At 35.5% G+C, this 57,671-nt stretch carries 57 protein-coding genes, 2 pseudogenes and 1 riboswitch (2 of these 60 only partly in view); of the genes and pseudogenes, 28 read left to right on the forward strand and 31 right to left on the reverse strand.

Translation table 11 applies throughout. From position 1 onward, the window contains the following. A protein-coding gene (locus tag J3U63_RS02615; protein ID WP_267370366.1) for an ABC transporter ATP-binding protein crosses the window boundary here: on the reverse strand, window positions 1–146 show its beginning. It extends 1,780 nt beyond the left edge of the window; the window shows 146 of its 1,926 coding nt (coding positions 1–146); it begins with the start codon at window positions 144–146; its stop codon lies beyond the left edge, outside the window. A 195-nt stretch (window positions 147–341) separates the two neighbouring features. Here J3U63_RS02615 and J3U63_RS02620 point away from each other — a divergent pair, with 195 nt between their 5' ends. After that, on the forward strand, window positions 342–2,513 hold the full coding sequence (locus tag J3U63_RS02620) for a phage holin family protein (protein WP_267370367.1): 2,172 nt from the start codon (window positions 342–344) through the stop codon (window positions 2,511–2,513). A 69-nt stretch (window positions 2,514–2,582) separates the two neighbouring features. Here the strand turns inward: J3U63_RS02620 and glyA are convergent, their stop codons facing one another. The 3 genes from glyA to J3U63_RS02635 all read right to left on the reverse strand — a co-directional run bounded on the left by glyA (window position 2,583) and on the right by J3U63_RS02635 (window position 6,769). Continuing rightward, the gene (glyA, locus tag J3U63_RS02625) at window positions 2,583–3,839 is read right to left on the reverse strand and encodes a serine hydroxymethyltransferase (RefSeq protein WP_267333259.1); all 1,257 of its coding nucleotides are present in this window, start codon (window positions 3,837–3,839) and stop codon (window positions 2,583–2,585) included. A 442-nt stretch (window positions 3,840–4,281) separates the two neighbouring features. Further along, window positions 4,282–4,845, reverse strand: a complete 564-nt coding sequence (locus J3U63_RS02630; protein ID WP_267366386.1) for a hypothetical protein — start codon at window positions 4,843–4,845, stop codon at window positions 4,282–4,284. A 292-nt stretch (window positions 4,846–5,137) separates the two neighbouring features. Beyond that, entirely contained in the window at window positions 5,138–6,769 is a 1,632-nt protein-coding gene (locus tag J3U63_RS02635) for a hypothetical protein (protein ID WP_267370368.1), read from the reverse strand. 744 nt (window positions 6,770–7,513) lie between these two features. Between J3U63_RS02635 and J3U63_RS02640 the strand changes: the two genes are divergently transcribed. The 13 genes from J3U63_RS02640 to thiD all read left to right on the forward strand — a co-directional run bounded on the left by J3U63_RS02640 (window position 7,514) and on the right by thiD (window position 19,599). Next, window positions 7,514–8,956 (forward strand): LTA synthase family protein, encoded by a 1,443-nt coding sequence (locus J3U63_RS02640; RefSeq protein WP_267366382.1) that lies wholly within the window; start codon window positions 7,514–7,516, stop codon window positions 8,954–8,956. Window positions 8,957–8,964: 8 nt separating this feature from the next. Beyond that, window positions 8,965–9,588, forward strand: coding sequence for a LysE family transporter (locus J3U63_RS02645; protein ID WP_267343593.1), 624 nt, complete (start codon window positions 8,965–8,967; stop codon window positions 9,586–9,588). 187 nt (window positions 9,589–9,775) lie between these two features. Then, window positions 9,776–10,738 carry an arabinose-5-phosphate isomerase GutQ gene (gene gutQ, locus J3U63_RS02650; protein ID WP_267333653.1) on the forward strand — a complete coding sequence of 321 codons (963 nt, stop codon included), beginning with the start codon at window positions 9,776–9,778 and terminating at the stop codon, window positions 10,736–10,738. Window positions 10,739–10,924: 186 nt separating this feature from the next. Then, complete coding sequence (aroK, locus tag J3U63_RS02655) at window positions 10,925–11,446, forward strand: shikimate kinase AroK (RefSeq protein ID WP_065634798.1); 522 nt, start codon at window positions 10,925–10,927, stop codon at window positions 11,444–11,446. Window positions 11,447–11,514: 68 nt separating this feature from the next. Continuing rightward, entirely contained in the window at window positions 11,515–12,363 is an 849-nt protein-coding gene (locus J3U63_RS02660) for an SPOR domain-containing protein (RefSeq protein ID WP_267333654.1), read from the forward strand. 48 nt (window positions 12,364–12,411) lie between these two features. Then, on the forward strand, window positions 12,412–13,233 hold the full coding sequence (locus J3U63_RS02665; protein ID WP_267333655.1) for a Dam family site-specific DNA-(adenine-N6)-methyltransferase: 822 nt from the start codon (window positions 12,412–12,414) through the stop codon (window positions 13,231–13,233). 37 nt (window positions 13,234–13,270) lie between these two features. After that, the gene (rpe, locus tag J3U63_RS02670; RefSeq protein WP_267333656.1) at window positions 13,271–13,948 is read left to right on the forward strand and encodes a ribulose-phosphate 3-epimerase; all 678 of its coding nucleotides are present in this window, start codon (window positions 13,271–13,273) and stop codon (window positions 13,946–13,948) included. Then, a complete protein-coding gene (locus J3U63_RS02675) occupies window positions 13,941–14,636 on the forward strand; it encodes a phosphoglycolate phosphatase (RefSeq protein WP_267343596.1) in 696 nt (231 codons plus the stop codon). Before rpe ends, J3U63_RS02675 begins: the two co-directional genes overlap by 8 nt. A gap of 39 nt (window positions 14,637–14,675) precedes the next feature. Then, complete coding sequence (trpS, locus tag J3U63_RS02680; RefSeq protein ID WP_267343597.1) at window positions 14,676–15,671, forward strand: tryptophan--tRNA ligase; 996 nt, start codon at window positions 14,676–14,678, stop codon at window positions 15,669–15,671. Window positions 15,672–15,747: 76 nt separating this feature from the next. Further along, window positions 15,748–17,151: a Trk system potassium transporter TrkA gene (trkA, locus tag J3U63_RS02685; RefSeq protein ID WP_255307739.1), complete on the forward strand. Its 1,404-nt coding sequence runs from the start codon at window positions 15,748–15,750 to the stop codon at window positions 17,149–17,151. Window positions 17,152–17,190: 39 nt separating this feature from the next. Next, window positions 17,191–17,293: riboswitch (TPP riboswitch) on the forward strand. A gap of 60 nt (window positions 17,294–17,353) precedes the next feature. After that, complete coding sequence (thiM, locus tag J3U63_RS02690) at window positions 17,354–18,142, forward strand: hydroxyethylthiazole kinase (protein WP_267333659.1); 789 nt, start codon at window positions 17,354–17,356, stop codon at window positions 18,140–18,142. A gap of 9 nt (window positions 18,143–18,151) precedes the next feature. Then, window positions 18,152–18,793: a thiamine phosphate synthase gene (gene thiE, locus J3U63_RS02695; protein ID WP_267333660.1), complete on the forward strand. Its 642-nt coding sequence runs from the start codon at window positions 18,152–18,154 to the stop codon at window positions 18,791–18,793. A gap of 11 nt (window positions 18,794–18,804) precedes the next feature. Then, window positions 18,805–19,599 (forward strand): bifunctional hydroxymethylpyrimidine kinase/phosphomethylpyrimidine kinase, encoded by a 795-nt coding sequence (thiD, locus tag J3U63_RS02700; protein WP_267370370.1) that lies wholly within the window; start codon window positions 18,805–18,807, stop codon window positions 19,597–19,599. Window positions 19,600–19,718: 119 nt separating this feature from the next. On the opposite strand, the gene J3U63_RS02705 is transcribed toward thiD, so the two are convergent. From J3U63_RS02705 to J3U63_RS02735, 7 genes are all read right to left on the reverse strand, one after another. Then, window positions 19,719–20,225, reverse strand: a complete 507-nt coding sequence (locus J3U63_RS02705; RefSeq protein ID WP_267343598.1) for an STY0301 family protein — start codon at window positions 20,223–20,225, stop codon at window positions 19,719–19,721. Window positions 20,226–20,348: 123 nt separating this feature from the next. Continuing rightward, window positions 20,349–20,852: an STY0301 family protein gene (locus J3U63_RS02710; RefSeq protein ID WP_267333663.1), complete on the reverse strand. Its 504-nt coding sequence runs from the start codon at window positions 20,850–20,852 to the stop codon at window positions 20,349–20,351. A gap of 318 nt (window positions 20,853–21,170) precedes the next feature. Further along, on the reverse strand, window positions 21,171–21,374 hold the full coding sequence (locus J3U63_RS02715) for a heavy-metal-associated domain-containing protein (RefSeq protein ID WP_267333664.1): 204 nt from the start codon (window positions 21,372–21,374) through the stop codon (window positions 21,171–21,173). A 258-nt stretch (window positions 21,375–21,632) separates the two neighbouring features. Next, window positions 21,633–21,959, reverse strand: coding sequence for a hypothetical protein (locus J3U63_RS02720; RefSeq protein ID WP_267348292.1), 327 nt, complete (start codon window positions 21,957–21,959; stop codon window positions 21,633–21,635). Between the two features lie 303 nt (window positions 21,960–22,262). Continuing rightward, on the reverse strand, window positions 22,263–23,624 hold the full coding sequence (gene mnmE, locus J3U63_RS02725) for a tRNA uridine-5-carboxymethylaminomethyl(34) synthesis GTPase MnmE (RefSeq protein WP_267343603.1): 1,362 nt from the start codon (window positions 23,622–23,624) through the stop codon (window positions 22,263–22,265). Between the two features lie 174 nt (window positions 23,625–23,798). Next, the gene (locus tag J3U63_RS02730) at window positions 23,799–24,395 is read right to left on the reverse strand and encodes a YdcF family protein (RefSeq protein ID WP_267370371.1); all 597 of its coding nucleotides are present in this window, start codon (window positions 24,393–24,395) and stop codon (window positions 23,799–23,801) included. Next, entirely contained in the window at window positions 24,389–25,009 is a 621-nt protein-coding gene (locus J3U63_RS02735) for a DNA-3-methyladenine glycosylase I (protein ID WP_267370372.1), read from the reverse strand. Before J3U63_RS02735 ends, J3U63_RS02730 begins: the two co-directional genes overlap by 7 nt. 201 nt (window positions 25,010–25,210) lie before the next feature. On the opposite strand from J3U63_RS02735, the gene J3U63_RS02740 reads away from it, so the two are divergent. Further along, the gene (locus J3U63_RS02740) at window positions 25,211–26,560 is read left to right on the forward strand and encodes an MFS transporter (RefSeq protein WP_267370374.1); all 1,350 of its coding nucleotides are present in this window, start codon (window positions 25,211–25,213) and stop codon (window positions 26,558–26,560) included. Window positions 26,561–26,633: 73 nt separating this feature from the next. Here J3U63_RS02740 and gorA read toward each other — a convergent pair whose 3' ends face one another. The 13 genes and pseudogenes from gorA to ribE all read right to left on the reverse strand — a co-directional run bounded on the left by gorA (window position 26,634) and on the right by ribE (window position 37,659). Continuing rightward, on the reverse strand, window positions 26,634–27,986 hold the full coding sequence (gene gorA, locus J3U63_RS02745) for a glutathione-disulfide reductase (RefSeq protein ID WP_267370375.1): 1,353 nt from the start codon (window positions 27,984–27,986) through the stop codon (window positions 26,634–26,636). Window positions 27,987–28,238: 252 nt separating this feature from the next. Beyond that, complete coding sequence (locus J3U63_RS02750; RefSeq protein ID WP_267333671.1) at window positions 28,239–28,724, reverse strand: hypothetical protein; 486 nt, start codon at window positions 28,722–28,724, stop codon at window positions 28,239–28,241. Next, window positions 28,714–29,205, reverse strand: coding sequence for a hypothetical protein (locus J3U63_RS02755; protein WP_267370377.1), 492 nt, complete (start codon window positions 29,203–29,205; stop codon window positions 28,714–28,716). The genes J3U63_RS02750 and J3U63_RS02755 overlap by 11 nt, the downstream gene beginning before the upstream one ends. 115 nt (window positions 29,206–29,320) lie before the next feature. After that, on the reverse strand, window positions 29,321–30,745 hold the full coding sequence (gene hldE, locus J3U63_RS02760; protein WP_267343605.1) for a bifunctional D-glycero-beta-D-manno-heptose-7-phosphate kinase/D-glycero-beta-D-manno-heptose 1-phosphate adenylyltransferase HldE: 1,425 nt from the start codon (window positions 30,743–30,745) through the stop codon (window positions 29,321–29,323). A 46-nt stretch (window positions 30,746–30,791) separates the two neighbouring features. Further along, window positions 30,792–31,562: a twin-arginine translocase subunit TatC gene (gene tatC / locus J3U63_RS02765; protein WP_267333674.1), complete on the reverse strand. Its 771-nt coding sequence runs from the start codon at window positions 31,560–31,562 to the stop codon at window positions 30,792–30,794. Between the two features lie 44 nt (window positions 31,563–31,606). Then, window positions 31,607–31,900: pseudogene (tatB, locus tag J3U63_RS02770) on the reverse strand (Sec-independent protein translocase protein TatB); the annotation flags it as partial. Window positions 31,901–31,903: 3 nt separating this feature from the next. Further along, window positions 31,904–32,119, reverse strand: a complete 216-nt coding sequence (tatA, locus tag J3U63_RS02775) for a twin-arginine translocase TatA/TatE family subunit (RefSeq protein ID WP_416379585.1) — start codon at window positions 32,117–32,119, stop codon at window positions 31,904–31,906. Window positions 32,120–32,221: 102 nt separating this feature from the next. After that, a pseudogene (gene ubiB / locus J3U63_RS02780) lies at window positions 32,222–33,730 on the reverse strand (ubiquinone biosynthesis regulatory protein kinase UbiB); the annotation flags it as partial. Window positions 33,731–33,750: 20 nt separating this feature from the next. After that, window positions 33,751–34,527 carry a bifunctional demethylmenaquinone methyltransferase/2-methoxy-6-polyprenyl-1,4-benzoquinol methylase UbiE gene (gene ubiE, locus J3U63_RS02785; protein WP_065634779.1) on the reverse strand — a complete coding sequence of 259 codons (777 nt, stop codon included), beginning with the start codon at window positions 34,525–34,527 and terminating at the stop codon, window positions 33,751–33,753. A 62-nt stretch (window positions 34,528–34,589) separates the two neighbouring features. Beyond that, window positions 34,590–35,525, reverse strand: coding sequence for a multifunctional transcriptional regulator/nicotinamide-nucleotide adenylyltransferase/ribosylnicotinamide kinase NadR (nadR, locus tag J3U63_RS02790; RefSeq protein ID WP_267370378.1), 936 nt, complete (start codon window positions 35,523–35,525; stop codon window positions 34,590–34,592). Window positions 35,526–35,673: 148 nt separating this feature from the next. After that, window positions 35,674–36,744, reverse strand: coding sequence for a TrmH family RNA methyltransferase (locus J3U63_RS02795; protein WP_267333678.1), 1,071 nt, complete (start codon window positions 36,742–36,744; stop codon window positions 35,674–35,676). 20 nt (window positions 36,745–36,764) lie between these two features. After that, window positions 36,765–37,184: a transcription antitermination factor NusB gene (gene nusB / locus J3U63_RS02800; protein WP_267333679.1), complete on the reverse strand. Its 420-nt coding sequence runs from the start codon at window positions 37,182–37,184 to the stop codon at window positions 36,765–36,767. A 4-nt stretch (window positions 37,185–37,188) separates the two neighbouring features. Continuing rightward, on the reverse strand, window positions 37,189–37,659 hold the full coding sequence (ribE, locus tag J3U63_RS02805) for a 6,7-dimethyl-8-ribityllumazine synthase (protein ID WP_065634775.1): 471 nt from the start codon (window positions 37,657–37,659) through the stop codon (window positions 37,189–37,191). 369 nt (window positions 37,660–38,028) lie between these two features. Between ribE and lpcA the strand changes: the two genes are divergently transcribed. Both lpcA and J3U63_RS02815 read left to right on the forward strand, forming a co-directional pair. After that, window positions 38,029–38,604 (forward strand): D-sedoheptulose 7-phosphate isomerase, encoded by a 576-nt coding sequence (gene lpcA / locus J3U63_RS02810; protein ID WP_267333680.1) that lies wholly within the window; start codon window positions 38,029–38,031, stop codon window positions 38,602–38,604. A 1-nt stretch (window position 38,605) separates the two neighbouring features. Continuing rightward, window positions 38,606–39,385 carry a class II glutamine amidotransferase gene (locus J3U63_RS02815; protein ID WP_065634773.1) on the forward strand — a complete coding sequence of 260 codons (780 nt, stop codon included), beginning with the start codon at window positions 38,606–38,608 and terminating at the stop codon, window positions 39,383–39,385. On the opposite strand, the gene mdtH is transcribed toward J3U63_RS02815, so the two are convergent. The 6 genes from mdtH to pncB all read right to left on the reverse strand — a co-directional run bounded on the left by mdtH (window position 39,363) and on the right by pncB (window position 46,848). Then, on the reverse strand, window positions 39,363–40,574 hold the full coding sequence (gene mdtH / locus J3U63_RS02820; protein WP_267370380.1) for a multidrug efflux MFS transporter MdtH: 1,212 nt from the start codon (window positions 40,572–40,574) through the stop codon (window positions 39,363–39,365). The two genes, J3U63_RS02815 and mdtH, sit on opposite strands and share 23 nt — an antisense overlap. Further along, window positions 40,575–41,033 carry a methylglyoxal synthase gene (locus J3U63_RS02825; RefSeq protein ID WP_065634807.1) on the reverse strand — a complete coding sequence of 153 codons (459 nt, stop codon included), beginning with the start codon at window positions 41,031–41,033 and terminating at the stop codon, window positions 40,575–40,577. Between the two features lie 133 nt (window positions 41,034–41,166). After that, on the reverse strand, window positions 41,167–42,312 hold the full coding sequence (locus tag J3U63_RS02830) for a porin (protein ID WP_267343609.1): 1,146 nt from the start codon (window positions 42,310–42,312) through the stop codon (window positions 41,167–41,169). Window positions 42,313–42,621: 309 nt separating this feature from the next. Further along, complete coding sequence (locus J3U63_RS02835; RefSeq protein ID WP_267343610.1) at window positions 42,622–43,791, reverse strand: porin; 1,170 nt, start codon at window positions 43,789–43,791, stop codon at window positions 42,622–42,624. A 292-nt stretch (window positions 43,792–44,083) separates the two neighbouring features. Further along, entirely contained in the window at window positions 44,084–45,484 is a 1,401-nt protein-coding gene (gene asnS / locus J3U63_RS02840; RefSeq protein WP_416379728.1) for an asparagine--tRNA ligase, read from the reverse strand. Between the two features lie 170 nt (window positions 45,485–45,654). Beyond that, a complete protein-coding gene (pncB, locus tag J3U63_RS02845) occupies window positions 45,655–46,848 on the reverse strand; it encodes a nicotinate phosphoribosyltransferase (protein WP_267348311.1) in 1,194 nt (397 codons plus the stop codon). Window positions 46,849–47,006: 158 nt separating this feature from the next. On the opposite strand from pncB, the gene pepN reads away from it, so the two are divergent. Together pepN and J3U63_RS02855 are read left to right on the forward strand one after the other, a co-directional pair. Next, complete coding sequence (gene pepN, locus J3U63_RS02850; protein ID WP_267370381.1) at window positions 47,007–49,640, forward strand: aminopeptidase N; 2,634 nt, start codon at window positions 47,007–47,009, stop codon at window positions 49,638–49,640. A 123-nt stretch (window positions 49,641–49,763) separates the two neighbouring features. Next, window positions 49,764–50,093 carry a rhodanese-like domain-containing protein gene (locus J3U63_RS02855; RefSeq protein ID WP_416381285.1) on the forward strand — a complete coding sequence of 110 codons (330 nt, stop codon included), beginning with the start codon at window positions 49,764–49,766 and terminating at the stop codon, window positions 50,091–50,093. Between the two features lie 42 nt (window positions 50,094–50,135). Here J3U63_RS02855 and J3U63_RS02860 read toward each other — a convergent pair whose 3' ends face one another. Next, window positions 50,136–50,978: a MetQ/NlpA family ABC transporter substrate-binding protein gene (locus tag J3U63_RS02860; protein WP_267333688.1), complete on the reverse strand. Its 843-nt coding sequence runs from the start codon at window positions 50,976–50,978 to the stop codon at window positions 50,136–50,138. 179 nt (window positions 50,979–51,157) lie between these two features. On the opposite strand from J3U63_RS02860, the gene J3U63_RS02865 reads away from it, so the two are divergent. The 9 genes from J3U63_RS02865 to J3U63_RS02905 form a co-directional block, all read left to right on the forward strand. Next, window positions 51,158–52,309 carry an amidohydrolase gene (locus J3U63_RS02865; protein WP_267370385.1) on the forward strand — a complete coding sequence of 384 codons (1,152 nt, stop codon included), beginning with the start codon at window positions 51,158–51,160 and terminating at the stop codon, window positions 52,307–52,309. After that, complete coding sequence (locus tag J3U63_RS02870; protein ID WP_267333690.1) at window positions 52,309–53,352, forward strand: methionine ABC transporter ATP-binding protein; 1,044 nt, start codon at window positions 52,309–52,311, stop codon at window positions 53,350–53,352. The genes J3U63_RS02865 and J3U63_RS02870 overlap by 1 nt, the downstream gene beginning before the upstream one ends. Then, window positions 53,353–54,051 carry a methionine ABC transporter permease gene (locus J3U63_RS02875; protein ID WP_267348319.1) on the forward strand — a complete coding sequence of 233 codons (699 nt, stop codon included), beginning with the start codon at window positions 53,353–53,355 and terminating at the stop codon, window positions 54,049–54,051. Between the two features lie 284 nt (window positions 54,052–54,335). Continuing rightward, the gene (gene mlaF / locus J3U63_RS02880) at window positions 54,336–55,151 is read left to right on the forward strand and encodes a phospholipid ABC transporter ATP-binding protein MlaF (RefSeq protein WP_267333692.1); all 816 of its coding nucleotides are present in this window, start codon (window positions 54,336–54,338) and stop codon (window positions 55,149–55,151) included. Next, entirely contained in the window at window positions 55,151–55,930 is a 780-nt protein-coding gene (gene mlaE / locus J3U63_RS02885) for a lipid asymmetry maintenance ABC transporter permease subunit MlaE (protein ID WP_267366351.1), read from the forward strand. Before mlaF ends, mlaE begins: the two co-directional genes overlap by 1 nt. Window positions 55,931–55,941: 11 nt before the next feature. Further along, window positions 55,942–56,532 (forward strand): outer membrane lipid asymmetry maintenance protein MlaD, encoded by a 591-nt coding sequence (gene mlaD, locus J3U63_RS02890; protein WP_267343613.1) that lies wholly within the window; start codon window positions 55,942–55,944, stop codon window positions 56,530–56,532. A 2-nt stretch (window positions 56,533–56,534) separates the two neighbouring features. Then, window positions 56,535–57,179 carry a phospholipid-binding protein MlaC gene (gene mlaC / locus J3U63_RS02895; RefSeq protein WP_267370387.1) on the forward strand — a complete coding sequence of 215 codons (645 nt, stop codon included), beginning with the start codon at window positions 56,535–56,537 and terminating at the stop codon, window positions 57,177–57,179. Window positions 57,180–57,182: 3 nt separating this feature from the next. After that, window positions 57,183–57,458 (forward strand): STAS domain-containing protein, encoded by a 276-nt coding sequence (locus J3U63_RS02900; RefSeq protein WP_267370388.1) that lies wholly within the window; start codon window positions 57,183–57,185, stop codon window positions 57,456–57,458. Between the two features lie 85 nt (window positions 57,459–57,543). After that, window positions 57,544–57,671, forward strand: the 5' portion of a protein-coding gene (locus tag J3U63_RS02905; RefSeq protein WP_065634759.1) for a BolA family protein. It continues 130 nt past the right edge of the window; only the first 128 of its 258 coding nucleotides appear in the window; it begins with the start codon at window positions 57,544–57,546; its stop codon lies off the right edge, out of view.

The following is a 57,671-nucleotide window of genomic DNA, read 5'->3' on the forward strand; positions in this document are numbered from 1 at the left end:
AGGACTTTAAGTAACGTCGATTTACCTGCCCCATTACGTCCAACAAGACAAACTCGTTCATTTGCTTCAATCGACAGATCAATATGATCAAGCAGGGGCGCATCACTAAATGAAAGATAAGCATTTGTAAGGTTAATTAATGACATATTTTTGGTTTTATTTGGATATTAAATAATAAAGCGTTATTCTATCACAAAGTTGTAATAGGCAACTAAATTCAATTTTCAAAGTTGTAGTTAAAGGCTTCACTATGGTGAGCATTCAATGCTCTTCTTTTAAAAAATAAATACTGCGATATTTTTATTATTTATCACTATCAATGATATTTCATTATGGAGGTTATGATGAGCCATATGTGGACATTTCAACGTGTGGGTGGATTAGATCAAGTCGTTTTTAAAAGTGCTGACGATATTATTGATTTACCACAATTAGATCCCAAATTATGGGTGGCATTAAGTTGCCCTACAACAGGGTTAGATTTTGACGAAAGAACGCTTGCTTTATTAGATGATGATAAAGATGGGCGGATTCGTATTCCAGACATTCTAAATGCAATTAATTGGATAAAAGACAAACTAGTATCTTTTGATAATATTTTAACAAGCCGCCCAACCTTACCTTTATCAGAGATCAACACATCGACCGAACAAGGTAAAAAATTATTAATAACCGCTCGTAGTATCTTAGCCAATCTAGGCAAAAATCAAGCAGAGTCTTTGACTCAAGATGATGTACAACAATCGTTTAAAATAAATGCAAGTAAACTCTATAATGGCGATTTAATTTTTCCTGCATCGGCTCAATTACCAACTCAAATGCAATCTTTTATTGAATTTGCCATTAAAACTGTTGGTGCAGAAAAAGATATGAGTGGGCAAGATGGTATAACGCTCGACATCGCTAAGGCTTTTGCAAGCAATATCAAGATATGGCAACAATGGCAAACAGATATTAATAATACTCAAACACCTTTTGGTGCAAATCGTGCAGAAATATGGAAATTAATCCAATTACTTAAACCTAAAATTGATGATTATTTTTTACGTGTTGAACTGGCGCAATATGCGCCCCAAGCACAATCATCACTCAATGTTGATGAGAAGTATATTGTGCCAAATCAAAATGGACTGTTATCAAATGAAGCACTCGCTCAATTACCTTTATCTAAAATTGATAACAGCCTTACGCTTGACTTAGTCAATGGTCTTAATCCGCTTTGGAAAGATAAAATTAGCCGATTTAAAACATTAGTTGCAACTTCATTGACTAATCCAAATCAACTTAGTCAATCAGAGTGGAAAGCGATACAACATAGTTTAGAAGGTTACGCTACATTGATTAATTCTAAACCGGAAATGGTGAAATTAAATGTCACAACCAACCCAACGGAAAGTATAGAGGATATACCAAATCAACTTTTCAATGGTACGACGATAGATGATTTATTGCTTGAATTTGAAAAAATGATTGAACAAGACAGTAAAACACCAATTTCAGCATCAGATGTATTAGTGTTAGAAAAACTGGTGCTTTTTCAAAAACACCTTTATCGTTTATTAGTTAACTTTGCTTCATTTGCTGATTTCTTTTCACTTGAAAAAAGAGCCGCATTTCAATTAGGAAAACTTTATATTGACGGTCGTTGTGCCACATTGTGTGTTGCAGTAGAAAATATAGCTAAACACTCAACGATGGCCAATTACTCCGAGTTATGTCTACTTTATTGTGAATGTACCAGACTAGGCGAAAAACAGACTATTGCAGCAGCAATCACAGCGGGCCAAGGTGATCTATTAATAGAGGGGCGTAATGGTGTATTTATCGACAACGATGGCAATGACTGGGATGCCAATGTAGTTAAAATGATTACTAAACCGATTAGTATTCAACAAGCAATATGGGCACCTTATCAACGTATAGGGCGTTTAATTACGGAACAAATTAACAAATGGGCAACAAGCAAAGATGCTGATATCGAAAAATCCAGTGAAAAAGTCATCCAACAGCCAGAAACAAAATTTGATATTGGTAAAAGTGTCGGAATTTTTGCTGCGATAGGCTTAGCTGTTGGTGCCATAGGTACTGCACTAGCCACACTATTTCAAGCTATTTTTTCACTTACTTGGTGGCAATTTCCACTGGTTTTTATCGGTCTGTTTTTAATTATTTCAGGTCCTTCTGTTGTTTTAGCTTGGTTAAAATTAAGGCGTAGAACACTTGGTCCTTTACTTGAAGCTTCCGGCTGGGCAATTAACGGGCAAGTAAAAATCAATCTATTATTAGGAAGATTACTTACCAGCAAAGCAGAACTACCGGAAAACGCTAAACGAAATTTACGCGATCCATTAAAAAGAAGAAATAAAAAATTAACTATAGCGTTTTGGTTAGCCATTGTACTTGGCATAGCTATAAGTGGAGGATGGCTTTGGTATAAAGGGTATTTCAATCAATATTTTGAACCGGAAAAGTCTTCAGTTCAAAAAAATACCACAACAACTTCAGAAAAATAAAAACATGAATAAAATATATTTATGATGATTAATTTCGCCGACTTAGCGGCCGGCGAATATCATTCAAAATTAATGTTGATAAACCGGTAGTCGCTTACAAATAGTTAACACTTTTTCTTTTACTGCTTGAATTGTTTGCTCATCATCAATATTATCGAGCACATCACACATCCAATTCGCGAGTTCCCGTGATTCGGCTTCTTTAAAACCACGTCGGGTAATTGCCGGCGTACCAATACGCACACCAGAGGTAACAAATGGACTTTGTGGATCTTTAGGAACACTATTTTTATTCACTGTAATATTTGCACTACCTAAAGCAGCATCCGCTTCTTTACCTGTGATATTTTTATCAACCAAATCAATTAAAAATAGGTGGTTTTTAGTTTCGCCAGAAACTACTTTGTAACCACGTTTTAAAATAACTTCAACCATCGCCTGTGCATTTTTTACGACTTGTTGTTGGTAAATTTTATATTCTGGCTCCATCGCTTCTTTCAGTGCAACTGCTTTTGCTGCAATAACATGCATTAAAGGACCACCTTGCGCGCCAGGAAAGACCGATGAGTTTAATTTTTTATAAAGATCTTCACTACCATTTTTAGCTAAAATTAATCCACCACGTGGACCGCCAAGCGTTTTGTGTGTCGTTGTTGTTACAACGTGCGCATAAGGCACTGGATTTGGGTAAACACCTGCGGCAACTAAACCTGCAACATGGGCCATATCAACAAAAAAGTATGCCCCTACGCTATCAGCTATTTCACGCATACGTTTCCAATCAACAATACCTGAATAAGCTGAAAAACCACCAATAATCATTTTAGGTTGCGACTCTTTAGCGATTTTAGCTAATTGCTCATAATCGATATGACCGGTAGCATCAACACCGTAGGCAACAATATTATAAAGTTTACCTGAAAAACTAACAGGTGCGCCGTGCGTCAAGTGACCGCCTTCAGATAAATTCATGCCTAAAACAGTATCGCCGGGCTGTAAAAGTGCGGTATAAACAGCAAAGTTAGCTTGTGACCCAGAATGGGGCTGTACATTGGCATAATCGGCACCAAATAATGCTTTAGCACGATCTATGGCTAATTGCTCAACAATATCAACATATTCACAACCGCCATAATATCGTTTACCGGGATAACCTTCCGCATATTTATTGGTCAGTTGAGAGCCTTGAGCCTGCATCACACGTGGGCTGGTGTAATTTTCTGATGCGATAAGTTCGAGATGATCTTCTTGTCGTTGTTCTTCACCTTTAATCGCATCCCACAAATCCTTATCATAATCGGCAATTGTCATTTCTTTACTAAACATGTTGGCTCCTTGTTGTCAATCACATTGACCTTGCGGCTAATTGTTGTATTAATATGTTCAAAAAAAATCGTGTTCGATTATCGTTACTTAATTAACCAGCAATTTCAATCTTTTTTTAATCATTATAAGTAATATTTATATGAAAAATGCTGAAAAAGAGATTTGCTATTTTGCTCTACAGTTTTAATTATTCACTTACTAAAGGAATTGATAGGTCAGTTTCGCTTAGGTATTAACTCGTTGATAAAATAATAAGTAAAAATGTGAATAAATAGTGATTGGTTGAGTGAAATCGTTAATTAACTAGCGGATTGTTTTCATGCTTAGCCGATTTGATATCGGCTATTTCATTATTGTGTGAATAACTTTCTCTCAAAAAAAGTGTGTTGAGATTTTAGATTATTTGAAAAAATAAAAATGCATGTTTTTTATACTAAAAATTTTATCTCAGACGGCTTCGCCCCTGTGATAAAATTTTTTCCTTCAAACCTCGGATAAAACCCGATTCTATTGATGATGGATATTTATCCTGCCGCCAATTCATTAAAAAATAATACTCTTGCTCGCTGAGTGTTAGCTGCCTGCTGGCTGCTAACTCTCTGCTCAAAGCTGATACTTCTAAGTTTTTTTCAGCCTCTACTAGCTCTGTTTTATTATTTCGCTCGATTTCTTCTTTCTTTAGTAGATAATTTTTTTGCTTTAGATACCAACTGTTATAATCTGCTAAATCCTCTATTTCATGTGTTAACTTTATTTCATAACCATAATCATGATGAATTAATCTACGACCAAAATGTTTTTCTAAGGTTGAAACCGGTAATCCACCTCGTAGAATAAGATCGCCACCACTTTTTTTATGACGAACACCGCATACTTTCACCAAAAGATTTAACTCTATTCTAGCCAAATAAAGCGACATGCCATACAACTGCGCAAATATTCCTTGTTTGAAAAAATAAATACTAGTGCGACTATTACTTTTCTCTAATTTATCAATTATATCCATACTACATTTCACCTTTATCTAATCAATAGTGATTATGAATTTTAATCAAATCAGTAATGCTCATTTTGTATTCTGCTAGTAAAAAATTCATCCATCCATAAAATTACTTGATATATTTATTCACTAAATAATACGCACATGTGTATGCCATAACATAAGCCTTATTTCAATGAAAACACTATTGTTCATTAAACAGACATTATAAAAAAACGGTGTTATCATCCTAAATTTTATTGCTTTTTTAAACCCAAATTTTTAAAAATCTAAAACACATGCTCGACATAAATGATTGCTAAGGAGCTACACATACTGAATAGACAGAAAGATGTCCACCAAAAGAGAAGATAACTCCATCGTCGAAGTAAACACGATAATAAATATCACTTTGTCCACGATCTCTTGTCCAGTATAGAGGTGTTTCACTATTATTAAAATCTGCATTTGGATAATTTCCCATTTTGCCCCACTCAGCTAAAAAACTTGCCCCAATGTAACGCTGATAAACTGAGTAATCCGATGTTGGTACAGCTGGTTGACAAGTTGGATCATCTAGAAATGGACAATTGGCGTTAGTAAGATCTTTTACTGTTGGAAGCTGATAACCTATGCTATCACACCAAGTTTCTGCGTTATCGTACCTAACTTTATTTTGTCCCCTATTAACAAACCACTGCTTTAACACAAACCCATATTTTATTACTTCTTTACCTTGATTATCTTTACCCACTAATTCAAATGTTGCAGGTAAGTTCGGTTTTGGAATAATACCAGGGGTAAGTGCTTGCTTTTGAGCCTCACTTGCAACAGGTCCAGTCAGTGTCACTCGCACACTGGTACCACTACTATTTGGAATCATTGTGGCTGTGATCCCCCCATGTGTTACTACAGGCCAATTTAATGCTCCTGTCCCGCTTATATCAAGATCAAAATATAAATTGTCAGCACCCGTAGTCGGAAAGTTAATGCCATATGACTCGGGCGTGATAGATTGAACAAGAAAACCATGGTCTGGATTCCAAATATTAGGTGGACCGGCAATCTCTCCACCTAGACCCTCATCATTGAAATGACGACCATATGCAAGGCTTGGTTTAACATAACATACTTTAGGCGTACTTGGGTAAAGATAATAACTATGGCTGCCCCCCGTAAAGCTTCCTATTGAAGGGATCCCATAATTTGTTGCTAACGAACCTGCATCTGCACTGAGTGTTAATTTATAAGGCGATTTACACGAGTCTAACTCACTATTCGGATTTGACTTGACATAATTGGTGACATCTTCTCCTGCCGCATTTTCCCACTTTATTTGCATATTACCCGTTATCGTAAATAATTTATCACCATCCGGATCGTGCCAATAATTATTTGTCACGACCACATTGGCTAAGGTCGTTGATGGATAATTTGCAAACGGCATATTTGTCACAATATCACTAAATGTCGATGACACCTTATCTATCATAATAGGATCTGTCGCACTTGAATTGTCTTCCAATGCCGAAATCACCTTATTTTTTGGTAAGGTGATTGATAACAACGGTAGTATTGTCGATGAAGCACTCTTACCATTGTCAAAACTTAAATACGGACTACTACCATTAATCGACTTTGCTGTTTGTGAACTCAATCCATAAACGGGCATACTAAACAGCACCGGACATAACAAAAACACTAACAATAAACGTCGTTTTATAAATAATTTTAATAAGTCTAATTTGGATAAAACGGCTAATTTTAACCGACCAACAAATTGATTAATGAAAAAATAAAATAATAAAGAGGATTTTATGGCTGGAATAATAACGCTAACGAACGCGCTAAAAAAGTGAATTATTCTATATGTGGCTGGCTGGCTGGCTGGCTGGCTGGCTGGCTGGCTGGCTGGCTGGCTGGCTGGCTGGCTGGCTGGCCCCGTAAACAACTGTATTTTAACATATTTTTAATCCTTTTTAAATAATCCATTGTTCTTTTATACTAAATTTTGAACAAATATTGTATGCCAGTCATAATATTGACTGACCGAGTATAAAAAAAACAATCAAACTCATCAATGATAAAATAGTTAATAATTGTAAAGTCTACTTTAATGATGGCTGATAGTAATTTGTAGGTTTGTTGTTTATTTAAAAAGTGAATACATACCGTATCGTTATCGATCTTATTGCTTAAATTAAACTGTATAGATCGGAAAGATGCTTTACCAGTAGCAATCACTTCATAAGCTTTATTTTATTTTCAGAAAATAACAGAATGATAACTGTGTTTATATAATCTTTTTTTATTTATTCAAAAACAAGTTAAGTTATTTTAGTTTTCGATACATCTAACCTCTAATAGACAATGTTATCTTCATCCACATATTTCTCAAATTTATAGGTCACGCATAATAGTCAGAATCTTTGATAACAGAAGTAAGTAAAAAAACCAATAGCAACAAAACAGTGAAATTCTTCATATTATCGTTGTTTTTTTTATTAACCTATTAATTTAATATCAAAAAAATAAAAAAGAGATTATTAATTTTTTTTAATAACTTTAACCGCTAATGCTGAGTGGCCAACAATAATGGAATATAATGTTCGTTATACCACCCTTGGTTACTTTTTTATTTTTTCAAGAATACGTATATACTGTGGCAAAGTTAATTGCTGAGTAACACGTTTTTATGCCTTTATCTACCCTTGTTATTTTACCTTTTTTGCTACTAACTATTCTTTTCGCTTCATTATTTAAACAAAAAAAATGGCAACTATTGATCATAGTATTAATGACCGTTTTTATTGTGATGGAACTGACCTCGATCTATTTTAGTGGTGGATTTATCGATTATCAGTTTTACGTTAATTTAAATGTTAATGATATTATTGAAGGGCTGTTTATCTTTAAATTACAAGCCGTACTTGTGATTGCGGTATTTTTTATATTGATATATTTGCTGACAAAGTTAGCTAATTTGTGCCAACATAAATGTCGATTATCGATCCGAATATTAATTGGCGTAATAGCAATTATCTCATTAAGTTATCAAAACGGTCCATTTAGCCGAATATACGAGATCTATCAAGTGACCTGTGCACCTAAACGATCATTTGAGCAGGCACTACACGCATTAAACATGGACAATTATCCAACTAAGCAACAAATCACTAGTGAAAAAGGTAAAAATATTATTGTTCTATCTTTAGAATCGTTTGAACAAGGTTTTTTTGATTTTACTGATATTACGCCACATTTACGCCAACTACGGCAAGACTATACCTTCTTTGCGAATATGCCAATGAGCCCTGGTAGCAGTTGGACAACAGCTTCAATGTATACTTATATGACTGGCATGCCATTTTTAATTGGTGAATATTCGACATCACCGCTGGCCAGCGCAAATAAAACACAATTAGTCAGCTTGGGTGACGTACTCAAACAAGCAGGCTATGAAACGCGCTATGTTATGGCTGGCCCTGAATTTGCGGGTATTGGACACATAGCCGAGCTGTTAGGCATGCAAGTCGTTTCTGAGAAAAACTATGCTGGCCAATATCCTAATGCGCCTTTTGGTTTATATGATAAAGATATATTAGATATAGCCCACAAACAGGTAACGAGTTTGCATAGCTCAGGTAAACCCTTCGCGCTATTTATTTCAACCATTTCAACGCATGCGCCAAATGGTTTTTATGACGAACGAATGCGATCGGTGATTGCACCGAAAGACGATAATATGTCATTTGTTGCTGCTTCGTTAGACTATAATGTTGGTCAGTTTATTAAGCAGTTAAAAGATCAAGGACTACTTGAAAACACCGTGTTTTATATCTTTCCCGATCATTTAATGATGGGCTCTGCAACCCCAACGATAAAACATCTTTCAGAAAAAGAACGTAAGCTTTATTTGCTCACAAACGCACAAACAGTTGATTTACAAAAAACACCTGATCAAACCATTTATCAGATTGATTTACCAAGGCTCATTTTAAATGGCGCTCAAATTAACAGCAATGTTAAATTTTTAACCGATTATTTAACTCAACCAAATTTAGATAAAAAACAGTATATTGAACAAAATAAATCGGGCATTGCTAGTTTAAATCAAGCTGCTCAACTGTTGAATTAGGCATAATTATGACTCTTGATACCGTACTTTTAGTGTCAACTATCAGTTGTCTTGGCATGATTTCGCCTGGCCCTGACTTTTTTTTGATTTTGAAAAACAGCTTAACTTATAGCCGAAAAATAGCCCTGTTGACGTGTTTGGGAGTCATCACTGCAATATTAATCCATATGAGTTATTGTGTAGCCGGTGTGGCAGTACTGATTGCTGCTACGCCATTACTGTATAATGTATTACGCTATGCGGGCGCCGCTTACTTATTATGGCTTGGCATTAAAGCATTACTTGCAAAAAAGACCAATACTACTTATGTCAGTCAACAATTAATTGACAAACAAATGTCCGCTAAATCCGCGTTTATACAAGGGTTGTTGTGTAACTTGCTTAATCCTAAAGCAACGTTATTTTTTCTAGCTATTTTTACCCAAGTATTAAATGCTAACTCGTCAACCACCGACAAATTGCTAGTTGCATTCATCATTTGGATAGAAGCCGTATTATGGTGGCCCTTTGTGGTTTTCATCTTTCAAACACAAGCAGTTCAACGACACTATTTTAAAATGCAATTAATTATCGATAAATTATTGGGGGTAATTTTAATCACATTGGGCATAAAAGTGGCTTTTGGGTTATAAATTATTATGTATTGATGTTTAAAGGCTTGAAATACCACAAATGCTTTAATGTCATACCTTTCTTTTTTGAATATTCAATCGTTAATTGATAAAATATCAGTAATCTGACTTTTTATAATCATCTTACGTTGTTATTACCGATTATAACTTCATTTTATTCATATTAAATGCGTTAGGCTTGTTGAAAATGGACAAATTATTACAATATGGTCGTGAGCTACTTGAATTAGAACTTTACGAAGCTCAAAAACTACCGAACCGACTCGGACAAGATTTTATTAAAGCTTGTCAGCTGATTTTAACAACAAAAGGCAAAGTTGTTGTGTCAGGTATTGGGAAATCTGGGCATATTGGTAAAAAAATTGCGGCTTCACTTGCCAGCACTGGTAGCCCAGCTTTTTTCATGCATCCTTCCGAAGCACTACATGGTGATCTAGGTATGGTGACCGAAAATGATGTTGTTATCTTAATTTCTTATTCTGGTCGGGCAAAAGAATTTAATTTTATTATCCCTATCCTTACAGCAATGAATGTGCCTATTATTGCAATTACAGGTGGGTTAGATTCACCATTAGCTAAATCTGCTCAGGCTGTGCTTGATATTTCAATTGAAAAAGAGGCCTGCCCTATGGGACTTGCACCGACTTCGAGTTCGACCAATACCTTATTAATGGGCGATGCGCTTGCTATAGCGGTTATGCGTGCTCGAGGTTTTAAAGAAGAAGATTTTGCACGCTCTCATCCTGCGGGGAGTTTAGGCGCTAAATTACTTAATCATGTTAAAGATGTTATGCGACAGGGCGATTCAATTCCAAAAGTACCACAAACAGCAACCGTATTGGATGCTATGTTAGAATTAAGCCGAACTGGCGTGGGTTTAGTTGCAATCTGCAAAAATAATAATAAAATTGTTGGCGTATTTACTGATGGGGATTTACGCCGTTTATTACTCAAAAATGGAACATTGCAAGACAGCATTACAGACGTGATGACCAGCCCAGGATATCAAATCCCCGAAAATTGGAAAGCAGTAGAGGCTTTAAAATCATTTAATGACCACAATATTACAGCTGCACCCGTTGTAAATACCGAAGGTGAATTAGTCGGTGCGTTAAATATTCATGATTTACACCAAGCAGGAATAAGCTAGAAAACTATTACAAATACTTATTGCAAAAAGGTACTATCTATTGAGATAATTACCGACCTAAATTTTTGTCGTTAGACGGAGATCCAAGAAAAGTTACACAGTTAATGAAGTAAATGATTCAATCAGTCATAAACATTAACATTGTGTTGTATATTTTAACCAAAATTAATAGATGATGAAACTACAATGGCAGAAAAGCGAAATATCTTTCTAATTGGCCCAATGGGGGCTGGAAAAAGCACTATAGGCCGACAAATTGCACAACAGTTGGGCATGGAATTTTTCGACTCAGATCAAGAGATTGAAAAACGTACTGGTGCTGATATTGCATGGATTTTTGATTTAGAGGGTGAAGACGGATTCAGAGCCAGAGAAGAAAAAGTTATTAATGAATTAACTGAAAAACAAGGTGTAGTATTAGCTACCGGCGGTGGTTCAGTATTATCAAAAGAGACCCGTAATCGATTATCAGCACGTGGCATTGTTGTTTATTTAGAAACAACTATTGAAAAACAAATGGCAAGGACGCAAAAAGACAAACGTCGTCCATTATTACAAGGTGGTAATACTCCAAGAGAACTTTATGAAGAATTAGCAGGTGAACGTGAACCTCTTTATGAAGAAATTGCGGATATTACTATTAAAACAGATGAACAAAGTGCCAAAGGTGTTGCGGGTTATATCATTGAAAAAATAGAGCAAATTTAAGCCATTTATTTAAATAATAATGGTTAGTCATAAAGCATTAAACCTTTTGGATAGGTTAAGGAGCAAGTATGCGTGTAGATAGAGATGACCGTTATATAACAGAACAACCTAGTAAGGACGCTAAGCCCTCGTTGACATTGCCAAGTTTTTTACAAGATTTTCCAAGAAAAAAATTAATTATTCTTGGTTTGGCAATCGTTATTATTCTGTTATTACTTAGTTTAATTATCTTTCGATCTTCTTCACGTAAAAATGAGCCGACGCTTGTAACGCCTCCTGAAGTGAATAGTGTAAGTTCAGCTGATGCCAATACTACGCCTGTCACTGACGGACTAAACAGTCCAGCGACAAATGCAATGCCAACAGAAAGTGCTGGCGTTGCAACCCAGACACCAACTGAAAATGCGTTAAATCAAACAAATACGCAACAACAACTGGATATTCCTAGCGATACAGGTAGCGACTTAGCGAACACATATACGCCAACTGCTCCTTCAGTTAATCGTGATATAACAACGTCAACAAATAGAACGACAACAATTAATGACATTAACGGTAGAACCCATGTTTCACACCAAACAGATAGTCATAATCGAAAATCAACTAATAGAAAAGACGAAAAAACCAATACCGCTAAAAATGCCAAGATAGGAAACGATCGTTATACAATTCAGCTTAGTGCTTCTAAATCGGCTGAAGGTCTAAGAAAACTTGTAAAACAAAATAATATTACTGATTATCATATTTATGAAACTAAACATAAAAATGGTACGTGGTTCATTTTAATCAAAGGCAATTATTCATCAAGAGATGAAGCTCATAAAGCGATGAAATCTTTACCAGCAGCACTCCAAAAAGATAAACCATGGGTTAAATCTGGAGCCGCTATTAACAAAGAAAAAATTGCAAACAACTAAAGGATATCGTTCATTTATCCGACGACAAAGAAAAACTAGGAGTAACCGTTGAAAAAGCAACGAGCCTTTTTAAAATGGGCAGGAGGAAAATATGAGCTTGTGGACACAATTAGGCGATATCTCCCTGAAGGCGATCAATTAATTGAACCTTTTGTTGGTGCTGGATCAGTATTTTTAAATACACATTATAAAAGCTATATTTTAGCTGACATCAATCATGATCTGATTGCATTATTTAACTTGTTAAAATCCAGCCCAGATCAATTTATTAATGATCTTAAATTATTATTTACTCATCAGAATAACCAGTCTGATGCCTTTTATCAACTGCGTGATGTATTTAATCATAGTAAAGATCAATATATACGTTCACTATTATTTGTTTATTTAAATCGACATGGTTATAACGGCTTATGCCGTTATAATAATAGTGGTTTTTTTAATGTACCATTTGGTCGTTACAAAACTATCTATTTTCCAGAAAGAGAACTCTATTTTTTTGCTAAAAAAGCTCAAAATGCCCAATTTATTTGTGCTCCTTATTATGAAGTAATGAAAAAAGCTAAACAAAATTCCGTAATTTATTGTGACCCTCCTTACCTTTCAGCGGGTGATTCGGCGGGTTTTACAGCCTATTATTCGAATAATTTTGGCTTTGAAGAACATAAAAAGTTATCGCAACTTGCTGAAAATATCGCCTATCAAAATGATATTCCGGTTCTTGTATCTAATCATGATACTTCTTATACAAGAAGCTTATATAAAAAAGCACGTCATCTTTATCGGGCCGAAATGCGTCGTTCGATTAGCTGTGCTGGTGAAGGGCGAAAAAAAATTGACGAGATTTTAGCACTATATCAAAAATCTTAAACGACAGGGATGAGCTTTTAGCACAAGAGGTTTTATCATGAAAGAATTTATTATAGCCCCATCAATATTATCTGCTGACTTTGCCCGCCTTGGTGAGGATACTCAAAAAGTACTTGATGCAGGAGCAGATGTTGTTCATTTTGATGTAATGGACAATCACTTTGTTCCCAATCTTACCATGGGCAGTATGTTTTGTAAGGCTCTGCGCGATTTTGGTATAACAGCACCGATAGATGTCCATTTAATGGTTACCCCTGTTGAGGAGCTGATTATTTCATTTGCTAAAGCAGGTGCAACGAATATTTCTATTCATCCAGAAGCGACTATCCACTTAGATCGTTCTTTACAATTAATCAAAGATCATGGCTGCACAGCGGGTATTGTGCTTAATCCTGCTACACCTTTAAATTACTTAGATTATGTGATGGATAAAGTCGATATTATTTTAGTAATGGGCGTAAATCCTGGTTTTGGTGGGCAATCATTTATTCCATCAACATTGAAAAAACTACAACAAGTAAGAGAGCGTATTAATCAATCTAAACAAAATATTCGTTTAGAAATTGATGGTGGTGTAAAAGTTGATAACATTGCCGAAATTGCTAAAGCTGGTGCAGATATGTTTGTTGCAGGTTCAGCAATATTTAGTCAACCAGATTATAAAACAGTGATTGATGCAATGCGTAAAGCGCTATCAGGAGTAACTCATGCCTAAACTCGACGATATTCAAGCCATCGCCTTTGATCTGGATGGAACACTAGTGGATAGTGTTCCTGGACTTGCGCTTGCAGCCAAGCATATGCTTGCCGATTTAAAATTAAATACGATAACCAATGAACAGGTTAAAAACTTTGTAGGTAATGGCATTGATGTGATGTTAGAACGCATATTTAAAGCTATCAATGTCCAACCTTCCAATGAAATGTTTTCACAAGCCAAGGCACTCTTTAATCGACATTATGATAAGGTTATGGATGTAGAAACTAAGTTATTTCCACACGTCAAACAAACCTTAAAAGCATTACATGACAACCACTATCCACTTGCTTTAGTCACCAATAAACCTGCACAATTTTTGCCTGATTTACTGACTTCTTTAGGGATAAAAGAATACTTTTCGTTAGTCTTAGGGGGTGGTGATGTGATCAAATTAAAACCTCATCCAGCTGGACTTTATCAAGTGATGGCGACCTTTGGTCTATTTAGTGATCAATTATTATTTGTAGGTGATTCTCAAAATGACATTATGGCAGCTAAAAATGCACATTGCCCTACTGTAGCATTAAGCTATGGTTATAATTATGGAATATCGATTGCAACAAGTGATCCCGATTTCTTATTTGATGATTTTAAAGATATATTAACGTTATTACCTCATCCCAAAGCTGATGCAAAAAAATAATTAGCAAAAAACAAAGCATAAATAAATTAGGAATAAATTATGAGTAAACCGATTGTATTTAGTGGTGCACAACCTTCAGGAGAACTAACACTTGGCAACTATTTAGGTGCTTTAAAAAATTGGGTTGCGCTACAAAACGAATATGACTGCATTTACTGTATTGTCAATCAACATGCGATAACCGTAAGACAAGATCCACAAAAATTACGCAAAGCAACGCTAGATACAATGGCATTATATTTGGCATGCGGAATCGATCCACAAAAGAGCACTATATTTGTACAATCTCATGTTCCTGCCCATGCAGAATTAGGCTGGGCGTTAAACTGCTATACCTATTTTGGTGAACTTAGCCGCATGACGCAATTTAAGGATAAATCATCACGTCATTCAGAAAACATTAATGCTGGTCTATTTGATTATCCTGTGCTTATGGCTGCTGATATTTTGCTATATCAAGCCAATTTAGTACCGGTTGGCGATGATCAGAAACAACACCTTGAGTTAACACGTGATATTGCTATGCGATTTAATGCACTTTATGGTGATGTTTTTACTGTACCAGAGCCATTTATTGCTAAAGTTGGTGCAAGAGTGATGTCATTACAAGAACCAACCAAAAAAATGTCTAAATCTGATGAAAACCGCAATAACGTGATCGGCCTACTTGAAAATCCAAAAGATGTGGAGAAAAAGATCAAACGTGCGATGACCGATTCTGACGAGCCACCAGTAGTTCGCTATGACTTAAAAAATAAAGTCGGCGTTTCTAATTTATTAGATATTTTAACTGGCGTTACAGGTAAACCGGTAGCAGAGCTTGAAAAAGAGTTTGAAGGAAAGATGTATGGTCATTTGAAAACGGAAGTAGCAACGCAAGTGATCGATATGTTAACAACATTACAAGCCCGTTATCATGAGTATCGCAACGATGAAAATTATCTATTTTCTATTATGCGTGAAGGCGCTGAAAAAGCGCGCGCTAAAGCCGAGCCGACCTTGAAAAAAGTATACGATGTAATCGGTTTTGTTTAATAGCGAGTCGAATAAATAGCACGAATTAAGGGTAAACTTAAACAATATTAATTGACATAAGTACGCTTGTCATAAGATGGCAAGCGTAGTAAAGTCATTTAACGATGATAGGTCTGTTATGAAGATTATTATTCTAGGTGCAGGACAAACCGGCAGTGCATTAGCTGAGTATCTGGTTACCGAAAAACAAAACGATGTTACTGTCGTTGATGAAGATCATGACAAACTGCAATCACTACAAGAACGCTTTGATTTACAAGTTATTTTAGGAAAATCTTCATACCCTCAGGTATTAGAAAGCGCCGGTGCCGAATCCGCTGATATGCTTGTTGCTGTAACCAATTCTGATGAAGTTAACATGATGGCCTGTCAAATTGGTCATGTCATGTTTAAAATACCGCAAAAAGTTGCCCGTATTCGAGCACCTGAATATAACGACGAAAAATATCCCTTCTTTAACAAAGATTGTATTAATATTGACCACATCATCGCACCCGAAAATTTAATCACTAATCATGTCAGCCGGTTAGTACAATATCCAGGCGCTTTACAATTTGCCTCTTTTTATGATAATCGTGTCTGTCTGGTTGCAGTCACTGCTTATTATGGCGGTGCATTAGTGGGCAGTGAATTATCTGAACTAAAAGAGCATTTACCGCATGTAGAAGCTCGAGTGGTTGCGATATATCGAAAAAATCGTTTTATTCGCCCAATCGGTTCAACCTTAATTGAAGCGGGTGATATGGTCTATTTTATTACCCCTCCGGTGAACATAAAAGCCGTAACAAGTGAATTACAACGCTTAGAAAAGCCCTATAAACGTATCATTATTAGTGGCGGAGGCGGTGTTGCTGTCGCTCTAGCCAAACGCTTAGAAAACGATTATCAAGTAAAGTTAATTGAACGTAATGCTCAACGAGCTGAGTTTATTGCTGAACAGTTGGTCAATACAACCGTATTACATGGCGAATCTTCAGACCAAGAACTCCTCTCACAAGAACAGGTAGAATTAACCGATCTCTTTATCGCTGTCACCAGTGATGATGAATCTAACATTATGTCATCAATGCTGGCTAAACGAATGGGCGCTAAAAAAGTGATTGTTTTGATTCAACGGCAAGCTTACCTAGAATTGATCAATGATAGTGTGATTGATATTGCTATTTCACCACAGCATGCCACAATCTCTGAGCTTTTAAGCCATGTAAGACAAACGGGTATCGTCAAAGTCGTTTCACTCAGACAAGGGGAATCCGAAATTATTGAAGTTGTGGCGAAAGGCAATAGTGATACATCAAAACTTGTTGGTAAAAATATCAATGGATTAAAATTACCTTCAGCTGCAACAATTGGTGCAGTAGTACGAGGTGAAGATGTGATTATTGTTAATACTGATTTAACTATTGAAGATAATGACCACTTAATCATCTTTTTACCTGATAGAAAAGCCATAACCGATATTGAAAGATTATTACAATAATCTTGTTTAAAACTGATACTCAGTTCATAATACACAAATTGTTTTGACTCGGGGTGTTTTTTGTTTGATACAAAAAACTGAGATTTTACCCGTTGAACCTGATCTGGATTATACCAGCGTAGGGAAGTCTAAGCCGTTAACCTTCTGATTGGCAAATTCTTCCTAACCTGTTATAAGTTGTATTAATCGTTAAGGAAAGAATATGTCAGAGATAAAAACCTTTCAGGCTGAGCACGCCACACCATTTATTCACCTTGTTAAGCAGCAACGCCCATTAGTGCATTGCATCACCAATGAGGTCGTGCAAAATTTTACCGCCAATATCTTACTGGCAATTGGTGCATCGCCAGCGATGATTATTGCCAAACAAGAAGTGAAATCATTTGTCGATATTGCCAATAGCTTATTAATTAATATTGGAACACTGCATAGCAATATTGCTGAAAGTATGCTGTTAGCTGCCGAACAAGCCCAACAAAGCCGAACACGCTGGGTGCTTGATCCGGTTGCCGTTGGACCTGCCTTAGCTTATCGCACTGATATCGCTCAACAATTATTAAAATACCAACCTACAGCGATTCGGGGTAATGCCTCTGAAATTTTAGCGCTAAATGGCGAACATTCTTCTTCTAAAGGTACCGATAGCCAAGATTCGACAACGGTTGCATTAACGGCAGCTCAACAATTGGCTCGTCGTTATCAAACCATTGTCGCCATGACAGGCGATATTGACTATATCACTGACGGCGAGAACACCTATCGCATTGCGGGTGGAGATATTGCATTAACGTCTGTTACCGGTACAGGTTGTTCATTATCCGCGATGGTTGCTGCGTTTATTGCTTGTGGTGCTGATAGTTTAGCTGCCACAGCCAGTGCTTGTTATATGATGAAAAAAGCTGGTGAGCGAGCCAATAAACAGCAAGGACTAGGCAGTTTTGCTGTGTCGCTTATCGATCAGCTTTCACTTTTTGTTGATGGTTCAAAATAGGGCAAGCAGATGAAAAAACAACTCGATTTAACCCTCTATTTAGTGCTCGATCCGCAATTGTGTGGCGGTATTCAAGGTATGCTTAATACCACCAAAATTGCCATTGAAAATGGTGTAACTACCGTACAATTAAGATCAGAACAAGAACTATCAGGTAAAGATTGGTATCATGCAGCTATGCAGCTCAAGCACCTTTTAAAAGACACGCCAGTACCGCTACTTATTAATGATCATGTCGATATCGCATTAGCGATAGACGCTGACGGCGTACATATTGGACAGCGTGATCTACCTGTTGCCGTTACTCGTCAATTAATCGGTGCAAATAAATGGCTCGGCTTTTCTGTTAGTAATCAACAACAACTTGATGCCGTTGAATGGCAATTGGTTGATTATTTGGGTATTGGGCCAATCTTCCCAACTTCAACCAAAAAAGATGCGGCTTCCGCCATAGGTACTGCACAATTAGCTGAACTTGTGAAACTCAAACAGTGTCCTGCGGTTGCCATTGGCGGAATTGGTTTATCCAATGTCACTGAGGTCATAAAAACTGGTATTGAAGGTGTCGCAGTAGTATCCGCTATTTGTGGTCAAGCAGATATTGCTAATGCCAGTCAATCGCTACTGACCAAAATTCAACAAGCAAGATAGGAAATCAAAGAATGACAACAGTTGCATTAACCATTGCCGGCTCCGATCCTAGCGGTGGCGCGGGTATACAAGCAGATTTGAAAACCTTTTCGGCGTTAGGTGCTTATGGCATGTCAGTGATCACCGCATTAACCGCACAAAGCACGCAAGGCGTCGATGCTGTTTTACCTGTCTCGCCTGAATTTGTAGAAGCCCAATTTAATACTCTGTATCAGGATATCAATATTGATAGTGTAAAAATGGGCATGTTAATGAATAAAGAGATTGTGACAGTGGTTCATCATCTCTTAAAAAAACATCCGATTGCCAACATCGTACTTGATACTGTCATGGTGGCTAAAGGCGGTCATCCACTACTGAAATCTGATGCGGTGAATGCAATCCGTGAATTACTCTTACCATTAGCCACCGTTATCACCCCGAATCTACCAGAAGCGGCTGCCCTGCTCGATTGTCAAGAAGCCCAAAATGAGGACGAAATGCAGGCACAAGGACATGCCTTGCTAAAATTAGGTTGTAAAGCGGTATTAATCAAAGGTGGGCATTTACTTAGTCAAGAAAGCCCAGATTATTTAATTACGTCAAACCAAACAATTAGAATGGTATCGCCTCGTATCCAAACTAAAAATACGCATGGTACAGGATGCACTTTATCAGCTGCAATTACCGCATTATTACCGCAACACAGCTTGCCAGATGCCATTCAACAAGCAAAGAACTACTTACAAGGTGCAATTAGTCATGCCGATGATTTATCGATTGGCAAAGGAATTGGTCCAACCCACCATTTTTATCAATGGTGGTAAAAGCTAGCGAGCAAAATAATGGATTACTTGATGCTTGATTACCCGTTATTAGGGAAAATCATGACAGTTTGAGAGTTGAACGGGTGTGGGATTGCCAAGCTTTGCAATCCCACATAGGATTATTTAACATCTTCGGCTTTATTTGTACTGCAATAAAGTGTATTTTCATGAGATACGTTATTGCCGTATTTATCCTGAGAATAAAAAATCCAACAGCTTTTCATCGATGAGTCAATTTTTTGCACCAATTTAACCCTACTTCCAGAGTAGTCACAACGAACATAAAAGTTCTCATTAGGTTTAAATTGTTCAACCTCCCAGATAAACTGATATTTTTTAACGCCATTCTTTTTACTTAGCAAACGTTGATGGGGTCTTTGTATCGCCGCCGGATCGTCTAGATAAACATTAATACCCCAAAAGTCCTGTGAAAGGATAGTCTTATCGATATCAGAAGCATCAGCATATTTGCTCTTACCAATCAGGTCCCAACCTTCTGGCATGTTTACCATTTTTTCTCGAACATCGATCGATTTTGGGCAATCAATTTGGTAAGCATTGACGGTAAAAACCATTGCAAACCCGACAATGATTGTAACGATCGCATTTAACGTTTTTCCTTGCATATTGTTCATCCTTTTAAAATTTTTAGGCACATAATCAATTATTTTAGCCTAATTGAGTGAAAATCATGATGAAATAGAGTGTTAAACTAGGGGGATTGCAATGACTAGCGATCCCACATAACATTAATGATTATCACCCCTTTTATTGGTACTGCAATAAAGTGTGTGTTCACTATTTATCTCATTACCAAGCTCATCTAAAGAGACGTCAGTCCAGCAGCTTTTCATCGATGTATCAATTTTTTTTACTAATACAACCTCACTGTTATAATAGAAACATGAAGCATAATAACGATCAGTATCTTCAGGTCGTAAACTTACGTCCCATTCATTGCGATATTTCTTAAAACCTTTCTTGTTATTCAGCACATAATCCTCAGATTTTTGTACCACTAAAGGCTCTCCCAAAAAAACACCTACACCGGTAGATTTATGTGAAATGTTTTTCACAAAACCACTATTCCAAAATTCTTCCCTATCAGCTGCCCCCCATCCGTCTGACATGTTTTCAACTTTTTCTTTAACATCAATCGATTTTGGACAATCAATTTGGTAAGCATTGACGGTAAAAACCATTGCAAACCCAACAATAATTGTAACGATCGCATTTAACGTTTTTCCTTGCATATTGATTATCCTTTTAAGCATTGCAGGTAAATAACATTTTGAAATATTGAATATTTACGGCAATTATGGCGAAAATATCGACTTAGTCAAGTAGATTTAATCATTGATAATTGCATCTATCATTATCATGATTTTGAGTGGGGTTTTATTGAGATTGCTTTAAGTGAAATACATTGCAACCATGAATAGTCAACAAAAATATAGCAGAAAACAAAAAAGGGATTTTAGCGAAAATCCCCTTTTAATTTGACTTAATATTTTGCCACATGCTACACAGTAAAATCACCGGATAGTTATCTACCATTAAACTGATTAAAATTAATATGAAATACCCACAAACTCATAACCGGCTTCATTGACTGCTGCAATTGCTGCTTCTTGCGAAATGCTACCCCCCTCAATATCAACTTCATGTTTGGCTAAATCAACCGTCACCTTAGCTTTGGGATCGATATCGTTAATCGCCTTAGTAATGGCTTTAACACAATGCTGACAACTCATATTATCGACTATTAATTTCATGATAAACCTCTCTAATCAATCTGATAAAATCTATTATTGAATAAAAATTCAATTAACATCATTTAAACGTTACACAAAGAACCATTCTTTTAAATAATTGTTTTCGGTTGTACCTATATAGCATTATATATAACTAATTTTTAATAAGTTCAAGCTGAGTTTTATTAATAACTTTGTATAGCTAAAGAAGGCAATATTTTTTATTATTTAATGTAACTTTATCAAAGGAAAGAACATAATCAATATTTTGCTCTAGAGTCATAGTTTTACCACGAATACAAAAAGAGTAACGTTCATACCAGACGGTTGACCATAAACGCCAATTTTTATTATTTGACCAGCAGGTAAGTAAACTTGATTAGCTTTATTTTTGCCTTTCACCTTTATGTTCATTCCCAAATTTTTTACTTTTGGTCTATTTGTTGTTTTACCTTCAGTATATAGATAACCAAAATTAGGTTTTATTACATCAAAATTGATAATACTAAAATGATACCAACTATCATAATCCCCTACAAGCATAACCCTTGCCCTTGGTTCATTAGCACTTGGCTCTACATATTGGATAACTTTTTTATAGTCCATAAGGCTACAACCAGTTAATTAAATTAGTATAATTAAAAGAAAAATTTGACTAAATAGTTTTTCATAAATCATCCAACTTATACAGTAATCGCATTACACGCATACTAGATTATTTCTATTCTATACAAAGTTATTATAATTACGTTTCTTCTAGTTAGAATCTAATGTTAATACAACAAACTATCCTTGTTATATTGATAATATTCACCTCTTTTGAGCATTAAATCTTATATTTCAAATACAGCCCAGTTTAATTTATACAGTGAAAATTATGGCAATAATTAGAATAATTATCGATTTATGTTATTTTCCAATACAAAACGAACTAAATATCCGTCCAAGTAAATCATCCGAAGTAAATTGACCCGTTATTTCACTTAAGGCTTCTTGTGCTAACCTTAATTCTTCGGCTAATAGTTCACCTGCATGAAATGTCGTGAGTTGGTACTTACCGTTATTTAAATGTTCAGCGGCTTTTTCTAGTGCCTGTAAATGGCGACGACGGGCTAAAAATCCACTTTCTGTGCTACTGGTATAGCCCATGGCTTGTTTAAGATGTTCACGTAATAGCTCAATGCCTTCGCCTGTCCGTGCAGAAAGTTGAATCAGTGAGTAGCCATTTACTTCACTAAGACCAAGTTGTTCACCTGTTAGATCAGCTTTATTACGAATAACTGTCATCGGTATATTTTTAGGTAAACGTTCAATAAACTCAGGCCATAATTTTTCTGGGTTGGTTTCGGTTGTTGTAGTACTATCAACCATAAATAGTACGCGATCAGCTTGGTTTATTTCTTGCCAAGCCCGTTCAATACCAATACGTTCGACTTCGTCACTGGCTTCACGTAGCCCTGCTGTGTCAATAATATGCAATGGCATGCCATCAATATGAATATGTTCACGTAACACATCACGGGTAGTACCGGCGATATCAGTAACAATAGCCGCATCGCGCCCTGCTAATGCATTAAGTAAGCTCGATTTACCAGCATTGGGGCGCCCTGCTATGACAACTTTCATACCATCACGTAATAACGAACCTTGCTTCGCCTCTTGTCTGACTTCATTTAAGCGAATAATCACTTCATCAAGCTGAGCTTCAATTTTGCCATCAGATAAAAAGTCTATTTCTTCTTCGGGAAAATCGATGGCAGCTTCAGTAAAAATCCTTAAATGAATTAACGATTCAACCAATGCATTAACTTTTTGTGAAAATACCCCTTGTAATGATGAAATTGCCGATTTTGCAGCTTGCTCAGAACTGGCATCAATCAAATCGGCTATCGCTTCCGCTTGTGCCAGATCCAATTTATCATTCATAAAAGCACGTTCGGAAAATTCCCCTGGTCTTGCTATACGCACATCAGCAATTTCTAAAATACGTTTCAACAATAGATCTAAAATAACGGGTCCACCGTGGCCTTGAAGTTCAAGTACATCTTCACCAGTAAATGAATGTGGATTGGGGAAGAATAAAGCAATGCCTTCATCTAAGGTTGTCCCGTCAGAAGCTAAAAAAGGTAAATAATGCGCATATCGTGGCTTAGGTAAAATGCCTAAAACTGCTTTAGCAACCTCTTGAGCTTTAGGGCCAGAGATACGCAATATACCAACCCCACCACGACCAGGCGGTGTTGCTTGTGCAACAATTGTATCTGATTTCATATTTTTCTTTTTTCTAAAAAATTAAAAAGCAATGTGTTCATCATACCATGTACACATTGCAAATACAGTATTTGTCGAGTGTTTACCGTTAGCAAACTTGCAAATTCATTGTTCGGTCATCAACAAATTATTGATAAATTAATTAGTTTGGGAGTATGCAGCATGACCATTTTTTTATGGTTGTGACTGTCTTGAATCGTTGGGATGATCGAAGAGCCATGAATTAAGTAATGCCAGTGGTTCTCGGATCAATGCTAAATATCTATCAACGTTGTCATAACTTAAATGACTTGATAAACCAGATACATCTTCGATACCAAATCGTTTAGCTAACATTATAGAGCGTAATAGATGAAAATCGTTAGTCGCAATTACGGTTTTACTTGGTGGTAAAATATTAAGTACATTATGTATTTGTTCCACTGTACGTAGTGATTTATCTTCAATATAGATTCTCGATAAATCAATGCCTTTATTGAGCAAATAACGAGCCATCACACTGGCTTCTGTAGCTGACTCATCTTGACCTTTACCACCACAAACGATGACTTTAGTTTCGGTATTATCGTTTAAATAATTTACTGCCGAATCTAAGCGAACTTGTAAACTGGGTGATGCTTCTGCTGGGTTATCAACTACTTGAGCGCCTAAGACAATCAACACATCAGCGTGACTCTCAGGTTTTTTAAGTGCATAAAGATAAATAACAATATTACAAATAATGAAATATGTTAAAACAACCAATACACCATATTTAATAAATTTTAGCATTTAGATTCACACCCTTTTTTATAACAGTATTGAAAATGGTCATTAACCAATCCCATCGATTGCATAAAAGCGTAACAGATCGTCGAACCAACAAAACTAAAGCCTCTTTTTTTTAACGCTTTAGACATTTTATCTGATATATCAGTAGTAATAGGAACTTCGCTTATATCGTTGAAATGATTAATGATTGGTTTGCCACCCACAAATGACCAAATAAATTGTGAAAAGTCTTCACCATTATTTTGCATTGCAAGATAAGCTTTAGCATTTTTTATAATACTATTAAGTTTTAATTTATTTCGAATTAATCCCTTATTTGTAAGTAATTTATCGATATCTTGCGCTGTTAATTGAATAATCTTTTTAGGATCAAAATTAAAAAAACAGCGACGATATTCATCACGTTTTTTTAGTACGGTAATCCAAGATAAGCCTGCTTGCTGACCTTCCAAACAAATTTTTTCAAATAATTTAAGACTATCGTATTGTGCAATACCCCACTCATTATCATGATAGTCAATATACAACGAATCATTTGAAACCCAACTACAACGTATTATTTCATTATTTTTCATCAAGTTATTACCTAATAAATGAATTTTTTTAATATTCATTTAAAAAAAACATTATACATAATTTAGCTATAGTAAATTATAAATCAAATAGTCGGTTTTATAACATCCATTAAATTTTTTTATGATAAAAAAAAACACATTTTTTTGTGGCAAAATGAGCGCTTTATATTTAGTTTTAATCAAAAAAAGTATATTTTTTTATTATCTATCTTAATTTAACAATAATTATAAGGTCTTTTCATGAGTCAATCTGAAATCAATGCGCAGTGGCAACCCAATGCCCGGCCATTAAACAGTAAGGATTTAAAAACATTAGTTTTATCCTCTTTAGGGGGAACGTTAGAATTTTATGACTTTGTTATCTATGCGCTATATATTGATACCATTGTCAAACCACTCTTTTTACCCCACACTTTATCGCCATTGACGTTAGATCTTTTCGCATGGGGTATCTTCGCTGCTGGTTATTTGGTAAGGCCTGTTGGTGGCATTATTATGGCGCACTTTGGCGATAAAGTAGGACGTAAAAAAATGTTCACTTTAAGTGTCGCAATGATGGCATTACCGACATTTATCATTGGTGTTTTACCTACTTATGAAATGATAGGCATTTTTGCACCATTATTGCTATTAGTGATGCGTATGCTGCAAGGCGCAGCTATTGGTGGTGAAATGCCAGGTGCATGGGTGTTTATTGCCGAACATGTGCCAAAACAGCGCTATGGTTTAGGTGTCGGCACATTAACATCAGGCATTACGGGTGGAATTATGCTTGGCTTTATTGTCACTATCATTATCGATCTTTATTTTACCAAAGAAAATATTTTAGATTATGCTTGGCGAATTCCATTTATTATTGGCGGTATTTTTGGTGTGATCTCAGTTTATTTACGTCGATTTCTTTCAGAAACACCAATTTTTAAAGAATTAGCTGCAAGGAAAGCTATTGAAAAAAATATCCCTGTTGTTACTGTATTAAAAAAACATAAAACAGCTTGTATCATTGTTGCACTGTTAACATGGTCATTATCAACTGCAATTATGGTTGGAATATTAATCACGCCAGGACGAATTGTTGGTGGAATGTACCACTTTGCCAATCTTGATTGGCGCATTGGTGGCTGTATTGCGGCTTTGACACTAACAATAGGCTGTGTTATTTCTGGTTGGCTTGATGATAAATTAGGAACAAGTAAAACAGTCGTAATAACCTGGGGCGGACTTGCGATTGCCAGTATCATTTTCTATAGTTCACTGACTGCTGATATGTCGTTAGCAAAACTGTACTGCCTTTGGGCGATATTTGGACTATTTATTGGTTCAATTGCCATGACGCCAATTATTGGTACCAGAACATTTCCACCAGCTATTCGTTATTCGGGTTTATCGTTTTCCTACAATTTGGCATATGCATTATTTAGTGCCATCACACCAACGTTGACCATTTATTTATTAAGTCCTGACCATTTATTAGGTGAATATAGTTATTTAGGTGCGGGAATTTACATCTCATTTGTTGCGCTAATTGCAGTAGCTGTTGGTTTTTATCCTCTAGCTAAAAATGGCTGGCAAAACGAAGCGGATCATTAATCATTTTAGTAAAAAAAGCAGATCAAATAGATCTGCTTTTTCTTTAAGTTGTCACTTTAAAATTTGAATAGTATTATCGCATTGTTACAAACTCTTCTGCCGCAGTTGGATGAATAGCAACAGTATTATCAAAATCTTTTTTGGTTGCACCCATTTTAAGCGCCACAGCAAAACCTTGCAGCATTTCGTCCATACCATAACCCATACCATGAATTCCGACAATTTTTTCGTCTTTACCAACACACACTAACTTCATTCGACATGGTTGGCGATGCGTTGTGACCGCAGTATACATTGCAGTAAAAGTTGAGGTATATACTTTTACATTTTGCTCACCAAATTGCGCAATGGCTTCAGGTTCAGTTAAACCAACCGTACCTATTGCTGGATGAGTAAATACAACTGTTGGAATATTAGTATAGTCTAAATGTTCATCCACTTTATTATTAAATAATCGTTCAGATAAGCGGCGTCCAGCTGCAACGGCAACAGGTGTTAGAGCGATAGCACCTGTATCATCGCCAACAGAATAAATACCTGGAACATTAGTATTTTGATATTTGTCGACCATAACAAAGCCATTATCATTAGTTTTTACCCCTGCTGCGGATAAGTTTAGATCGTTGGTTGCTGGTTCTCGACCAATTGCCCAAATCACACAATCAACAGTATAACTTTCGCCATTTTCTAACGTTAATGTTAATGAATTATCACTATTTTTAGTAACAGACTGAGGAATAGCAAACGTATGCAAAGTTTGGCCTTCTGTCTTAATAACCTCCATTAATGTCTCAACAATAAGTGGATCAAAAGAACGTAATGGTGTCGCTTTACGAATAAATTGATGAGTTTGTGCGCCTAATGAATGTAATACACTGGCAATTTCACAAGCTATATAACCCGCACCCACAACTGCAACACGCTTTGGTAATGCTTTCAATGCAAAAAAGCCATCAGAAGTAATACCATACTGCGCACCAGGAATGTTAGGTATAGTTGGTTTACCACCAACTGCAATTAAAATATGATCCGCGCTATAACATTCACCATTTACTTCAACCGTATGTGAATCAATAAATTTAGCATATCCTTGAATCACATCCACCTTATTTTTATGTAGCACGTTATCATAAGATTGATGAATACGATCAATATAAGCGCTTCGACTTGAGATTAATTTGTCCCAATTAAATTGATTTATCGTTGTATCAAATCCATAATCTGGACCATAATGTTTTATTGCTTCGGCAATTTGCGCACCATACCACATCACCTTTTTAGGTACACAACCAACATTAACGCAAGTACCACCTAATAATTTTGCTTCAATAATTGCACATTTTTTTCCGTATGACGCCGCTCTGTTAACTGACGCAATACCGCCACTACCACCACCGATGGCAATATAATCATAATGTTTCGTCATTCAATATCCTTAATACTCGTTGTCTTAATTTAGCTATAGCTTTGCACAAACGAGATAATAAAAAAAGTATTAAATTTAAAATTTAATGATAGTTATTAACGATTAATCATTAATCGTTGGTTAATAGTTATAATAAAATTAAAACCGGCAAAATTGAAAATATGAATGAATTTAGTGGAATAACAATGAAGGAGATAGTTATATCTCGCTTCATTTAATTTTGATTGAATATCAAGTCGCTAATTAACTTGATTATTTGCTACATTTATCTTTAACTTTAACTTTAACTGGCTGAGATGTTTTTTTATCAAGAATTTCCAGATTACAGTATCCACCTTCTATCTTGAAATTAATTTTATAGTTTTTTCCTTCTTCTGCCATAAATTGTTTAGTTTCAGCGTAACAATATTCACTATTTGCAACATCATAATTGCTTGCTATGGAAACAAACTTATTAGCAGGTACCTTCGCGCTTAATTCAGGATTTATTTTAGCCAAAATAAAAATACTGCTTTCTGGATAATAATATCCTATTTCATTAAAATCATTACATTTATTATCTTCAGGATTGTCAATATTTAGACTGAAGTGCACTGGTGGAATGGTTCCACCACCGAAATCAGCCGAAAATTCTAAATTCGGATCATTTTCTTTTCCAATATACTTGTAATCTGATGTTGAAACACTACAGCCTGAAATCAAAAATAAAATAGATAAAAAGATTAGTTTACTTTTCATTCGCTATCCCTTTATCTGATTGAATATTGAGAAACCTATCTAATAACTCATTTATTTTTTTGTCTGTATTAGTAAAACTTGATGAGCTAAGTGTTAAAAAGCCTCCCTCAACAATATGACTATATTTTATGGAACCTACCGAATATCCTTCATTATCATCAAGTTGAACGTACATGATGGATAGATAAGTTGGTATTTCGATTGCTCTTCTAATATCATAGCTTAAAGTATAAGAACATTCTGTTAATTTATCTTTAGTGGTAAGTTTGTTACTTATTTTCAATTCATTAAGCTTATTAGCAATAATTTGACCTGCTTTATCATATGAACTAAGAGTATTAACACTTCGATAAACACAAACATTATTTAAATTAATATTATTTGGAACAGGTTTTATATCTACTGATGGTCCCTTAGTTGAAAAGCCACACCCTATTAAAGAAGTTGATAATAGAGTTAAAATAATGAGATTCTTTTTCATTGAATAAATTCTTGTATAATTAAATTTATTAGTCATATGTTCATATAATAACCAATAACATCGATTATGTAAAATAAAACAATTAATTTTGTAAATTTATTGTTAAGAACCATATTTAACGACTTTTAATCGTGTTAATAATATTTGTCGTTGAACAACCATCTTCAAAATTAAGTACTTTGACAATGCCGCCAGCATCAATCACCTCTTTGCCACCGGCGATGTCTTCCGGTTTATAATCACCACCTTTAACTAATACATCAGGTAATATATTAGCGATCAGTCGTTGTGGTGTTTGTTCTTCAAATGGTACCACCCAATCAACTGAATCAAGCGCACCTAAAACAATCATACGTTGCATAAGTGGGTTAATCGGTCTTGATTCACCTTTCAATTGTTTTACCGATGCATCGCTATTTACAGCGACAATTAATCGATCTCCCAATTTTCGAGCATTGGCTAGATAAGAAACATGACCAGCATGCAAAATATCAAAGCAACCATTGGTCATGACAATTTTTTCACCGCGTTGTCTTGCTTTTTTAACTTCTTCTTTTAGCTCATCTTCCGTCATGACACCAAAACCATTATCTTTTCGAGCACGAATAGCATTTTCAAGCTCAACTTGTGATACTGTAGAAGTACCTAATTTGCCTACAACCACACCCGCTGCTGCATTGGCTAAATAACAGCTATCTTCGAGTGATTGACCTGATGCTAAAGCCGCGGCTAATGTGGCTATCACAGTATCACCCGCGCCAGTAACGTCAAAGACTTCTTTAGCTTGTGTCGGTAAATGATAAGTTGGTTTATCTAACTGTAATAGTGTCATGCCTTTTTCACTACGCGTAACAAGTAATGCTTTAAGTTGATATTTTTTGATAAGTGCAAGCCCTTTTTCGACAATTTCTTGCTCACTATCACACTGCCCTACCACTGCTTCAAATTCTGACATATTTGGCGTCAGTAACGTTGCGCCGCGGTAACGCTCAAAGTCAGTTCCTTTAGGATCAACCAAAATAGGAACATTAGCCTGATTAGCAAGATCAATCATCTTTTGTACGGACGATAACGCGCCTTTTGCATAATCAGATAAAACTAATACTTTATGTGTAGTTAATGCAGTTTGTATACGCTCTAAAATTGGGCTAGCATCAACTTTATCAAATCCTTCTTCAAAATCGATTCGAATTAATTGTTGATTACGCGAAAGTACTCTTAATTTAGTTATGGTTGGATGAGTAGAAACAGCAACAAAATCACAATGAACATGATGTTTGCTTAATTCTTCATCGAGAATTTTAGCAGCTTCATCAATTCCTGTTAAGCCAATTAAACGAACATTGCCACTTAATGAAGTGATATTCATTGCTACATTGGCAGCGCCACCTGGCCGCTCTTCTAATGCATCAATTTTAACCACAGGTACAGGCGCTTCAGGCGATATACGATTGGTTCCACCATACCAATAGCGATCTAACATGATATCACCAACAACTAGTACATTGGCTTGACTAAAATCAGGTAATGAAGTTTTCATTATCAATAATTATCCTTTACTTATCATTTATATTTTATATAACGACTTATTCAGTTTTATTTGATTCGCTATCATCTTCATTGTCTTTAATATCTGCAGTTCTTGGGCGATAAAACCTCGCAAAAAAAGTACCAATTTCAAACAATAAACAGATAGGAATCGCTAAAAGAATTTGTGAAAATACATCAGGTGGGGTCACAAACATAGCGACAGCAAATACACCAACAATAATATATGGGCGTTTTTTTCTTAAATTTTTTGGAGTGGTAACACCTGTCCAACAGAGCAATATAATAGCCACAGGCACTTCAAATGCAAAACCAAATACGATAAAAAGTGTCATGACAAAATCAAGATACTTCGTAATATCAGTATTAATTGCAACATCAACTGGTGCAGTGTGAATAAAAAAGTAAAATGCTAATGGAAACACCACAAAATAAGCAAAAGCGATCCCCATATAAAAAAGTACAGTACTTGATACGATCAGTGGCATAACCAAACGTTTTTCATGCTGATAGAGGGCTGGAGCAATAAATCCCCAAACTTGGTAAAGTACATAGGGAATCGAAATAAAAATAGCGACTATAGCGGTGAGTTTAATTGGGGTAAAAAAAGGAGCTGCAATATCGGTCGCAATCATACTGCTGCCTTGCGGTAATTGGCTAATTAAAGGATTAGCTACAATATGATAGATATCATTTGAGAAATAGAGTAAACAAATTAATACCAGTAAGATACAGATAATACAGCGTAAAAGTCGAGTCCGAAGCTCGATTAGATGTCCAATTAACGGTTGTGTAGCGTCTTCTGTCATGATTTATCTTTATCAGAATGAGTTTGAGTATCAATGTGAGCGGCTGAATCAATTTCTTTTTGTAATGATTCGGTAACGCGTTTTAAATCGTCAATTGAAGCTTGAATCTCGGGAGTGAGCGTTTTTAAGCCACTTTGTTCAGCTTTTTTTAAACTGTCTTGTAACTCTTGTAATTTAAGTTCTTTATTTAACTCTAATTGTACAGTCGCTGACATGCGACGAAGTACTTTGATCCAGCTAGCAACGGTTTTAATTGCCACAGGCAAGCGCTCGGGACCTAATACAACCAGCCCAAGAATCATTACTAATAGTAATTGCCCAAAGCTAATATCAAACACAGGCTACTCTTTTTTGTTAGTATTATTATCGGAAGAATCAAGATTTTCAACTTGCTGTGAATCATTACGATCTTTTTTGTCATCATCGTCATTCATCGCTTTTTTAAAGCCTTTGATAGACGCACCAAGATCCGATCCTAATGAACGTAATTTTTTAGTTCCAAATAATAATACAACAACAGCAATCAATATTAATAGTTGGGGTAAACTAGGCATCATGATAACTTTCTCCAACAAGCTTAGGTAAACAAATTATACACTTAATTTATACGATTTTAAAATAACATGCTAATGAATGATCAGCGCCATTATACATAATAGGCTGATAACAACCGTGAACCCCAAAAGATAAGATTCGCGCTTTTTACTCTGTTTTATCTGTTGCTGGATTTGCATTAATTGTTGGTTCAACTGCTTTGTCATGCGCGCATTATCATTTAATTTTACAGGTAAGTCAGGCAAAATTGAGCGCCATTGCGGTAATGCTGTCCAAAATTGTTGTAATATTTTTTTAGCACTATACTTATCTTCATACCATTTTTCTAAAAAAGGTTTAGCGGTTTGCCATAAATCAAGCTCGGGGTAGAGCTGACGTCCTAATCCTTCTATGTAAAATAACGTTTTTTCAAGTAGAGTTAATTGAGGTTGAATATCCATATTAAATTGACGGGCTACTTGAAATAATTGTAGTAAAATTTGTGAAAAAGAGATCGCTGACAATGGTTTAGCAAAAGCAGGCTCGCAAACATTACGCATTGCCATTTCAAGAGCAGTTGCGTCAGTTGTTTCAGGCACCCAACCCGAAGCAATATAAGTTTCAGCAATTTTTCGATAATCCCGATTAAAAAAAGCAAGAAAGTTTTCAGCAAGATAACGTTGATCATCTTCACTTAGTACGCCGACAATAGCACAATCAATGCCGATGTATCTTGGATTTTGTACATCAGTAATATCCACAAAGATATTACCGGGATGCATATCTGCATGAAAAAAATTATCACGAAACACTTGGGTAAAAAATGCTTGAACACCTCGTTCAGCCAGTAATTTCATATTAACTTTTTTATGCTTGAGTTGTTCAATATCGGCTATTGGAACACCTCTAATTCGCTCTTCAACCAATATGTTTTTTCGACATAGATCTTGGTAGACATACGGTATATACAAAATATCACTATTGATGAAATTATCACGTAATCTAGCTGTATTATAAGCTTCTTGCTGTAAATCTAACTCTTTTAATAAGGTACTTTCGTAATCGCGTACAATCTCTAAAGCACGTAATTTTTCACCCGATTTAACGCGTTTAGTCAACTGATTAGCGGCCCAATACATTAGGTCAATATCGGAGCGAATTACCGGTAGAATATTTGGACGTAATACTTTTATTATTATCTCAGCTTGGCTGCGCTTTAATATCGCTGTATGCACTTGAGCAATAGATGCGGATGCTAGCGGTTTTTCATCAAAATTAGAAAAATAGTAATCTAGAGGTTGTTCTAATGCGCTTTCAATTAGTTGTTTAGCAATTTTCCCATCAAAAGGGTCGACTTGATCTTGTAATTTAGCCAGCGCATCTGCAATATGTATAGGTAATACATCACGCCTAGTTGAAATCATCTGTCCAAATTTAATCCAAACTGGACCTAACTCTTGCAAAGCTTGACGTAGCCTTTCCCCTATTTCTTGGTGTTTTGCTTTGGGGCGGATCCAAAATAAACACTTTGACAAAAATTTAGGCCATCTTACTGAATGGTGTTTTGGCAATAATTCATCTAATCGATATGCACGAAATACTGCCAATATTTTATAAAGTCGAAAAAATGTCATAATCGTTGTCGCATGTCGCCTTAAAATTTAAAACCAGTATGCAAAGCCACAATGCCGCCTGTCATATTGTGATATTTAACGTCTACAAAACCGGCATCTTCCATCATTTTCTTTAATGTTTTTTGGTCAGGATGCATACGAATAGATTCAGCTAGATAACGATAACTATCGGCATCGTTTGCCACAACTTTACCCATTAATGGTAGCATCGTGAAAGAATACAAATCGTAAGCTTTATTTAGAATTTTGTATTGAGGTTTAGAAAACTCAAGAATAAGTAAACGACCGCCTGGTTTTAATACCCGCCACATCGAACACAATGCTTTTTGTTTATCAGTCACATTACGCAGTCCAAACGATATGGTAATACAATCAAAATAGTTATCAGCGAAAGGCAGTTCTTCTGCATTCGCTTGTACATATTCTATATTTTTGAATAAACCTTTGTCGCGTAACTTGTCTCGACCAACTTTCAGCATGGATTCATTAATATCAGCCAACACAACTAGCCCATCATCCCCCACTAGTTGAGAAAACTTAGCTGTTAGATCACCTGTCCCACCTGCTAAATCCAATACTTTTTGGCCCTTACGTACGCTACTATATTCAATGGTAACCTTCTTCCAGATACGATGAATACCAAATGACATAAGATCATTCATTACATCGTATTTATCAGCAACGGAATGAAATACTTCTGCAACTCGTTTGACTTTTTCTTGCTTTAAAACTTGTGTATAACCAAAATCAATTTTTTCTTGTTCTTTATTATCTTGTTTATCAGGGGATTGAGACATAAAAATTTACCTATCACATCGAGTTGACTTATTTTAGCATAAGCCACTGTAAATGTGATGAACTAAATCAATAATGACTCAACCATTTTAGAAATAGCTTCAAAATTTTGTAACATCGTGTTGGACGAATCAAGATCTTGTTGATGAATAACTAAATCAAAATGATAGCTTTCTTTCAAACCTTTTAAAACCTCATGTTCTTTTTGAAAGATTTGCGTATAGTATTGGGACAGTGTTTCGAAATCGATTGAAGTAAAAAGCACCTTATTACTTGTTTCGATCGCTTTTGATAACCGCTCCACATGTAACATTGCAATACGGATATAATCAGTTTCACTCAAATAACGCTGATTATAAGGGGTTGATATTTCACGTTCAATGTAATTAATATACCCATTTGATACATATTGTGTGTTATAGATATTAGCTAATTGTAAAGGGAGCTCATTGAATTTTCCCTGTCCAATAATTGCTATTTTTTTGACAAAAAAAGGTTTAGCAGCTTTGGCAATAAAAGACCAATTTTGGTATGGATTTTCACGAATTTGAGTCGCACTAATGTTAATAAAATCGCGATTAGCATCGACTAACACGACTGGACAATGAAAATATAATTCATGATTTTTAATATCTTGTGGTTCACTGGTAAAAACCACTGTAGGTTCTATTTTATGATCAGTTAAAATCTGTTTTACCCGATCACTCCAATCTTGCCAACCATTTGGATAATATTCAATGTTAGATTCGTCTAAAATATGGACATGAATATTATGGCGATCTTTAAACGTTTCTTGTAACCATGAAAAACGATCACACACTTGTGGTTGTTTAGGTAGGCGACTGCTTGCAAAAAGTTGTTTATCACGATTTGCCTCACAGCCTAACATGATATGGAGTTCATCAACTTGTGTCATCGCTTTTTCAATTAGATAGATATGACCACAATGTAAAGGATAAAATTTACCGAAAATCAAACCAACTTTATGTTTAGATACCATGACTATTACCAACGCATTGAAATCCTGCTAACAATGTACAGAAAATATTAACATTGTCTAATGAATTGATGCTATTTTAATGTTTTTGTAGCATTTTTTTACTTTGACTATTCAACATAGTAAATAGTCAACAATAACATCAAATATTTTAATATTGCATTGAGGATAAAGTAATACCTGTTGCAACAGAGATATTAAGTGAAGGCATGTTATCATTCCCCTTCAAATGAACCACAACATCAGCACATTGTACTAATTTTATATTAATTTGTTGGAATATGACTAATACCGTTTTTTTATGAAACTCAACTTTTGCTAATTCTGTTGAGGCAATTGATTTTACCTGACAAGGTAATAAGACAATAATTTGATAACCATGCTGTTTGAATTGATCAAGTGAAACAATAAAATCATCACTTTTTATTGATTCAACTGCTTCAATTCCACCTTCTGCCACCCGCATAGCTGCGCCACTATCGAGTAAATTAGTTTGTCGTAGCATTACAGCATTTACTTTATAAAATGCAGCACTACGAATTAATCCACCCAAATTATGGGGATTATTTACATCATCAATCGCTAAAATACAATCTTGCTGTTTATCATGATATTTGTCTAAATAGTCAAACATAGTGATAGCAACGCGTTTTTTAACGATCAAACAAACGCCACCATGATGCGAAGTTTGAGTTATTTTGGCAATTTGCTCATTTGAAACAATATCGTAGCCTAAACGTTGTTTAACTAACCAATTAATTAAATCCCTAAATTGATAAGTCATTTCTTGCGTAATGAACAATTTTACAATTGCCGCGCGGCGGTGCTTAAAAACCGATTTACAACTGTTTTCACTATAAACTAAAGTTTCTTCTTTACGTTGGCGGTAGCCATCATAACCAAATGTAGGGCTTTGATCATTATCCCGTACTTTTTTGCGCCAAGGGGATTCGTTTTCATCTTGTAAATCGTACGTAGATTTATTTACTTCAACAATAATACTTTGTTTGACAAAACCTGTTTTAGCCGCTTTAGGTTTGAACGTTTCAATTCGATCATTATTACGCTTATCTCTTCTTTTAGCGTTAAACTGAAAAGAATTATCTTTGCGATTATCTTTATGCCCACTAATTTTTTCTTTATTAGTTCGAGAATGCTTTTTAGGGTCATTAGTTGTAGCGTAAAAAATAGCTGGTTTATTTTTTTCAGTATTATCGTTCATATTTATCTCAAAATAATTGGTTATCGTGTACGAATGGTTGGCGCAATTTTATCTAAAACACCATTGACAAATTTATGGCTATCTTCTGCCCCGAAAGTTTTAGTTAAATCGATAGCTTCATTAATAACAACCTTATAAGGTACATCGTGACGTTTGGTTAATTCATAAAGCGCAATTCTTAATACGGCTAACTCAACTTGACCAAGCTCATCTACTGTTCGCTCAGTAAGATAAGGTGCCATTTTTTCATCTAACTCTGTAGTGTTTTTAGCAACACCATGAAGTAACTCTCGAAAATATTTCGTATCAACACCTTTCATATCTTGTTCAGTCATAAAACTTGTCTCAACATCAGCAAGATCATTTCTAGATATTTGCCAAGAGTAAATTGCTTGAACGGCGCATTCTCTTGCTCGACGACGAGGATTAACTAATGCCACTAAATTACTCCTTAATTGTTTTGATAACGTTAAGCATTTCCAGTGCAGTTAATGCAGCTTCAGCACCTTTATTACCTGCTTTAGTGCCAGCACGTTCAACGGCTTGTTCTATGCTTTCAGTCGTTAAAATGCCAAAACCGACTGGAATTGAAAATTCTAAACTAGCACTTAATAGGCCAGAGCTTGATTCGCCTGCAACAAAATCAAAATGTGCAGTACTTCCTCTAATTACTGTCCCCAAAGCCACAATAGCATCATATTTTTTAGATTGTGCAGCAACTTTTGCAGTAAGCGGAATTTCATAGGCGCCCGGTACCCAAATAACCGTAATATTTTTTTCATCAACTTGACCAATACGCGTTAACGCGTCAACAGCACCGTTAACTAAACTTTCATTAATAAAATGATTAAAACGTGCCACAATTATAGCGACTTTCGCTTTTGGTGCAGCAACTTTACCTTTAACTGTTTGCATAGTGATTCCTTATCGTTCGATTATAAATGCAATTTCACTTTGATTAATTGTAGGTGAAAATATTTGCTGATTATATCATGATTTGAAGGCTTATCCTATCAGCAAATAACGCTACAACCTCGTTTTGATTAACAATTTATTGGAAAATAAATACAAAGATTTTATTTATGAGAACTTAAATAGTTTGAGTAATATAAAAAAATTTTAATTAAACAATTTTGTTAATTTTTTATGATTGATTTTTATGCTAATAAATTAAATTTACTTCAACTTTTTTCACTATCTATCATTTTATTTTTATTATCCCTTGCAAGCAGTTTTGAACGGACTACAATGGTAGTAAGATTTTTCTTTTATGAGGTAATTTAGATGTATATTGATGCTATTCGTGATGAACTCAACCAAGCACTAAATGTATTGGTAAATTTTGTTTCGGATGATGGCAATCTTCACAAAATCCAACAAGCAGCTGTGCTTATAGCTAACGCATTTAAACAAGGTGGTAAAGTTTTATCATGTGGCAATGGTGGTTCCCATTGTGATGCTATGCATTTTGCTGAAGAGTTAACCGGTCGTTACCGTGATAATCGTCCAGCTTATCCTGCAATAGCTATATCAGATGTTAGTCATATATCTTGTGTAGGCAATGATTTCGGATTTGATTCTATATTTTCACGTTATGTTGAAGGTGTTGGACAAAAAGGCGATGTATTATTAGGTATTTCAACGTCAGGTAATTCGGCTAATGTATTAAAAGCAATAGACGTAGCTAAACAAAAAGGGATGAAAATCATTACATTAACCGGTAAAGATGGCGGTAAAATGAATGGACTGGCTGATGTCGATATTCGTGTACCACATTTTGGTTATGCTGATCGTGTACAAGAAATCCATATCAAAGTTATTCATATTTTAATTATGCTAATTGAAAAAGAGATGGCTTAAAATGTGTGAATTATTGGGTATGAGCGCTAACGTGCCAACTGATATTTGTTTTAGCTTCACGAGTTTAATTAAACGTGGCGGAGATAAAGGACCACATAAAGACGGTTGGGGTATTACCTTTTATGAAGGTAAAGGCTGTCGAACGTTTAAGGATCCTGAGCCTTGTAGCTATTCACCTATCGCTAAAATGGTACAACAATACCCAATTAAATCCAAGGCTGTTATCGCGCATATTCGTCAAGCAAATCGTGGAGGGGTAGCGCTTGAAAACACACACCCCTTTACCCGAGAATTGTGGGGGAAAAATTGGACTTTTGCCCACAATGGGCAATTAACTGATTACGAAAAGCTGGATATGGGAATTTTTCAACCAGTTGGATTAACCGACAGTGAGTATGCTTTTTGTTACTTAATTAATCAGTTACATAAAAAATATCCAAAACAACCGACTGATGATATTGAGCTTTTTACTTATATCCAACAATGTGCACTTGAACTGAATCAACTTGGCATATTTAATATGCTGCTTTCTAATGGGCAATATGTCTTTGCTTATTGTTCAACTAATTTACATTGGATTACGCGCAAAGCACCTTTTGGCAAAGCAAAGTTAATTGATGAAGATGTTGAAATCGATTTTCAAAAGCATACTACACCAAATGATATTGTTACTATTATTTCAACTATGCCGTTAACTTCAAATGAAACTTGGCATAAATTAAACACTGGTGAAGCAATTCTATTTAAATATGGTGAAATTAATCAATTTTTTTCATCTTGACTAAATTGAAAGGTGGTTCATCTTTAAATAGATATTGTAAATAACCTAACGTTAATAATCCAATTAACGTTAAAATAATCCACGGCAAATGCGGAAAACCCATCTTGATTGCAATTTCATAAAGCCATCCTGCTCCGGTATAACCAATAAATCCGCCTAAAGCAAGCCCTAATCGGCTAAATCCCATGTAACTACCTTTGGCTTTTGGATTAGTTAACACGGTTGCTAAAGTTTCTCTAGCCGGCTCTGCAATAATTGCACCAAGGTAAAAAAGCGCTATAAGAGATAGCAAAATAGATAATTGGGATGTAAATCCAATTATTATAAAGGCAAACGACATCAAAAGTAATCCAAATTTAAGGCGTTGATCTAATCTAAAATGTTTTTCACTAAACCGGGCAAGAGGATAAAGCAGAATTAATGAGATAGTTGCTTCAATCACGTACATCCATTTCACATAACTTGAACTTCCTGAAATATTGGTAATAGTTAGCGGTAGCATCAACATGACTTGTACTCCAAGCACATAATAACCCGTTAGTGTTAAGACATAACGTGTAAATTTTTTATCTTTAAGCACCATTTTCATACCATTAACAATGGGTGCTTTACCAATAGCAATATGATAAGCAGGCAAAAAGAAGAGGTTAAAAAGACCACATAAGAAAAAGATAAATGCGCCGCACCAACAAACTAAATGAAAATCATAATCAATCAAAATACCACCAATAAGCGCACCAATCACTGCACCAGCATTATCTTGTATCATTAACAGCGAAATAAATTTACCGCGTTCATGTGGGCGGGTAAACTTGATGGTCAGTCCCATGCGTGGTGGATCAAACAGTAATCCACCTAAAGCAGAAAGTAAGCAAGATAGTAATAAAAGCCAAGGTTGACTAGCAATAGCCATTGATATAAACCCGACGCAACGTAAAAACATTCCACAAACAATCATCGGTTTAGCACCAAAGCGATCAGCAATAGCACCACCAATAATACCAAATCCTTGTTGTACAAATTGTCTGAATCCTAAAGCAAAACCGACAAATAAAGCACTCCAACCAACTTGACTAACAAAGTGTGTCGAAACCAATGGAAAAACAACATAAAATCCTAGAACAATAAATAAATTATCTAGTAGTAATATTTGTTTACCGGTTTTACGAATTTGCGACGGTATTGGCACTTATTTTACTCTTTCAGCTAAATATCTTTGGTAATCAGGAATTTCAATTTCAACTTCTTGGGTAAAAATAGCTGATTGAATTAACGCATTAGCTGTTGCTTCATTCGTCGCAACGGGTATATTCCAAACTGTTGATAAACGCAATAATGCTTTAACATCTGGGTCATGCGGTACTGCATTAAGTGGATCCCAAAAAAAGATGAGTATATCAATTTTACCTTCGGCAATTAATGCACCAATTTGTTGATCACCACCCATTGGACCACTTAACATTGGGGTAATATTTAACCCTATCTCTTTTTTAATTAAATTCCCTGTCGTGCCGGTACCACATAAATTATGATGTGCAAGTTCTGCTCGGTTTTTTCTACACCAATTTAATAAAGTACTTTTTAAGTGATCATGAGCAACTAAAGCAATATTTTTTTTGGCAGCCAATTTACGCGTTGTGTAAAGCATCATTATTATCCCTATCGATGATTATTCGATAGTTTTTAACAGAGTATGTATTAAAGTGCAAGCGTTATTTGCTTAGATTTAAGACAATAAAAAAGGCACCTAAGTGCCTTTTAAAAACCTAATTTACGGGTAATTAGAATTGGTAAATTAAACCTAATGCTACAGTATCTTTAGTCGTTGCTTTAATTTGTGATCCACCAAATTTGCTATCACCATATAAAGCACGGCGAGCACCAATATCGTCTTTATCTAACAAGTTGATTTTATAATCAAGGATAGCTTGTAGATTTTTGTTGAAGTCATAAGTCAAACCAACATCAACATACTTAATTAAATCATTACCTTTAAGTCCTGCATCGCCACTTCTTGAATAGCTTGAAGCATCTTGTACACGATGTTGAATGTAAGCAACAGATGGGGTTAAGCGACCAATATCAAAGTCGATACCATATTGTGCGACAACTTCATAACCTTTAGTTTTTAAATCATCAGTACTATGAGTAGTTAAAGTATTCTCCCAACCATATTTTTGTTTGCCTTGAATATATAATGCGGCCAAATAAAGGTTGTTATTATCATATTTCACACCAGCTGACCAAGCTTTTGCATCTTTATGACCACCAGTTTGCGCATAACCAGCACCAATAGATAGACCTGTATCTAATACATCCCAATCAACTACTGAACCCCAAGCTTCAGCACTGTCGTGACCATCACGATCATGTTTATTAAAATAGCTTGTTGAGCTGTTATCACCATTATCGGCATATTGAACAGCAAAACGTAAACCGTTTACTAAACCAAAGAAATCACTATTACGATAAGTTGCAACCGCTTTAGTACGAGCACTTAATGCATAGAGATCATTGTCCGATGCATCACCACCAAACTCAGGTAATACGTCAGTATAAGAAGTTAACGTTTTTAACACACCATCATTACGACCATAGTCAAATGAACCTAGATCACCAAAGTTCATACCTGCATAAGCATAACGTGTTTCGTTTTCAGCATCTGAACCAGTTTTTGCCTCGTACTCCCAGCGACCATAACCGGTAATGTTCTCTGTAACTTGAGTTTGACCTGACATACCTAAACGTGCAGTGGTTTTATCACCTTCACCGGTTTGATTATCACGGTCGGTGATATAATTTAGTGCATAAACACGTCCATAAAAATCAACTTTATTACCGTCTTTATTCCATACTTCGATAGAAGCGCTTGCAGTACCTGCAACTAATAATGCAGGAATAGCAATAGCTAATAGATTACGTTTCATTTTTTTACCCTCGTAGGTATTTTTATATTACTAAATAAGGCAAAATATTTTGCTTTTGACCCATAAATTACTACTAATCCAGAGTAATTATACGTTTTATGCAATATTAATATTAACCAACAATGACCAATAAATAATGCACGTAGTATATTTAACAATGTTTATTTAATAAATTCTAAAAATTTACGATAATTTTAATACTTACTATAAAATTTTTTAAGCATAAAATGTGTTTTGATATGAAATAAATTTCAATAATGATAAAAAAAGGCACCTAAGTGCCTTTTTATAAGATATTAAGAATAGAAATTAGAATTGGTAAATTAAACCAACACCTAACACATCTTTAGTACCTGGTTTGCTTGAACGTTCAAGGTCTGAACCTTTAGTATTTCTATAAGCACCTAAGTCATTACGATCAAGTAAATTGAATTTGTATTCAACAATCGCACTAAAGTTTTTATTTAGATCATAAGTTGCACCTAAAGATACATATTTCACTAGAGGTGAATTACTAGAACTATGGTGTTCACCAGCATTAGAGAAAGAATCAGTTTTCAACTTATGTTGTACATAAGCTAAAGAAGGTGTTAAACGACCCACTTCTAAATCAAATCCATACTGAGCAACCAACTCAATACCTTTGATTTTTTGGTCAGCATTACCTAAACGGTTTTCATCATCTTGATCTGATAAAGCTGTAGCTTTTTCCCAGACACCATGGTTTTTTAATTTACTTTGGAAATAGTTAGCGGCTAAATATAAATTGTAGTTATCATATTTTAGACCAGCAGTCCAAGTATTATGACGATGATCACTTGAAGTAGATTGTGCATAACCTGCACCAGCAGTTAAGCCAGTATCAAAAATACGCCATTGAGCGTTTGCACCATAAGCTTCTCTTGAATCATGATGATCTTCATCACCTTTAAATCTATCACTAGTATTAGAATTATCACCATTATCGGCATATTGTACAGCAAAACTAACATCATCAGTTAAACCAAAGACATTGTTATTACGGTAAGTAGCAACTGCTTTACTACGACTTGAAAGCACGTTCCATTTGTTATTTGCTGCATCACCACCAAATTGTGGTAATACGTCAGTATAAGCTGTGATTGCTTTTAACACGCCGTCATTACGACCATAATCGAATGAACCAAAATCACCAAAGTTTAAACCAGCAAAAGCATAACGCACTTCATTATCTGAATTTTTACCTGCATCTGCTTGGTACTCCCAACGTCCATAACCTGTTACACTGTCAGTAATTTGAGTTTGACCAGACATACCTAAACGAGCAGAAGTATCATCACCTTCATTAACTTGTGAACGATCAGTGATATTGTTAGCTGCTTTTACACGACCATAAAAGTCAACTTTATTACCATCTTTATTCCATACTTCGATAGATGCATTTGCGCCAGCTGCAACTAAAAGTGCAGGAATAGCGATTGCTAATAGATTACGTTTCATTTTTTACCCTCACGGTTATTTTAATATTGACACTATCCACTAAGTTATGTGTCATTTGTACAAAAATCATTCATCCAAAAACAATAGTACTTCTATTATTTTTATCTACTTTTTACAGTACCGTAAATTATGTATAAATTTTTTTTAAAATCAAGAGAACTTTTTAGTAAATAAGATGTCTAACCTTAAAATTACACCTGTTTGATTATTTTTTAATCATTATTTCAATAAAATCTATACAAATCGTTTTTATAATAAACCTAGTAAGCGAATGGTTTACAATTTAATCATATTAAAAATTTGCATTGCGTGGTGTTCTTGGAAAAGGAATAACATCACGCACATTTTGTACACCAGTAACATATACAATTAAGCGCTCAAAACCGAGACCGAATCCTGAGTGAGGCACAGTACCATAGCGGCGCAAATCACGATACCACCAATAATCTTCTTTTTTAAGTCCCATTTCATCCATACGTTTATCTAACATATCTAAGCGTTCTTCACGTTGTGAGCCACCAATAATTTCACCAATACCCGGTGCTAATACGTCCATAGCAGCAACAGTCTTACCATCATCATTCATACGCATATAAAACGCTTTAATATCTTTTGGATAATTTTTAACTACCACAGGTGCTTTGAAGTGTTGTTCAGCTAAATAGCGTTCATGCTCAGAAGCTAAATCAATTCCCCAGCTTACTGGATTTTCGAATTTAGCATCACAATTTTGTAAAATAGTAATGGCATCAGTATAGTCAACTTGTGCAAAATCTGCGCTGATAAAGCTTTCTAAACGATTAATCGCATCTTTATCGATATGCTGGGCAAAAAATTGCATATCATCGGCACGTTTTTCAAGTACGGTTTTGAAAACATACTTCAACATATCTTCGGCAAGTTTGGCGTTATCATCAAGATCTGCAAAAGCAACTTCTGGCTCCATCATCCAAAACTCAGCTAAATGACGGGTTGTATTTGAATTTTCTGCTCTAAAAGTAGGACCAAAAGTGTAAACTTTAGACAAGGCACAAGCATAAGTTTCAGCATTGAGCTGCCCTGAAACCGTTAAGAAAGCCTCTTTACCAAAAAAATCTTTATCAAAATCAATGTTACCTTTGTCAGTTTTTGGTAGATTTAACAGATCCAGTGTCGAAACTCGAAACATTTCGCCCGCACCTTCAGTATCTGATGCGGTAATGATTGGTGTAGAAAGCCAAAAAAAGCCTCGCTCATCAAAAAACTGATGGATTGCTTGAGCAAGTGTATGACGAACGCGTGTAATCGCTCCAACAATATTGGTTCTAGCTCTTAAGTGAGCAACTTCACGTAAATACTCAATTGAGTGACGTTTAGCCGCCATAGGATAAGTTTCTGGATCATCAACAAAGCCATAAATTTCAACTTGTGTTGCTTGCAATTCATATTGCTGACCTTGTCCTGGAGATTCAACAACAGTACCTGTGACTTTGACTGAGCAGCCCGCAGTTAAACGTAAAATATCTTGTTCATAATTCGGTAGATCTTTTTCAATTACCGCTTGGATTGGGTCAAAACATGAACCATCATATACAGCTAGGAACGAAATACCAGCTTTTGAATCACGTCGGGTCCTAACCCAACCTTGAACTGAAATAGTGCTTCCAACAGCTATCTTGCCTTGTAACACATCAACAATAGGTGCAACTGAAATCATTTTAATTATCCATCTCTATAGTAGTTTATCAAATAATATTTAAGTATCTCAGGATGATTTACCTTGAAATTACAGCCATCGTGTAATCAAGCAATATTAAGCAAATATCATCCTTAATACTCATGTTGATTTTGTCATATTAATAACATTTAACGCATTAATTACTATTAATGTTTGACACTAAATGTACGCTTTAACTCATCGATAAAAGCTAAATCTTGCGATATCGTTTTACCTGGACTATCAGATAACTTAGCAACCGATTGGTTATTACATTCGGTTAATTTTAAGACAATATTTAACGCTTTAGTATTTACATCGTTTGATGGAATATCACACGCTAAAAAACCACCTACACCAAACGATAGTTGTACTCGATGATTAAAGTGTTTATAAATATTGAGCGCTTTATCAAAATTTAAACTATCAGAAAAGACTAATAGTTTCGTTTTAGGATCAATGCCTAATGCTTGATAATGGCTGATCGCTTTTTCGCCCCATTCGATGGGATCACCCGAATCATGACGAAGCCCTTGATAATGAGAGGCAAAATAATAATCAAAATCCCGTAAAAAGGCATCCATCGTAATACAATCAGTTAACGCAACACCTAAATCTTGTGGGTATTCGTCTAACCACACTTGCAAAGCCGTTTTTTGGCAATCTTGTAAGTTTGAACTTAAGCGTTGATGTGCTTGAAACCATTCATGAGCCTGAGTACCAACCGGTGTTAATCCTAAACGATAAGCCAATAAATAATTACTAGTACTATGAAAGTTATCAAAGTGTGATTTTAGATAACTCACAACAGCTTCTTGTACAGCAAAGGAATAACGCCGACGGGTACCAAAATCCATTAAATTAAAACCGGACATATCAATATTGGCTGTTTGATCTGCAAACTTTGCCAATTTTTGCTTGAGTCGGTTTAATGCTTCCGGTACTCCAATATTTGGTGAGCGATCTTTATGTACTATTTCACTAATTACAGCTAATAACGGCACTTCCCATAAAATAACATCTAACCATTTTCCTTCAATGCGAATGACTAACACCCCATCTTCATTACTTATCGTCAATAAATGGCTATCAAAGCGCCAATTTTTAAGCCAATTTAAATAATCAGTTTTAAAAAAAGAGATGCCCGACAAATAAGTAAACTCATCATAAGAAAGTGCTAGCGATTCCATTAATTTAACTTGATGCCTAATTTCATCAGCATATTTTCCTAATAAATCATCACTTCGACAACGGAACTCGGCAACAACAGTAACATCAGGGTAACGATGAAAAACGGCTTGCTGCATATGCAACTTATAAGCATCAGTATCTAAAATTGATGTAATTATAGCTGGTAACATGTGAACTTATTGTTAATACTCTAAATGAAATTCTCAAGATTATAGCAGAATAATAATGAAGATATAGCTTAATTATCTAAGTCAGATTATTTTTAATCAGCTATAATAAAAACAATACAGCTAACAAATTAAGCAAATACGAAAAGGTCTTAATAACAATGAATAGCCAAACACTTGAATTACAACCTACAGCTAAACATCGCTTAGATTATAAAACACCCGACTTTACAATTACTGACATCGACCTCGATTTTGATTTAGCGGCAGAAATAACAACAGTTATCGCCCGTAGTCATGTTATCAAAAAAAATCTTCACGCTGACAATTTAATTTTAGACGGTGAAGAACTTAAATTGGTTTCAGTAAATATTGATGAACAACCTTGGACTGATTATCAAATCACAACAACAGGATTAATCATTAAAAATGTTCCATCTGAATTTACTTTAACCATTGTTAACGAAATCAGACCAATTGATAATACCGCGCTTGAAGGACTATATGTTTCAGGGGATGCACTTTGTACACAATGTGAAGCTGAAGGATTTCGCCACATTACTTACTATTTAGATAGACCCGATGTGTTAGCCAGATTTTCAACTCGAATTACGGCCAATAAAAAACAATATCCTTATTTACTTTCTAATGGTAATCGCATTGCTCAAGGTGAACTTGGCAACGATCGTCATTGGGTACAGTGGCAAGACCCGTTTCCAAAACCGGCTTATCTATTTGCCTTAGTTGCAGGTGATTTTGATATTTTAAAAGATCATTTTATCACCCAATCAAAACGTAACGTTGAACTAGAAATTTATGTCGATAAAGGTAATTTAGATCGTGCAAAATGGGCCATGACCAGCTTAAAAAATGCGATGCACTGGGACGAAACCCGTTTTGGCTTAGAATATGACTTAGATATTTTTATGATTGTTGCCGTCGATTTTTTCAACATGGGCGCAATGGAAAACAAAGGGCTTAATATTTTCAATTCAAAATATGTACTAGCTAAACCCGAAACAGCCACTGATGATGATTACTTAGGAATTGAAGGCGTCATTGGTCACGAATATTTTCATAACTGGACAGGCAACCGTGTTACCTGTCGGGATTGGTTTCAACTCAGTTTGAAAGAAGGTTTAACAGTTTTTCGTGATCAAGAATTTAGTTCTGATATGGGATCAAGAGCGGTTAAGCGAATCAATGATGTTAAAATTATGCGCACAGTACAATTTGCTGAAGATGCAAGCCCAATGTCTCACCCTATTCGTCCTGAACAAGTTATTGAAATGAATAATTTCTATACTGTTACCGTTTATGAAAAAGGGGCAGAAGTTATTCGTATGATGCATACACTATTAGGCGAAGAAAAATTCCAAGCTGGCATGAAGCTCTATTTCAAACGTCACGATGGCAGTGCGGCTACCTGCGATGATTTTGTTGCAGCTATGCAAGATGCCTCAGGCATTGATTTAACCCAATTTAAATTATGGTATAGTCAATCAGGTACCCCAGAGCTCACCGTTACTGATAGTTATGATAAAACAAGTCAACACTATACTTTAACAATTGAGCAACATACGCCTGCAACCCAAGATCAACAGCAAAAACAAGCGTTACATATCCCAGTTGATATTGAACTGTATCGACGCAATGGTGATGTCATTGCGTTGCAATCACAAGGTAAATCGATTAACCATGTATTAAATCTTACCCAGACTAAACAGCAATTTGTTTTTGATCATATAGATGAAAAACCGATTATTTCATTGTTACGTGATTTTTCAGCACCGGTTAAATTAACATATCATTATCAAGATGATGAACTCATTTTCTTAATGCAACATGCAACCAATGCATTTAGTCGCTACGATGCTGCACAAATGCTTTTAGCAAAATATATACGTAGTAATGTTGATAATTACCAACATAAAAAGGATCTAACCTTACCGCAAACAGTGTTAGATGCTTTTAGAGCAGTATTATTATCAGAATCAACCGATCCTGCTCTTATCGCCCAAATATTAACTTTACCTTCAGAAAATGAAATAGCTAATCTTTTTGCTGTTGTTGATCCAATGGCCATTTATCAAGTGCGCCACTTTCTATTAACCTGTTTTGCAAATGAACTTTATGATGAATTACAGGCGGTTTATCAACATAATAAAACAACACAATATCAAATTATTCATGCTGATATTGCAAAACGCTCATTAAAAAATGCGTGTTTAACACTACTCGCTTACGCTGATGATAAGTCACAAGTAACACATCTAGTTAGCCAGCAATATTATCATGCAGATAACATGACTGATGCATTTGCTGCATTAACAACGGCTGTTAAAGCTCAACTTAATTGCCAAAAAGATCTACTAATCGATTTTGATAATAAATGGCATCAAGATGGACTCGTGATGGATAAGTGGTTAGCTTTAAATGCCACAAGCCCTGATAAGCAAGTACTAGCAACGGTGAAAAAACTATTAAATCACCGTTCATTTTCGCTAACTAACCCAAATCGCATTCGCTCTTTAATCGGTGCATTTGTCAATAACAATCCTGTCGCCTTCCATGCACAAGATGGCAGTGGTTATCAATTTTTAGTCGAAATTTTGACAGAATTAAATCAGAAAAATCCTCAAGTTGCAGCACGTTTAATCGATCCACTTATTCGTTTAAAACGTTATGATGAAAAACGACAAGAGCAAATGCGACAAGCGCTTAATGCATTACTAAAAATAGAACATCTATCTAAAGATCTCTATGAAAAAATCAGTAAAGCATTAGCCGCTTAAATGATCATTATCATCCTATTAATCATTAATAGGATGATAACTTGTAATAATTAGCGCTGTTTTTTTCAAAAAAAGTATTTAGCTTAAACTTGTTCACAACATTTTTTTAGAGTTTTTAATATGATACCTATAAAATCCATCACCACTATTGAGCTTGCTCAAAAACTAAAACAACAACACAAACTGGTTTTACTTGACGTGCGCGAACCTAGCGAAGTCAATTTCTGCAAAATTGAGGATGCAATGCACATTCCAATGAATCTGATCCCGCTTTATTTAGATAAAATCCCCGATGAAATTGATATTGTAATTTATTGTCATCATGGCGTAAGAAGTTTAAATGTCGCAAATTATTTGGCTGAAAATGGCTTCGATACTGATTATCTCTATAATTTGACTGGAGGTATAGATGCTTGGGCATTAATGGTTGACAAAAACATGCCAAGATATTAACAAGCTCGTAACAAACTGAGCTTGTTAAAATAAGCGATTAAACTACTCTTGTGGCATCACCCAATAACCATTTTGGTTGTGCGCTTGCATATAATCTTTAAACTGTTGAGATTGATAAATACGTTTCACATCTTGGGCCCATTGACTATTTTCATTGCCCGCATTAACGACCACCATAATTTCTAAATCTGGAATTATCGTTTCTAACAGTAATGCTTTATTCGGATCAATATTCGCTGAGTAAACAATGCTACCAGGAATAACGGCAAAATCTAAATCATTCATCACGCGAGGAATATTAGCCGAATCCATCTCAATAATAGTAATGCCGGCAATATTTTGCTCGATATCATTTTTACTTACAATAATAGGATTGGTATTCGGTTTTAACTTTATCCAACCGGCTTTTTCAAGCAAATTATACGAACGGGCAGCATTAGATGCATCTTGTGGAATAGCAACTTTCGCGCCTTTAAACACTTGCTGTAACGAATTATATTTATTTGAAAATATCGCAGCGGGTACAGATGGTACATGTACAACGGGTTTCAAGTTGGCCTTACGCTGAGTATTAAACACATTCATATAAGCGGTGTGCTGTGCCACGGTCAAATCAATACTGCCCTCACTTAAAGCGACATCTGACTCAAGTAAATGTGGAAAGCTCACTAATTTCACCTTATAACCTTCAGACTCAAGTATGGGTTTCACTGCGTCTTTAAATAATTCATTATAAGGCCCTGGTGATACTCCCATACTAATCTCTTTTTTAGTTTGATTATTGGCTTGCTTTGAAGAATTATCACAAGCTGTTAGTAAAAATAGAAAACTTAATATCGATAAAACCAAAATATTTTTATGCAATTTTGTAAAACGATGCTTCATATTAACTATCCCCAATAAGCTATAAACTTAACCCTACTCTAGCATAGAAAAAATAGTTCATTTATTCCAAGTTATTCTATCTTATAACTTTTTGGAATAAGATATAAAAAACGATTATTAGGTTGCTAAATTAAGCTATGCTACGTTAATACTATCTATAATTATTTGTTGGATATACCATGAGTGAATCAATTGCAGACAGTATTCATCAGCTTTTTAGAAAATTACATCAACATCCTGAGCTTTCTAATCAAGAGTATGAAACGACCAAAACAATTAGGTATTATTTACAAAAGGCACATATTCGAATTTTAGAGCTTGGTGCAAAAACAGGCGTCATAGCAGAAATAGGCTCAGGCTCACCAGTGCTCGCATTACGTGCAGATATTGATGCATTACCGATTAATGAACAAACAGCCTGCAATTATAAATCTCAAACGCCCGATGTCATGCACGCTTGTGGCCATGATGTACATACGTCGATTCTAATGGGTGCAGCTTACTTGCTTAAACAACACGAACAAGACTTAAAAGGTACGATTCGCTTATTATTTCAACCCGCAGAAGAAAACTTTAGCGGCGCATTACAATTTATAGATATTGGTGCATTGAAAGGGGTTGATGCAATATTGGGGCTCCATAATAACCCCAATTTAACCATCAATCAGATGGCATCACGTGCTGGCCCTTTTTCGGCCAATGTTGATCGCATTGAAATCACAATAAAAGGGGTCGGAGCCCATGCAGCAAGACCAGAATCGGGAATCGATCCCATTGTGATAGGGGCTCAAATTGTTAGTGCCATCCAAACAATCTCTAGCCGAACAATAAGTGGACTTGATGCAGTTATTGTTAGCATCACAAAATTTCAAGGTGGTAACACTTGGAATGTCATCCCCGAAACAGTAGAAATGGAAGGCACTGTGCGAACTTTAACACCACAAGTGAGGGCAAAAGTAAAACAACAACTACAAAGTATTATTGAAAACATCGCGATTGCCATGGGCGCAAAAGCCGAATTAAGATGGTTTGATGGTCCACCTTCTGTCATTAACGATAGCAAATGGGTTGCATTTGCCCAGTCAATCGCTAAGCAAATGGGTTATGAAGTAATCGATTTTAAACCGCAACTAGGTGGTGAAGATTTTGCCCACTATCTACATCAAGTACCGGGGGCTTTTATTAATCTCGGTTCACAAAGCCCTTATGCGCTTCATCATCCAAAATTTGAAATCAACATAGACATGATAATGCCAGCTGTAAATTATTTATATATACTTGCTAAGCAAGCATTAATTGAATTAGAACACCAATTAACAGGTATTAAATAATGATTAAATTTGAAAATGTCTCTAAGCAATATGAGCGAAACGGCATCACCACTCAGGCGCTGCACAATATTAATTTAACCATTGATAAAGGTGATATCTATGGCATTATTGGCTATAGTGGAGCAGGAAAAAGTACCTTAGTTCGCTTAATTAACTTTCTTGAAAAACCCACAACAGGAAATGTTATTGTCCAAGATCAACAACTAAATCAATTATCAAATGCTGACTTACGTCATGTAAGACAAAAAATTGGCATGATTTTTCAGCATTTTAATTTACTGGAATCTAAAACTGTATTTGAAAATATCGCTATTCCATTAATTTTAATCAAAAAAGATAAGCAAACAATAAAACAAAAAGTTTATGAGCTATTAGAGTTTGTGGGATTAAGTGATAAAGCCAATAGCTACCCTAAGGAACTTTCTGGTGGACAAAAACAGCGCATTGGTATTGCCCGTGCATTGGCGAATGACCCTGATATTTTACTTTGTGATGAAGCGACTTCAGCGCTTGATCCACAAACAACACAATCAATTTTAGATTTAATCAAAAAAATCAATGAAAAATATAAGATCACTGTAGTACTTATTACTCATGAAATGCATGTGATTGAGCAAATTTGTCATAAAGTCGCGGTAATGGAAAAAGGTCAAATTATTGAGCATGGTAATGTACTGGACGTATTTGGTCATCCAAAGCATCATACTACTCAAAACTTTGTCAGTTCTGTGATTAATGACCAGATCCCAACTGGTGTTGTTGAAAACTTAATTGAAATAGAAGGTGATAAAGATAATATCCAATTATTCAAACTCGAATTTTTAGGAAGATCAGCCTCAGAGCCTGTCATCAATTCGCTGATATTAAAACAAAAAGTAGTCGTCAACATCTTGTTTGCCCATATGTCAGAAATTGAAAAAACAGTACTCGGCAGTATGTTTGTTCAATTAAAAGGCAACAACAATGATATTGAAGAATCAGTACTATATCTACGTCAGTGTGGTGTACAAGTCACCGAGATTAAACAATGGGAGAGGAATTAAATGGAAACCTTAAATAATATTATCAATTACTTAAGTTCTTGTTTTGCCACTACACTAACCGCTGAACAATTTATTCAAGCGTCGTACGAAACCTTAATAATGGTGTTTTTTGCTTTGGTACTAGGTTCGTTACTGGGGATTCCTCTAGGTATCTGTTTAGTCACCACACGACCATCAGGATTATTAGAAAGTCGTAAAATATATCGAATCATCAACCCAATAATTAATCTGCTACGCTCTTTACCGTTTATTATTTTATTAGTAGCGATCTTACCTTTCACTAAACTCATTGTAGGCAGTTCGATCGGTACAGCAGCAGCAATTGTCCCCCTAACAGTATACGTCGCGCCTTATATTGCGCGATTAGTCGAAAACTCACTGCTAGAAGTCAATAGTGGCATTATAGAAGCCGCTGAGTCTATGGGAGCAACACCATTACAAATTATTTGGCACTTTATGTTGCCCGAAGCTTTTAGCTCTTTAATTTTAACCCTGACGACAGCAACAATAGGCTTAATTAGCGCAACGGCTATGGCTGGTGCAGTTGGGGCTGGCGGGATTGGAGATTTAGCCATATCCTATGGTTATCAACGTTTTGATACAACCGTTGTCATTATTACAGTTGTGATATTAATTATCACTGTGCAACTCGTACAAAGTCTTGGTAATTATTTAGCACGAAAAGCAAGGCATGAATAACTAACGTAACCAATTATCACAAGTAATGACTTTAGAATCAAAAAAAAGATGAGGGTTACGGCCCTCATTTATAATTATTGACAAAATGTTTACTCTATTGAATTTTAATGATTACCTGTCAATAAACCACTAAATTAGTGTAAACTTTTCTATTAAAATTTAATTAGTTATTCTTATCTACTAAAATTCGTCAATAATTGGTTAATCTATTTAATAGATTTCATTATTCGCAAATATCAAGTAAAATAAGCTCAACTTTCATTATGGTAGTGTAGGAAATCAATGTGACGAACACATTACAACAAAATTTGGTCGAAATACACGATATGTCTTTCTATCGAGGTAGCCGGCCGATTTACAAAAATATGAATTTAAATGTGCCTAAAGGCAAAGTAACTGCCATTATGGGGCCATCTGGAATAGGTAAAACAACACTGCTTCGCCTAATTGGTGGTCAACTCAAACCTCAAGCGGGAAAAATTTTATTTGATGGTGAAGACATACCCAGCATGTCCCGTTCAAGACTATATGAAGTCCGTAAACGCATGAGTATGTTATTCCAATCTGGTGCACTATTTACTGATTTATCAGTCTTTGATAATGTGGCTTATCCTCTTCGTGAGCACCTTAATCTACCAGAGCCCATATTGCACAATTTAGTGTTAATGAAATTACAGTCCGTTGGTTTACGCGGTGCAGCGCAGATGATGCCTTCAGAATTATCTGGCGGTATGGCACGGCGAGCAGCTTTAGCCAGAGCGATCGCACTTGATCCAGATCTTATTATGTTTGACGAGCCATTTGCAGGGCAAGACCCCATATCTATGGGCGTTATAGTTAAACTTATTGCTGAGATTAATCAATCACTGGGATTAACCTGTATTGTTGTTAGTCACGATGTGAATGAAGTATTAAGTATTGCTGATTATGCTTATATCGTTGCAGAACAACACATTATTGCAGGTGGCACTGCTCAGCAGTTACGTGACAATGATGATTTGCGTGTAAAACAATTTCTGGAAGGACTGGCTGATGGTCCGGTTCCATTTCATTATCCTGCTGATGATTACAAATTAGACCTAAGCAGAGGTATAAAATAATGTTGAATTTACTGGCAAAACTGGGACAAGCAACCATTAATACCATTGCAATGGTTGGGCGTTCGGGAATGATGCTATTTGGCGCACTGATTGGCCGACCGCAATTTGGTAAACAATTCCCCTTACTTATCAAACAATTTTATTTTGTCGGTGTACAATCACTGACTATTATTATCGTATCAGGTCTGTTTATTGGTATGGTACTTGCTCTTCAAGGCTACTTTATTTTAACCACCTTTGGTGCTGAAGCAAGTTTAGGAATGATGGTTGCGCTTGCTCTACTCAGAGAATTAGGTCCAGTCGTTGCAGGCTTATTATTTGCTGGACGTGCGGGTTCTGCCTTAACAGCAGAAATAGGTCTTATGAAAGCAACAGAACAGTTATCAAGCATGGAAATGATGGCAATCGACCCGCTACGACGAATCATTGCACCACGCTTTTGGGCGGGTTTTTTTAGTATGCCTTTTTTAACGGCTATTTTTGTCACTGTTGGCATTTTGGGTGGTGTTTTAGTTGGCGTAGACTGGAAAGGAATTGACGCTGGCTTTTTTTGGTCCTCCATTCAAAGTAATGTTGATTGGTGGCATGATTTAGGCAATTGTTTTATTAAAAGCTTCGCCTTTGCAATCGCCAGTACTTGGATTGCACTATTTAATGGTTACGATTGTGTACCAACATCTGAAGGAATTAGTCGGGCAACAACAAACACCGTTGTCTATTCATCATTAGTTATTTTGGGGTTAGATTTTATCCTAACCGCATTAATGTTTAGTCATTGAGGTCATTAAACATGAGTCGTAAAGTCGAAATTACCGTTGGATTATTTATGGTGCTGGTTATTCTTTCAGTACTATTTTTATGCTTTAGAGTGACTGACCCCACATCATTTAGCAGTCATAATACTTATCGTGTTTATGCTGTATTTGAAAATATTGGTGGATTAAAAGCACGTTCACCAATCAAAATAGGTGGAGTTGTGATTGGTCGGGTCAATAACATCACATTACAATCATCTGAAATTGATGTGTATAAACCTTATGTCGCAATAGATATTGATGCACAATATGATAAAATTCCTAGCTCAAGCGCATTATCGATTAAAACCTCTGGTTTATTAGGCGAACAGTTTATTGATATCAATTTTGGACTGGACCAAAACCTTGAACACGATCTAGATGCATCGGAAGCTGTCGGCAAAAGCAACACAACTACAGAACAAGACAAAACACCACCATTTTTCCAAGAAGGATTTGTCATTAATAATACCCAACCAGCACTGGTTTTAGAGGATTTAATCGGTAAATTCCTTTATAGTATTGGCGGTTCATCAGATAAAAATAAAAAACAAACTACACCAGATACCAATGAAAGTAAGGAGTAATTATGTTAATCAGATTTAAACAAGCAATTTTTTTCGTATTCGCATTAGCATTCAGCACATTTGCGCTTGCTGATAACGACCCATATAAAGATATGCAAGTTGCAGCCGATAAGATTTTTAATACCATTAAATCTCAATCAGCTACAATCAAGACCAATCCTAATAAATTGAAGGAAATAGTTAGAACTGATTTATTACCTTATGTGCAAGTTAAATATGCTGGTGCATTAATTTTAGGTAATTACTACAAGAGTGCTTCTGAGGCGCAACGTACCGCTTATTTCAATGCATTTGAAAACTATTTAGTTCAAGCTTTTGCCCAAGCACTATCGATGTATAACGGTCAAACTTATCAAGTTGAAGCTGCAAAAGACCTAACAGGTAAAAGCTTAGTTTCAATTCGCGTATTATTAATCCAACCCGATAAAAGCCAGCAACCATTACGTATTGATTTTCAATGGCGTAAAAACACTGTCACAGGGGAATGGAAGGCATACGACTTAATTGCTGAAGGTGTAAGTATGATTACCACTAAACAAAATGAGTGGTCGACTATATTACGTCAAGATGGTATTGATGCATTAACTAAGCAATTAACTGATCTTTCAAATCGTAAAATTGATCCTAATGCTAAACCAAAAGGCTAGCCTATGATGTCTCGAATCAAAGCAGACAAACAATATAATGTCTTATATTTAAAGGGTGAGCTAGATGCTCACTCCCTTAATGAAATATGGTCAACTCAGCATAGTATTTTAAATGGCGTTACAACTATTGATGTTGCTCAGTTAACTCGAGTTGACTCTTCTGGACTAGCAACATTAGTTTATTTTTGTACTAAATATCAAACCAAATTAATGGGCATTAATCCGCAATTACAAACTCTAATTGCACTGTATGACTTACAGCCAGTTATTATGGTTTAATTCATATTGTTGTGTTATTACCAAACATAAATATTAGCTTAAACAACTTAATATAAAGTTAGAATATTCATACTGAGTTACAATCATGGACAAACAACAAATTATAGACAAATTAAATAGTTCCCTTAACCTTGACAATGTATATGTTATGACTGACGATGGTAGTCATTTTCAGGTTATTGCAGTCAGTGAACTATTTGCAGATTTGAGCCG

Source organism: Gilliamella sp. B2838, assembly GCF_026536185.1.
Classification (GTDB): Bacteria; Pseudomonadota; Gammaproteobacteria; order Enterobacterales; family Orbaceae; genus Gilliamella.

Coding starts and splice junctions, on each gene's coding strand:
- gutQ (WP_267333653.1), top strand. CDS start 9,776: ATGGACAAATTATTACAATATGGTCGTGAGCTACTTGAATTAGAACTT.
- thiD (WP_267370370.1), top strand. CDS start 18,805: ATGACAACAGTTGCATTAACCATTGCCGGCTCCGATCCTAGCGGTGGC.
- pepN (WP_267370381.1), top strand. CDS start 47,007: ATGAATAGCCAAACACTTGAATTACAACCTACAGCTAAACATCGCTTA.
- J3U63_RS02825 (WP_065634807.1), bottom strand. CDS start 41,033: ATGCTTTACACAACGCGTAAATTGGCTGCCAAAAAAAATATTGCTTTA.
- J3U63_RS02815 (WP_065634773.1), top strand. CDS start 38,606: ATGTGTGAATTATTGGGTATGAGCGCTAACGTGCCAACTGATATTTGT.
- J3U63_RS02660 (WP_267333654.1), top strand. CDS start 11,515: ATGCGTGTAGATAGAGATGACCGTTATATAACAGAACAACCTAGTAAG.
- J3U63_RS02710 (WP_267333663.1), bottom strand. CDS start 20,852: ATGCAAGGAAAAACGTTAAATGCGATCGTTACAATTATTGTTGGGTTT.
- hldE (WP_267343605.1), bottom strand. CDS start 30,745: ATGAAAACTTCATTACCTGATTTTAGTCAAGCCAATGTACTAGTTGTT.
- aroK (WP_065634798.1), top strand. CDS start 10,925: ATGGCAGAAAAGCGAAATATCTTTCTAATTGGCCCAATGGGGGCTGGA.
- mnmE (WP_267343603.1), bottom strand. CDS start 23,624: ATGAAATCAGATACAATTGTTGCACAAGCAACACCGCCTGGTCGTGGT.
- J3U63_RS02865 (WP_267370385.1), top strand. CDS start 51,158: ATGAGTGAATCAATTGCAGACAGTATTCATCAGCTTTTTAGAAAATTA.
- J3U63_RS02620 (WP_267370367.1), top strand. CDS start 342: ATGATGAGCCATATGTGGACATTTCAACGTGTGGGTGGATTAGATCAA.
- J3U63_RS02715 (WP_267333664.1), bottom strand. CDS start 21,374: ATGAAATTAATAGTCGATAATATGAGTTGTCAGCATTGTGTTAAAGCC.
- mlaC (WP_267370387.1), top strand. CDS start 56,535: ATGTTAATCAGATTTAAACAAGCAATTTTTTTCGTATTCGCATTAGCA.
- gorA (WP_267370375.1), bottom strand. CDS start 27,986: ATGACGAAACATTATGATTATATTGCCATCGGTGGTGGTAGTGGCGGT.
- thiM (WP_267333659.1), top strand. CDS start 17,354: ATGTCAGAGATAAAAACCTTTCAGGCTGAGCACGCCACACCATTTATT.
- trpS (WP_267343597.1), top strand. CDS start 14,676: ATGAGTAAACCGATTGTATTTAGTGGTGCACAACCTTCAGGAGAACTA.
- J3U63_RS02875 (WP_267348319.1), top strand. CDS start 53,353: ATGGAAACCTTAAATAATATTATCAATTACTTAAGTTCTTGTTTTGCC.
- J3U63_RS02870 (WP_267333690.1), top strand. CDS start 52,309: ATGATTAAATTTGAAAATGTCTCTAAGCAATATGAGCGAAACGGCATC.
- tatC (WP_267333674.1), bottom strand. CDS start 31,562: ATGACAGAAGACGCTACACAACCGTTAATTGGACATCTAATCGAGCTT.
- J3U63_RS02675 (WP_267343596.1), top strand. CDS start 13,941: ATGCCTAAACTCGACGATATTCAAGCCATCGCCTTTGATCTGGATGGA.
- J3U63_RS02900 (WP_267370388.1), top strand. CDS start 57,183: ATGATGTCTCGAATCAAAGCAGACAAACAATATAATGTCTTATATTTA.
- rpe (WP_267333656.1), top strand. CDS start 13,271: ATGAAAGAATTTATTATAGCCCCATCAATATTATCTGCTGACTTTGCC.
- J3U63_RS02755 (WP_267370377.1), bottom strand. CDS start 29,205: ATGAAAAAGAATCTCATTATTTTAACTCTATTATCAACTTCTTTAATA.
- J3U63_RS02860 (WP_267333688.1), bottom strand. CDS start 50,978: ATGAAGCATCGTTTTACAAAATTGCATAAAAATATTTTGGTTTTATCG.
- glyA (WP_267333259.1), bottom strand. CDS start 3,839: ATGTTTAGTAAAGAAATGACAATTGCCGATTATGATAAGGATTTGTGG.
- J3U63_RS02645 (WP_267343593.1), top strand. CDS start 8,965: ATGACTCTTGATACCGTACTTTTAGTGTCAACTATCAGTTGTCTTGGC.
- J3U63_RS02830 (WP_267343609.1), bottom strand. CDS start 42,312: ATGAAACGTAATCTATTAGCTATTGCTATTCCTGCATTATTAGTTGCA.
- J3U63_RS02640 (WP_267366382.1), top strand. CDS start 7,514: ATGCCTTTATCTACCCTTGTTATTTTACCTTTTTTGCTACTAACTATT.
- mlaD (WP_267343613.1), top strand. CDS start 55,942: ATGAGTCGTAAAGTCGAAATTACCGTTGGATTATTTATGGTGCTGGTT.
- J3U63_RS02735 (WP_267370372.1), bottom strand. CDS start 25,009: ATGAATATTAAAAAAATTCATTTATTAGGTAATAACTTGATGAAAAAT.
- J3U63_RS02750 (WP_267333671.1), bottom strand. CDS start 28,724: ATGAAAAGTAAACTAATCTTTTTATCTATTTTATTTTTGATTTCAGGC.
- tatA (WP_416379585.1), bottom strand. CDS start 32,119: ATGATGCCTAGTTTACCCCAACTATTAATATTGATTGCTGTTGTTGTA.
- nadR (WP_267370378.1), bottom strand. CDS start 35,525: ATGGTATCTAAACATAAAGTTGGTTTGATTTTCGGTAAATTTTATCCT.
- J3U63_RS02630 (WP_267366386.1), bottom strand. CDS start 4,845: ATGGATATAATTGATAAATTAGAGAAAAGTAATAGTCGCACTAGTATT.
- J3U63_RS02730 (WP_267370371.1), bottom strand. CDS start 24,395: ATGCTAAAATTTATTAAATATGGTGTATTGGTTGTTTTAACATATTTC.
- lpcA (WP_267333680.1), top strand. CDS start 38,029: ATGTATATTGATGCTATTCGTGATGAACTCAACCAAGCACTAAATGTA.
- mlaE (WP_267366351.1), top strand. CDS start 55,151: ATGTTGAATTTACTGGCAAAACTGGGACAAGCAACCATTAATACCATT.
- J3U63_RS02720 (WP_267348292.1), bottom strand. CDS start 21,959: ATGGACTATAAAAAAGTTATCCAATATGTAGAGCCAAGTGCTAATGAA.
- ribE (WP_065634775.1), bottom strand. CDS start 37,659: ATGCAAACAGTTAAAGGTAAAGTTGCTGCACCAAAAGCGAAAGTCGCT.
- trkA (WP_255307739.1), top strand. CDS start 15,748: ATGGCAAGCGTAGTAAAGTCATTTAACGATGATAGGTCTGTTATGAAG.
- J3U63_RS02795 (WP_267333678.1), bottom strand. CDS start 36,744: ATGAACGATAATACTGAAAAAAATAAACCAGCTATTTTTTACGCTACA.
- ubiE (WP_065634779.1), bottom strand. CDS start 34,527: ATGTCTCAATCCCCTGATAAACAAGATAATAAAGAACAAGAAAAAATT.
- J3U63_RS02740 (WP_267370374.1), top strand. CDS start 25,211: ATGAGTCAATCTGAAATCAATGCGCAGTGGCAACCCAATGCCCGGCCA.
- J3U63_RS02705 (WP_267343598.1), bottom strand. CDS start 20,225: ATGCAAGGAAAAACGTTAAATGCGATCGTTACAATCATTGTCGGGTTT.
- thiE (WP_267333660.1), top strand. CDS start 18,152: ATGAAAAAACAACTCGATTTAACCCTCTATTTAGTGCTCGATCCGCAA.
- pncB (WP_267348311.1), bottom strand. CDS start 46,848: ATGTTACCAGCTATAATTACATCAATTTTAGATACTGATGCTTATAAG.
- J3U63_RS02835 (WP_267343610.1), bottom strand. CDS start 43,791: ATGAAACGTAATCTATTAGCAATCGCTATTCCTGCACTTTTAGTTGCA.